Below are 57,671 nucleotides of genomic sequence, written 5' to 3'. Positions count from 1 at the left end.
TTTGGATTATTCTGGATTACGTCTCCAAGTGTTTTTGAAACATGGTCCACAAAACAAATACTCTATTGTATTTATGCTTTAGTGTTTTTTGGAGGACTACTACGTTCGTTTTTTGGCCCAACTATTTTTTCGTTAGTGGCTTTAATTGTTCCTAAAAAAATATATCCTAATGCAGCTACTTGGAACAGTTCTACATGGCAAATGGCAAGAGTTTTGGGTGTCACTTTCGCAGGATTTTCAATTGGTTGGCTTGGAGAGAATGAACAAATGGGTGTGCATTGGTCGCTTTGTATTGTGTTTGGTTTAGTAATGTTTTCACTGATAATGTTATATCAAATTAAACGCAAACCCATTCTTAACCCAAACATTGGAGAACCAGTAGTTAAAAGTCTAAAAGAAGGTGTTTCATTTGTGTTTAAAACAAAAGCTATTTTGGGAGCCTTAACCCTAGATATGATTTCGGTACTGTTTGGTGGTGCAATTGCCTTGGCAGCAGTTTTTGCCACTGATATTTTAAAAGTAGGACCTGAAGGTTTTGGAATTTTGGTAGCTGCACCTAACATTGGTTCGTTTTTAACTATGTTGGTTACAGCATATATTCCTATTGTAAAGAAAGCTGGTATTAAACTGCTAGTAGCTGTGTTTGGTTTTGGGTTGAGCATTATTGCTTTTGGCTTGTCAACCGTATTTTGGCTTTCAGTAGCAGCTTTGTTTTTTAGTGGAGTGTTTGATGGTGTGTCTATGGTAATTAGGCAAACCATTTTGCAACTTAAAACACCAGACCATATGCGAGGACGTGTGTCTTCGGTAAACTCAATGTTTGTTGGCTCTTCAAACGAATTGGGAGCTTTTGAAAGTGGTTTGACTGCAAAATTAATGGGAACAGTTACTGCTGTAGTTTTTGGAGGAACAATGACATTGATTACTGTAATTACAACAGGATTGGTTTCGCCTTCATTTAGAAAATTGGACTTGACAAAAGATTTAGAAGAACACGAAAAAGAAGACTAGTGTCTTTTCGAGTGGAATTCTGATAAGAATTCTGTATCGAGAAACTAGATTGTAAACTTCACTTGTTTTCGATACAATTTTCTTTATGAAAATTACTTAAACTGACGTGAATACGTTTTTAGTTCCATTGTTGTGCCATCAAAAACACCATAGGTATAGTAGTTGATCCAATCACCAAGGTTAATGTATTTTGAATTGTTTTCCAACGCAATTTCAAGTGGTAAATGTCTGTGACCAAAAATATAAAAATCGCGATGTTTTTCAGACTGTTTGCGTTTACAGTATTGTACTAACCATTCGTTGTCTTCACCTAAAAATTTAGCATCTTCTTCACCTGAAATCAATTTGTTTTCAACCGATAGGTATTGTGCTAACTTCACTCCTAAATCAGGATGTAACCAACGAAACAACCATTTACAAAAGCGATTGGTAAACACCTTTTTCATACGTTTATAACCCTTATCTCCAGGACCTAAACCGTCACCATGACCAATGAAAAAGCTCGTGTTATTAAATGTAAATTCTTTAGGCTTATGATATACAGGAATGTTAAGTTCTTCTTCAAAATAGCCATTCATCCATAAATCGTGATTGCCAACAAAATAGTAAATAGGAATACCAGAATCAGAGATTTCTGCCAATTTACCAAGTGTACGAGTAAATCCTTTTGGCACTACGGTTTTGTATTCAAACCAAAAATCGAACAAATCTCCCATTAAGAAAATTGCAGCAGCATCTTTTTTAATCTCGTCTAACCAAGCTACAAACTTTTTTTCACGAGGGAGCGATGCCTTTTTATTTGGTGCTCCTAAATGATTATCAGAAGCGAAGTATATTTTTTTTCCTTTTGGGATGTTCATCGTTTATAAAAAATGTAATCAGTTACTGGTGGCTCAATTTCTTGTTGTCTTAAATCGGAAATAAGTTGCCCTTTATGGTGCGTAAAATGATTAGCAATATGAAACAAAATATCTTTTACTGTGTTTTCAAAATTATCGCCTTTTGAATTTGTGTACTTTATTGTTTCTTCAAAATCAAAAGTATCAATAATTTTTAATGTATCAACATAGTTGGTTTTGTCTATGTCTTTACAATTTTTAAGTGCATGTAATTGGTGTACTCCAAACGAGTCTGTTTTCAATATTCGTGCATTCCATATTTGATGTGCGTTTAAGCAATGCGAAAACAACGGAATGGTTCTTTTTGATATTGAACCAGAATGTTCCAAAAACAGTTCTATCAACTTTTGGTTAAAGTAGTGATGATAATCAAATATACTTTTAAAAAACGGTTTCATTTAATTGTCGCTAGCATACCATTCGGCAAAACTGGTTTCGGTTTCCTGAAGCTTTAAGGAATGCAGTTTTATGTTTTTTGGTAATCTGGTTTTGATTTTTTCAGCAAAATCAATGACCATCATCTCACTGGTTGGTTGGTAATTTACCAACAATACATTATGTCCTCTATCTTCAAGTTCTTTTGCTAACTCTACATGAGGCGTGTTTTTGTTGAACACTGTAGCATGATCAAAAACATCAACTATTTCTTCTTTTACAATTTTTTTTAAATCGCTAAAGTCTATAACCATTCCAAATTTAACATTGGTGTTGTCTGCTATAGGTTGACCAATAACTGTAACCGATAGTTTATAGCTGTGTCCATGTACGTTTTTGCACTTTCCATCATAGCCGTAAAGTGCATGTCCTGTTTCAAACGAAAACTGTTTTGTAATTCTAATATTACTCATCAAAAAATATTTTCATTACAAAGATATTGAATTTGTAAAAGCAATTGATTTTTAGATTACTTTTGCGCGCTTTTGTTTAAAAATTATGAAAGATACTTTGGTTGAATCTCAAATTTTTGAGAATATCGATTTTGTTGAAAACCCTCAGTACGAAAAGGTTATCAACGATATTATTTCGCAACAATACAGTGTTGTTGAAGACTTTTTTTCTAAAGAAGAAGTGCATGCTTTAAGGCAGTCGTTGTTAGAAAAACATGAAGAAGATCGGTTTAAAAAAGCAGCTATTGGTAATCGCGTTAATGAAGTGATTGTAAAGTCTATTCGTGGCGATGTGATTTTATGGATAGATGAAACTAAAGCTAACGCAGCAGAGCAATTGTTTTTCAACAAAATAAACAGCTTAGTAAACTACTTAAATAAAACCTGTTTTTTAGGAATATTGCACAAGGAATTTCATTATGCATTGTATCCAAAAGGAACGTTTTATAAGCGTCATTTAGATACATTTCAAAATGATGATAGAAGAAAACTGTCGTTTGTTTGTTACTTAAATGACGAAGATTGGCAGCCAGAAAATGGAGGTGAACTTGTATTGTATCTTGATGAAAACGGAAATGAAGTTCCAAAAAGCATTTATCCTTTTCCTGGACGTGTAGTCATTTTTGAAAGTCAAATTATTGAACACGAAGTAAAACCTGTAGAAACGGAAAGGTTGAGTATTACAGGATGGTTAAAAACCAGATAAAACTAACGTCTTTTTCTTCGGTTGTAGAAATAAATAATTATTAATACTATTGCTAGTATAAGAAACAGTCTATTACCCATAATTGTTTTTTTGAACTATTAAAACCCTAAAGTTACTGCTTTTGTGTAAGTGGTAAAAATAGTTTTCTAAATTTTATAATTAACGGAATGCCTCTGGCTATAATCCAAATGGTTAACGCAATAAATACAGCGTGTAACTTAAGGTTGTAGTTATCTAGTAAAAAAAGCGTTGGCACAAATACCAAAAACGTAGAAGCTAAAAGTAAATTACGCAATATTTTCATTTTTCCTAAGCCTTTAAAAACGCCATCAAAAATAAAGGCTAAAGCACAAAGAGGTTGCATTGCTAATACAATCCAAAATACTGAGTAAAATTCATCTAAAACAGCAGTTTCTTGAGTGAATAATCGTCCAATTGGATAATAAAGAATACCTCCTAAAACCGCTAAAACAAAACCTAAACCAATTCCATATTTAATTAAGGTATTGCTTAATTTAATTAAATCACTATACTGCTTTGCGCCAAAGAGTTTTCCTGATAAAATGTTACCAGCACTCGCATAACCATCAATAACAAATGCACCAAAAAACCAGAGGTTAATGGCAATAGTATAAGCAGCAATATAATTTTTGCCATAGGCTGTAGCAAACCTAGTCGCAAAATATAATGTGATGTTTAGCGCTAAGGTGCGTACAAATAAATTAAGCACCATTAAAGAGAAGTTTTTAATCTCTTTGTTAAAAGGCAGCTTAACCATAAGCGGGACATCGGTTTTTTTAAGTATAAAGTAAGCGGAAAGCAAAGCCATTAACAATTGAGCAACAACACTTGCATATGCAGCACCTTTAATATGCATTGGTGCAATAAACCCTTCAACACCATACACTAAAACAATATCTAAAACAATATTTGTTAAAGCACCAACAACAGCAATTATCATAGGATGAAACGTGTTTTGTAAACCTCTAAATGTTCCAAAAACTGCAATGGTAAATAAGGTAAACGGAAACCCAAAGACTCTAATTTTGTAATACTCACTACAGTATTCTAGAATTAAACCAGAGGCATTATAGAGTTTGAAAATAGAATTTGTAAACGGATAAGTGCCTACGATAATCAACAAGCTTAATGATGTTATGATTAAAATAGCTTGTGCAGGCAGATTTTTAACTTCATTAATTTTATTTGCACCAAGGTATTGCGAAATAATTGACGAAATAGCACTTCGGGTTTGTCCAAAAATCCAGATAAGCATAGATAAAAACGTGCCAACAATACCAACAGCAGCGATTGACTCTGCTGTATTTATTGGAATATTACCAATAATTGCAGCATCAGTAAGCGATAATATAGGTTCTGAAATCCCTGAAATTAATGCAGGTATTGCTAATCGGTTAATATGTTTTGTGCTTATGTCTATATTCAAAATACCAATTCGTAACAGTAAAAAGGATATTCACTTTGTTTAGGAAAATAAATGTCACCTAAACGTTTGTAACCTCTTTGTTCGTAAAATTTTTGATTTCTTTTATTTTGAGAAAATGTATCAAGTCTAACTGATTCGTAATCGTTTGTTTTTGCAAATGTTTCAGCAAAGTCCATAAACTGTCGTGCGTATCCTTTTCCTTGATGGTCAGGATGAACAGCTAACCTATGAATGTAAATGTTTTTTTCATTTTTAGTGAGCCATTCAATAGGTATATATTCTTCATCCATTAAAGAAGAAATTACTACACATCCAATAATAGTGTTGCCAATTTCCAATACATAAAGTTCTGATTGTGCTACATCGTTTAAAAAGGCATTTTCACTTGGATAATGTTCATTCCATTGATGAATGTTGTTAGCTATCATGTGTTTAGCACAAGCGTTAGTGAGCTGTAGTATAGAACCAATATCGTTAAGCGTAGCTTTGCGAATCATTAATAATGTTTATTTTTGCGAGTAAATTTACTTTTAATTTATAGAATATGAAGAATATTTTAGTTCCTGTTGGTTCGTCAAAAAATGCAGTAAGTCATTTACAGTATGCAGTTGATTTTGCTAAAGCGTTTGGTGCAAAGTTGTATGTAGTACAAGTTTATAACGTGTATACCAAGGCAGGAACTATGATAAAAGTAGATGATATTTTGGAGCGTGAGAGTTTGGAGTTTTTAAAATCTCATGTAGATAAAGTAGATAAAAAGGGTGTTGAGGTAGTGATTAAAACCTTTAAAGGAAAACTTGTTGATACGCTTGAATTGGTTTGTAAATCATTAGATATTGATTTAATAATGATTGAGCCAAGAACAAATTCGGTTAAAGAAGAAGTGTATTTGGGTAAAACGTCTGGAAAGATTATTAAACAAACCAATATACCAGCATTAATAGTACCTGAAGGATATGTATTTAAGCCTATTGTGTATATTTTAATGGCATTAAAATCTGCTGTTATTAAAAATCATAATGCACTAACACCACTAAAGTCTATTAAAGACCAGTTCAAGTCAATTGTAAATCTTTTATTGGTGAAAACACCTTTTTATAATGAAGGTGACTTTGACGTAGATCAAGAACTTTCAGCATTAATAACCAATACCACGAAAAGTGAAAATGCAACGACATTTCAAGGCGTATTGGAGCATTACAAAGACAATGACCCTGACTTACTTTGTGTGGTAAGACGTAAAAGAGGGTTCTTCACTAAGCTTTGGGAGAAAAACACAATACTTAAAAGAGATTTTCATAGCTCTAAACTACCTGTTTTAGTACTTAGCGGATTAAAATAATTTTAGCATTAGCTTATTGTTAGAATTTTGAATTGATAGTAAAAGGTCAATTACTTTTACGCCACAGTTTGTCTAAGATATTGACAACTTTATACTGTTAATGGTACTTTTGTGACTTATAATCGAGTTTTTTGATACTCGATAAGGCTTTTTTGTAAGTTTCGACTGATTAATAGCACCCCAAATGAAATTTATACTACTATTCTGCCTGCTCAGTATAGGATTGTATGCGCAAGAAAATGCATATAACTTAGAAGAGTCTTCAAACAAACTTTACAATTTTGCTGAGTTTACTGCAACTGACAAACCTGAATTATCAATTGAAGAGGTTTTAAACAGCAATTTAGAATTTACTCCACTTACTTCTGACAATCATAGCATTGGTTTTACTTCACAGAGTTTCTGGACCAGATTTAAACTTTTTAACCCAGATAGCGAATCAAAAACTTACTATCTACAAACAGCAAGACCAATAACTGATATTGCTGATTTATATCAAATATCAAAAAATGGCATTGAAAAGTTTAGTAGTGGAGACCAAATTCCTTTTAATGAAAGGCAGGTTGAACATAGAGAAACCATTTTCAAAATAACATTACCAGCTAATACAACTCAGCAATTTTATTTGCATTTAGCAAGTGATGGCGAAACCATAAACATACCATTAGATATTTACAGTGAGTTTGATTTTTGGGTAATGAACTATAAACAACAATTATTTTTAGGGTTGTTTTATGGACTATTGTTTCTGGCAGGTGTAATTTATCTTTTCTTTTACACCAGTTTAAAAGAAAAAACATTTTTGTATTATGGGTTTTATGTGTTTTCAATTGCTTTAATGCAAGGTGCATTAGATGGTTTAATCTTTCAATATATATTTCCAAATGGAGGCTTTATAAATAGTAGAGCAGTAATGATAGCTGCATTGGCATCAAACTTCTTTTTACTTAAATATTGCGAGTACTTTTTAAAGGTAAAACAGCGAACACCAAAAATACACAGTGTTTTTAAAGGCATTTATATTTTTATTGCTGTATTATTTGTTATGGTTGTCTTTAGTGAAAAGACACTTGAACTTACCTACCCAATAGCAAACTTAAATGGACTTATAAGCTTAGTTTTTATACTTGCTACATTATTTATAATACGTTTTAAAAAGATAAAAATAGACCCTTATTTTTCTATTGGAATTTTCTTTTTAGTAATAGGTTTGTTAGGCTTTGTAATGAATAATTTAAGCCTATTACCAAACAATTTCTACACGCTCAATAGTGCCAAATTTGGTTCAGGTTTTGAGGTGATTTTCTTATCGCTTTCCATGACTAATCTCATCAAAAGGTTACGCATGGAAAAGGAGAAATCTCAGGTTTTAGCGTTAAAGAAATCGGAAGAGATTAGTAAACTAAAAACGTATTTTATGTCTAACATGAGTCATGAATTACGAACACCCATAAATGCTATTATGGGTATTGCTGAGAATCAATTAGAAACTAATAAAAGCAATACAAGCAGAAAGAATTTTGAAATCATTAAAAATGCGTCTCTTAGTTTGTTGAGTAACGTAAATGATATTCTAGATTTTGAAAAGATTGAAAAGAAAGAACTTAAGCTAAGAAGTGAAGAGTTTAACCCTTCTGTAGTACTTAATCAGATAAGCTCAAATTGGAAGTTAGAAGCCGAAAAGAAAGGGTTGACTTATGCTTTTGAAATGGATTACAACATTCCTACGAGAGTAAAAGGAGATAAAGAGCGGTTTGTTCAAATAATAAACAACATCCTCAACAACGCCATTAAATTTACAATAAAAGGAGGCGTTCATTTAAAACTTAGCTGTACTCAACAGCCAAATGATCTGTCGCGTTTTTCTTTCGTGGTTTCTGACACAGGTGTTGGAATGTCTGATGATATGAAAGAGAATATGTTTGATAGTTTTAACCAAATGAAGCATGATAACAAAAGGCAATTTGGAGGAATTGGTTTAGGAATGACCATCGCAAAGTACTTAGTTGAACTTTTTAACGGTACAATTAGTATAGAAAGTAGCGAAGGAAAAGGGACTAAGGTTTTTGTTGAGCTTCCTTTAGAAGTTATTAGTAAACCTAAAGAGGAATCTTTTTTAAATGTTAACCAAAAAGACCCTTTAAAAGTCTTGGTGGTTGAAGACAATGTGATGAACCAAATGATTATGCGCAAGCTTTTAGGAAGTTCAGAGCATATTAATTTTGCTGTGGCGCAAAACGGTCAGGAGGCTTTAGAAATTCTAAAAAAAGATGTTTACGATGTTGTTTTAATGGATTTACAAATGCCAGTAATGGATGGTTATGAAGCCACAAAAATTATTAGAAGTGGAACATTAGGACAAGTTATTGGCGAAATTCCTATTATAGCAGTAACAGCTGATGCAATGCAAGAAACCAGACAAAGAGTGCTTGATATTGGTATGAATGACTATATGACCAAACCAGTAAATAAAGACTTATTAATGGAAAAAATAAATTACTGCTGTAAACCTAAACTACAAATAGCATAAGTGGGCTTTAAACTTCTTTTTCTATAAATTCGATATTTGGATTACAAATTTCTAAAATGAGATTTCTTAACTCTACCGTATAGTTCTCTAAGGTTTCTTGAGAAATTAATGTGTTTTTGTTTTCAGTGAATTTTAAAAACCCACTGCCTAAGTTTTTAAACGAAATTATTCCTGCTTCAACAGGTGCTGTAAACGGCTTTTTAGAGTTTAACATATATGCATAAGCCAGTATTTGAAATGGTTTACTGTATTTATCATAGTCGGTAGTTAGATCTTCCCATTGAGAAATTTTAACTTTAGAAGCCTCTACTTTTCCAGATTTATAATCAATAATACGAGTAGTACCATTAAACTCATCAATTCGGTCCACTTTTCCTGTTAAATAAACAGGAAAGTCTAGTTCAGGAATATCAATTTTTACTTTATTATCTTCTTCAACCGAAATAATTTTTATAGTATTTCCTTGCTGAAGCGCATCTATTTCTAAATCTAAAAAATTAGAAACATACCGCTTTGCTATTTCAAAAATGATAAGGTTTTTACCTTTTGTGGTATCCCCTTTTTTATATTCATTTTTAAAGTGCTTTAAAACAGTATCATGTATTTTAGGCTTCATTGCTTCAACGTTTTTAGAAGTAAGCTCTTTGCCAATGTAAGGCGTATAAAAGTCCTCTAAAGTGTTGTGGATTGTAGTCCCTAACGTATTAGTTGCAACAGTTTCTTCAACATCATCAAACTCTTTAATTCCGAGAATTTTTTGCTTATAAAAGTCAATTGGGTTTCTAATGTAATTTGTTAATGAAGAAGGCGAAAACCCTTTTTCTGCAATTTCTTTTATGCGCGATAGTACTGCATCAGTCTTTTTAATTTGAGTGAGACTTTGTTGAATAGCAGGTACTTTAGGCGACACTATGTAGTGGTTAATATTGTGTGTGTCATCAATTTCTAATTGAGTGATAAATCTACTTTTTTCATTGCCTTGTAACACATCTGGTTCGGTATTATAAACCAAAAAAACAGTGTTAGCTCGTTGTAATAGCCTATAAAAATGATATGTGTAAACTGCATCTTTTTCCTTATAGGTTGGCAGGTTGTTTTCTATTTTAACATCAAAAGGAATAAAAGAATTATTACTTTTTCCAGCAGGTAGAACACCTTCATTAACCGAAGCAATAATAACTGTCTCAAAATCGAGAACTCGAGATTCTAGCATTCCCATAATTTGAAGACCTTGCAGAGGTTCTCCCTTAAAATCTAATGTTTCGTTTTTAATAAGTTCTCTATATAAACCATGTAAAGTATTTATAGATTCAATATGCTCATGTTTTGTCAACATTAGTCCTAATGTATTGAATATTTCATTAAACCTATATAAGTACTCTAATGAGAGTAATTGTTTTGATTTATCCTTGTCTAAAAACGCTTTAATAGACATGATAAGTTTGCTACAATTTGATAAACCTCTTCTTGAATTATTGTTCCAATTATTGAAAAGGAGTTCTAACAACTCTGTTTTAGATGGAGCTAATTCAGTAATCCCTTTAGCAGTAATATTAGCAATATTATTGTTTTGAATATGGTCAATTATTATGTCTGCATGGTCAATATCATTATCAACAAGAAGCGGTTTTATAAATTGATGGGACAGTATTGTTATTACATCTTTGTAATACAGAGTTTTTGAAGTTGATTTTTGAATCGCAAATAGCTTTTCAAACAAAGACGCCAATGGAATTGCATTTAAAGGTAAACCCATAGTAATATTAATGGGACCAATATCTTCAGGCATTGAATTTAATAAAGGCATTAATAGGCTTTCATTGCCTAAAACAACAGCTGTGTTTTTTAATGAGTTCTTCTCGTTTTTTAAACGCTGAAGCAACTCACCTATATATTTTACTTGACCAATATTTTTTGGAGTACCAATAATATCTATGTTCTTTGGTTTGGAATAATTGTTCGATAACCAATTGATTGGGTTTTTTCTAAAATAAGGCCAATTCGCTTTATGTTGTCTTATAAACATACCAGCATCATGAATTGAATCTTTAAAAAACCGTTGGTCTAAATCCCAATAGATAATAGCTATATCTTGCTGTAAAAGTTCTTGTATTATGGTTTCTTCGGCTTTGTTAAGTGCGTTAAAACCAACAAACACAAATGTCTTTTCTTGGTTTGCAATTGTGAACTGTTCAAGGTTATTTACTGCTTCCCTATACACCAAGCCTTGGTATCCTTTTCGCTTTGAAATGAGTTGGTCGTTTAATAACTCATAATATTGTTTTAAACGTTTCCAAAAGGCTAGATAGTTTTTAATATAATCGGTTTGATTTTCATCAACTGACCAATGATGATGCTCTATTTCTTTAATAGCAGTTAAGTAATCAAAAATATTTTGAGGCGCTACAAGATAACGGTCTATTTCATTAAAATCTTGAAGCAGTATTTGAGCCCATTTATAAAATTGATCAAAGGGCTCCACATTTTCTTTTGGAGTTACCTTAAGATATACATCATAAAACTCAAAAATCAACTCAGTATTATTGATGTATTGTAAGTTAGATAGTGTTTCTACAAATGTTTCAGTAGAAAGAATTTCAGGTGCAAAAAAAGTGCTTTTAAATACTTTAGATAATTCGTGTTTTAAGAAAACACCAGCTCTTTTACTAGGAAGTACAAAGGTTAATTCTGAAACGTTGAGGCTTTTTTCATGTATGTCAATAATAACCTCTTCTATAAAACTTGTCATATCATAAAAATAAAAAACGCTCCGAATTTCGGAGCGTTTTTTAAACTTATTTTATAGTGTTTTAAAACTTAATTATTTTTTAAGTTTTACTTCTACACGTCTGTTGTTTTTTCTTCCAGAAGCAGTAGAGTTAGAATCTATTGGGTTAGCTTCACCAAAACCAGCAGCAGTTAATCTGTCAGCGTTGATACCGTTAGCGATTAAGTAATCTCTTACAGCGTTAGCTCTTCTTTCAGATAATAATTGGTTAGATGATTTAGATCCAACGCTATCAGTGTGTCCTTCAATAGAGAAGTTAGCTTGTGGATATTCTTTAAAGATAGCAGTCATAGCTTGTAATACAGGATCAGTTTCTTTTTTGAAAGAAGATTTTCCAGTATCAAATAAGATAGTTCTAGCGTAGTTGTTTAAAGTTTCCATTACTTCAGCAGTAGGAAGAACTTCTGGGCAACCATTGTTAGCAACAGTACCAGCTTCGTTAGGACATTTATCGTCTTTGTCTAATACACCGTCACCATCAGTATCTGGCCATGGGCAACCGTTGTTAGCAGCAGGACCAGCTTCGTTAGGACATTTGTCATCTTTATCAGCAACACCGTCACCATCAGCATCTGGACATCCAGCTAAAGCTTTTAAACCAGCAACTGTAGGACAGTTATCATCTTTATCAGCAACACCGTCACCATCAGTGTCAGGGCAACCGTTAAACTCAGCTAAACCAGCTTCGTTAGGACAATCGTCTTTAGAATCTTCAATACCATCGTTGTCAGAATCTGGACAACCGTTGAATGCTTCTAAACCAGGAACGTCTGGACAAGCATCATCTTTGTCATATATACCATCTCCATCAGTATCTTTTCCACCAAATTTGATAGCAAGACCAACTGAATGTTGGAAGTGAGTAGCTAAATAATCTTCAAATGCATGTTTGTAAGATGTTTGTACAGTTAAACCAACGTTTTCACTAAACCAAAGGTTAAAACCTGCAGTACCATTTAATGTACCAGCTCCGATTTCGTTGATCCAAGTGTAACCACCACCTACTCCTAAGTAAGGGTCAATTAATTTAGAGTTGATTAATTTTGCAAAGCTATATTTTACTGTACCATCTAAAGCGTAGTAAGATAAATCGTCAACTGTAGAATCACCAAAGCTATCAATTTCATTGATAGAACCAGCAGCAGTTAATGTAAACCCATCACTTAAATATCTAGAAACAGATACTGTAGATAATGATGGCAAAAAGTTGTAGTGATCACTAAGGTTGAAAAACTCGTCAAAGTATTCACCTAACGGAGCATCTTCTCCAGTAGGATAAAAGTCAACTGCATTTACACCAATTCCAACAGCCCAAGGATTGTTTTCATCTTGTGCATTAGCATTGAAGCTTAATAAAAGCAACATAGCGAAAAATAATCTGCTAAGATTTTTCATATTCTAATAATTTTAATTTTAAGTGTTAATTGTAAGCAAAAGTAAGTTGTTAAATTTTATTAACAAAGACAAATATATAAAAATATTGATTATTTGCCCTAAAATAGAGGTGTTTGGAACAAATTTAAATTATTTCTAAAGATTTCCCAACCTTAATAAAAGCAGCAATAGCCTTATCTAAGTGCTCTTTTGTGTGTGCTGCCGAGAGTTGTACTCTAATTCTTGCTTTTTCTTTAGGAACTACAGGGAAAAAGAATCCAATCACGTATATTCCTTCGTTTAAGAGCATTTTTGCCATTTTTTGAGACAATTTAGCATCATATAACATCACAGGAACAATAGCTGAGTCTCCGTCAATGATGTCAAAACCAGCGTCTTTTAACCCTTTTTTGAAGTAAGCAGTATTGCTTTCTAAAGTATCTCTTAATGAGGTGTCTTTGGCAAGCATATCAAAAACCTTAATAGAAGCTCCTACAATTGCAGGCGCCAATGAGTTTGAAAACAGATATGGTCTTGAGCGTTGACGCAGTATTTCAATAATTTCTTTTTTGCCAGTTGTATAACCTCCCATTGCTCCTCCAAGAGCTTTACCTAATGTTCCGGTTATAATATCTATTCGTCCTAAAACGCCTTTGTCTTCAAGTGTTCCTCTACCAGTTTCACCAATAAAACCAGCAGCATGACATTCGTCAATCATAACCAACGCATCATACTTATCAGCCAAGTCACAAATTTCATCTAAAGGCGCAACTAAACCATCCATTGAAAACACTCCATCTGTGACAATAATTTTAAAGCGAGCTCCATTTTCATTAGCTGCAATTAATTGCTTTTCAAGATCTTCCATGTTGTTATTTTCATAACGGTATCTTGCTGCTTTACATAAACGAACACCATCAATTATTGAGGCGTGGTTAAGCGAGTCAGAGATAATAGCATCTTCTTTTCCTAATAATGGTTCAAAAACACCACCATTAGCATCAAAAGCTGCAGCATAGAGTATAGTATCTTCGGTACCATAAAACTCAGCTATTTTTTCTTCAAGTTCTTTATGAATATCTTGTGTTCCGCAAATAAAACGAACAGAAGACATTCCAAATCCATGTGTGTCCATTGCGTCTTTAGCAGCTTGTACAACTTCAGGATGTGAGGATAAACCTAAGTAATTATTAGCGCAAAAATTTAAAACTGTTTCTCCAGTAGTTAAAGTAATTTCGGCACCTTGAGGCGAAGTAATTATACGCTCTTCTTTGTAAAGACCAGCTTCTTTGATGTCTTTTATTTCGTTTTGTAAGTGTTGTTGTATCTTTCCGTACATATCGTCTTTGGTTTTTTACAAAGTTAAAATTCTTTTACCTGAATATCATCATTTATGTACACAAGAATTTTTTTGGTGACGTTGTAATTCATGTCTTGTAAGACTGAGGTGTAGAGTTCTAACTGTTGCTTGTGAGAGCTTTTTTCAGCTCCAGTTTTGTAGTCTATAATTATTGCTCTATTGGTGTTTATTACTAAACGGTCTGGTCGTAAAATTTGACCGTCTTTAGTAATGATATCTCTTTCATTGTAAATCAAATTATCGTTTTCAAAGTAAGGTTTTAGGAGTTGGTGATCAACAATTTTTAAAACCATTGGTTTTAGTTCGTCGTATTGTTGACTATTGATAGTTCCTGATTCGATGTACTGATTGAACACAAAATCAATATCTTCTTTGGTTTTAATTTCAGCCATGATATTATGAACCAAATTCCCTTTTTCAATAGATTTTTCTTGATCAGTATCCCATAAATAAGCCGAATTGGTAATGATATTTAAATTGTGTTGCGCTCTTGAAGTAGAAATAAATAGCTCTTGTTGAACGGTTGGTTCTGCTTCATGTGACTGTAATGTTCTTTTTGGGCTTCCAAAAGTATATTCGGTTTGAGTATCATTCCACAGTGCTTTAGATTTTAAGAAATTGATAAAAAGCCCTGAATAGTATTTTAGCTTCTCTTCGTTTTTAGCGTCTGTGTCATATTCTGAAATGACATATAATTGTTCAACAGCTCTAGTCATAACAACATACAGTAAGTTAATGGCATCGAGCTCTAATTCAGATTGATAGTTTGTATAAATTTCGTTACCAGTGTTATCTAATTCCTCAAGGTCTTTATTTAGGTTGATGTACATGTGCGAGAAACCATTAAACGCTTCAGTATTTACAGGAAACCAAACTTTTGGAGATATGTCAAAATATATATTCTGATTAGCATAAGGGAAAATTACCACAGGAAATTCTAATCCTTTAGATTTATGAATAGTCATTATTTGTACTGCATTATCGTTTTGTGATGATACAATACTTAGCTTGTCTTTTTTGCGTTCCCAAAACTCTAAAAAACCAGAAATACTAGAACCGTGTTTTTGTGAAAAATCGAGAATTTCGTCTAAATAAAACTGAATATAAGCATTTGAGGTTGCATTTAATTTAAAGGCTCTTATAATATGTTCTACGGCTTCATAAATTGGCAAGCTAGAAAATGTCCCAAAGTGAAAATTGAAGTCATACTCTTTCAATGCAGTAAATAGTTTGCTTGATGGTAAATGCACCAAACTACTAACAAAATCATGTTTTTGTTCAAGTTTTAAGCTGTGTTCAGCAATGAAGAACAAAATATCACATTTTACTTCATTATTTTGAGGCTGTATGCTTAGTTGTAAAATGGACGTTATAAAGTTAACCTCAGGAGCGTTTTTGAGCATAAGCGATTCTGAAGACACTACATTTATTCCATTTTGGCTTAAATATTCAGCAATTGCGATTCCTTCTTTACTTTTTCGGGTAATAATACAAATATCACCTAGCTTAAAACCATTGTCCAAAGCCTTGTTAATTGAGAACAGTGTTTTTTCACAATATAATTCATCTTTATCTTGATCTTTGGTATTTAAAAATGAGAGTTCTACATAACCGTTTTCTTGAATAAAAACGTCTTGTGAACTCGCTTGATAAATAGCTTGATGTTCAGGACTTGATAGCGCAAAATTACTAATGTGCTTAAAGAAATCATTATTGAAATCTACAACAGTTTTAGTACTTCTAAAATTATAATCTAAATGCTTGGTGGCAATCTCAATATGAAACGGATTGACCTTTTCGGTATACATATCAATAAACTGTTCAGCTTTTCCTCCTCTCCATCTGTAAATAGCTTGTTTAGCATCTCCAACTAGCATTATGGAACCTGTTTCGCCTTTTAAATTTTCACCAGAAAGCACATTGTCTGCTAAAGGAATTAGGTTTTGCCATTGCAAAACCGAAGTGTCTTGAAATTCATCAATAAAGTAATGTTTAAACTTTTCACCCAAACGCTCATATATAAAAGGTGCTGGTTGGTGCTTTATTTCTTTACGAATAATAGAATTAAATTCTGAAATCAGTAAGAGGTTGTCTTCTTCTTTCAGTTCATTTAAAGTATTGTTTATAGCGTTTAAAACCGAAAGAGGCGTAATGTTTTTTATGCAATTGTTTAAAAATTTATATTCGGAAACCGCTTGTTTTGTATCGTTAAAAGCTAAAATAAGTTGAGGCTGTATAGCATTAATAGTTTCCGCAACTTCATTTGAAACACGTTTTGGGTATAAGGTGTTGCCTTCAAGAAGGTCGTTTTGCCAACCTAAATTAAACGATACATTTACATCAGAACTACTAAGTTTTTGAAAATACTTAGGTAAATAGCCTCTGGAAAAATCGTTGTGTTCTAAACCTGCTTCATTTATTAGCGTTAAAACTTTATTTGATGTTTCTACTAGGCTTGACTCTTTGGCTTTGAGGGTTTTAATAAGTACAGACTTTAAATCTGAAAAATCCTTTAATTGCTTACCTTCAAGTTGCTCAATAAATTCAATATCATTTTCATTGACCAGTAGTTTAGCAATTGTATTAAAATCATAAGCGATGTCCCAGCTTCTATCGTCATCGGCTTTTTCAATAGCAAAGTCAACCAGCACTTTAGTTAGTTGCTCATCTTCTCCTGCTTTATCAATCAGTTTGTCAACAGCTTTAGCAAGTAGATAAGGTGTGTCTAGTTCAACTTCAAAATTTACAGGAAGTTTTAAGTCGTGTGCAAATGTTCTAATAAGCCTATGGTTAAACTTGTCAATAGTTGAAATATCAAAAGACGCATAGTTATGAATAATAGTTTGCAGTATTACTTTTGACTTTTCATGAAGCTCATTAGGAGAAATATCAAGCTCTTCAACCAAAAGGGAGAACATACTATTAGGATTTTCTATAATTGAAGTCTCAGAAAACGCTTTAAGCATATTTATAATACGCTCTTTCATTTCATTTACTGCCTTATTAGTAAAGGTTAGAGCTAACACAGTTCTAAAAGCAAGTAAGCTGTTGGAGTTTAGTAAAATTTTCAAATACTCTTTAACCAGTGTAAACGTTTTTCCGCTACCTGCAGATGCATTATAAATGGTAAAAGAACTGTTTTTTAGCATGTAGAAATTTTTGATACAATATAAAAACAATCAATAGATTGATAACAATATATTATTTTAAATCATCTGTTTTTTTACGTATTATGTGTAAATTTGAAGAAATAAACAATAACAACATAAAAATCAAATATTATGGCTTTTGAATTACCAAAATTAAAATATGCTTACGATGCTTTAGAACCAAATATTGATGCACGTACAATGGAAATACACCATTCAAAGCACCATCAAGGATATACAAACAACCTAAATAATGCAATTGTAGGAACAGACTTAGAAGGAAAAACAATTGAAAATATCTTAGACAATTTAGATATGGACAATAAGGCTGTAAGAAATAATGGAGGAGGTTTTTACAACCACTCATTATTTTGGGATGTTATGAATCCTGAAGGAAAAGGATATTTATCAGGAGAATTAAAAGATGCTATTGAAGCAGAATTTGGTTCGGTAGATGCTTTTAAAGATGCATTTAGTAAAGCAGCAGCAACTCAGTTTGGTTCAGGTTGGGCTTGGTTGTGTGTACATAAAGGCGGAAAAGTTGAAGTATGCTCTACGCCAAACCAAGATAACCCATTAATGCCTGGAGTAGGCTGTGGAGGAACACCAATTTTAGGATTGGATGTTTGGGAGCACGCATACTATTTAAATTACCAAAATAGAAGACCAGATTATATTAATGCATTTTTTAATGTAATTAACTGGAATGAAGTAGAAAGACGTTACGCAGAAGCAAAATAGTTTTTCTAAAAATAAATTAATGAAGAACCAAGCTGAATAGGCTTGGTTTTTTATTTCTATAAATGAAAAAAGGTGAACGAGTGTCCACCTTTTTTGCCCCAAATCTACCATAAACTTAACCTACTTATGTTATGGTGACAGCAAATATATAGCGACATGTTTTAAACTGTTAAATTTATTAGATAAACGACACATAAATTAGCTTAAAAGATTTTTTGTTAGTTAAAAATGTTGATATATCTAAGGGTTTTAAAGATTTTGAGTTTTATTAGCTTAAATCGCTTTTGAGAGAAGACCTATTTTGAAAAAATAAAAAAGGTGAACGAGTGTCCACCTTTTTTGCCCCAAATCTACCATAAACTTAACCTACTTATGTTATGGTGATGACTAATATAGAGCTACTTACAGTAAAGTGTTAATAAAATAGATAAACGACACAAAAATTAGTTTAAGGAATTTTTTGAGCTTAAAATGAGATATAATGAAAATGTGAAAGGAAATTTTAAACGAATTGCATAAAAAAAGGTGAACAAGAGTTCACCTTTTTTTGCCCCAAATCTACCATGAACTTAACCTACTTATGTTATGGTCTTACTAAAGTATGCGTAATTTGTTAACAAAGTACAAATATTAGATGAAATGCATTTTTTTTAGATAAACAACGCGTTTTTTCGGATAAAGTGTGTTTTTTCTCGGTTTTTTGCTTAATAAGCACGCTCTTTATTTCCTTCGTAAAAATTAATGAAAGCCCTGTTAACCACTCTGTTACCTCCAGCAGTTGGGTAGTTGCCTGTAAAGTACCAATCGCCTAAATTTTTAGGACAAGCTTTGTGTAAATTTTCTACCGATTGAAAAATGGTTTCCACTTTAGCGCTTACTGTGTCGTCAGAGATTAATTCTGAAATCTTATCAGAAATTTCTTCGTCAGTAAATACATCATATAAATCTTTTACAAAATTGTGTACATCTTTGTCTTCAAGATCGACCTGAGCTTTACATTTATTATAAACTTCTTCAACTAAGTGATATTTGTTGTTTTCTTTTAATAATTCTAACATAGCTCTAAAAGCAATTAAATCTTCTAGTCTAGCCATGTCAATTCCATAACAGTCAGGATAACGTATTTGAGGAGCAGATGAAACCACAACAATTTTTTTAGGGTTTAATCTGTCCATCATTTTAATAATACTCTTTTTAAGGGTTGTACCTCTTACAATACTATCGTCAATGATTACAAGATTATCATTTGGTTTTATAACACCATACGTTACATCATAAACGTGCGCAACCAAATCGTCTCTACTACTGTCTTCAGTAATAAATGTTCTTAGTTTAACATCTTTAATAGCAACCTTTTCTATTCTAGGTCTTTCCGATAGTATTTCAGTAACACGTTCAGCCGAAAGCATACCGTTACCATCTAAAATAGCTTGGGTTTTCTTTTCGTTAAGGTGTTTTTCTACAGTTTCAATCATTCCAAAAAACGACGTTTCAGCAGTATTTGGAATGTATGAAAATACAGTGTTTTGTGTGTCGTTATTAATAGATTTGAGCACTTTAGGCATTAACAGTTTACCTAGCTCTTTTCTTTCTTGATAAATTTCGGCATCACTTCCTCTAGAAAAATAAATACGTTCAAACGAACACGCTTTTCTTTCAAGTGGCTCTATGATTTGTTTTATTGAAACTTCTCCAGATTTTTTGGTAATAATAGCGTGTCCTGGTTCTAGTTCTTTTACTTCTTCAAACGGAACATTAAAAACAGTTTGAATTACAGGACGCTCAGAAGCTACTACTACAACTTCATCATCTTTATAATAATATGCAGGTCTTATACCAGCAGGATCTCTTAATACAAATGCATCTCCATGACCAAGTAAACCAGCCATAGCATAACCACCATCCCAGTTTTTGGATGACTTTTTTAGGATCTTTGCAATATTAAGACGTTCGGCAATTAATGGAGAACACTCATGTTTACTGTAACCTTCTTGCTTTAGTTTTTTGTAAACTTTAGAAACAGCATCATCCAAAAAATGACCGATTTTTTCCATAATGGTAATTGTGTCGGCTTTTTCTTTTGGGTGTTGTCCTAATCTTACAAGACCATCAAATAACTGATTAACATTGGTCATGTTAAAGTTTCCTGCAACAATAAGATTTCTGTGCATCCAGTTATTTTGTCTTAAAAACGGATGAACACTCTCTACACTGTTTTTACCAAATGTTCCATAACGAACATGACCTAAAAGCACCTCTCCTATGTAAGGAATGTTCTTTTTTTGTGCTTCTACATCATCAGCATATTCAGGATGTTCACTTAATTCTTTATTGATACGATCGTTAATTTGCCCAAAAATATCTTGAATGGGTTGTTGAGCAATAGAGCGCACTCTACTTATATAACGTTCTCCTGGAGTTGTATCTAATTTAATGCTGGCAAAACCTGCACCATCTTGTCCACGATTGTGCTGTTTCTCCATCATGAGATACATTTTGTTTACGCCATAAAAAGCACTCCCATATTTTTCTTTATAAAATTCTAATGGTTTTAAAAGCCTTATTTGTGCGATTCCGCATTCGTGTTTTAAAGCATCACTCATTGTGTTGTGTTGTTGTGAGTTACAAAAATAAAACGCGCTCAGTTTTGAGCGCGTTGGTTTATGTTAGTTCAATATCAAATTGTGTTAAGTCTTTAAACTGCTGCAAGCGTTGATGAACTTCTTTTTTAGGGAGGTTTTTCATGCGCTCTGTACCAAATTTTTCTACACAAAATGAGGCCAGTGTAGAGCCATAAATAACAGCGTTTTTCATGTTTTCAAAAGAGACATCTCCTGTTTTTGCTAAATAACCTGCAAATCCACCAGCAAAAGTATCACCTGCTCCAGTTGGGTCAAACACCTCTTCTAGAGGTAAAGCAGGAGCATAAAACACACTATCGTTATGAAACAATAATGCACCATGTTCTCCTTTTTTAATAACTACATATTTTGGTCCCATTTCATGAATTTTTCTTGCTGCTACTACAAGAGAATATTCTCCTGTTAATTGTCTAGCTTCTTCATCGTTAATGGTAATAACATCAACACGCTTTATAACATTGTGTAAATCTTCAAGCGCTGAGTCCATCCAAAAATTCATAGTGTCTAAAATAGCCAGTTTTGGCTTTTTAGTCATTTGATCCAAAACACTAGATTGTACTATTGGGTGTAAGTTACCAAGCATTACAATTTCAGCGTCTTTATAATCTTGTGGTACAACAGGATTAAAATCAGCTAATACATTAAGCTCAGTTGCTAAGGTATCTCTAGAGTTCATGTCGTTATGGTAGCGACCACTCCAAAAGAACGTTTTACCGTCTTTTATGATTTCTATTCCTGAAATATCAATATTTTTTTCAGATAATAAATCTAAATATTCTTGAGGAAAATCTCCTCCAACAACCGATACAATTGCAGAATCTACATTAAACTGTGAGGCAGACAAACCTATAAAAGTTGCTGCTCCACCTAATATCTTATCGGTTTTTCCGAAAGGTGTTTCAATAGCATCAAAAGCTACAGTACCTACAATGACTAATTTACTCATAAAGAGATTTCAAAATTTTGTGCAAAGATAGGGTTTTAAGCTCTAAATAACGAATATTATTTTCTGCCGAAATCTGCAGGAATTTCTCCCCAAGCTTTGGTTTCCCATTTTACAATTACAGTAGTGTAAGTATTGTTTTTTAACCAATTTACTGCTCTGTCAACAAGTTCAAAGAGTACCTTGTTTTTATCATTGCGCTCTAGTTTGGTATTGCAGGTTTTCTTTTTTACCCAACTCATTGCAGTTTTAGAATCGGTATATATTATGCAATTACTGTTTTTCTTTTTTAGCAGAGCTAAACCATGAACAATGGCTAAAAATTCACCAATATTATTTGTGCCTTCTTCAAAAGGACCTTGAATAAAAAGCTGCTTTTTGGTTTTAGTATCCACACCTCTATATTCCATTTTTCCAGGGTTTCCGCTAGAAGCTGCATCAACAGAAATAGAGTTGTAATTAGGCTGACCTATTTTTTTTAATTGTTCTTCAGAAAGTTCACTTTTAAATGTTTTGTTTTTCCCTACGTAGTCAAAATAATTACCTTTTAAAGCCTTTTTAGCGGCTTCAAATGTGGGAAACGATTTGTATTGAGCGCCTTGAAAATCTTTTATTTGAGCTTTGCAATCATCCCAAGACTCAAAAACACCTGTGTGGTGACCTTTCCAAACTGTGTAGTATTTTTTCTTTTTTTTGGACATGAACTACTAATTTTCAAAAACAGCAACAGCTCTTACAGGAGAACCTGTTCCTCCTTTAATCTTTAAAGGTAAGGCAATAAAACGAAATCTTTTTCTTCCTATTAATTTATATAAATTAACCATGTTTTCATAGTGCGTAAATCCTAATTCACCACAAATATGATGTACTTCTTTGTTTGAAATTCCTGAAACACCTGGAGACATTGTTTCCACTCCAAAAGCAGCAATTTTTTGATTTCCCAACCATCTGGCTGCTTCTGCACTAATTCCTGGTCCTTTGCTCCAGTTTTCCGTTCCAAATGCTTTTCTATAATGGTCAGTATAAATTAATACAGTATCATTTTTTTTAATACTTACGCCTTGCTTTTTACAAGCAGTTTCCAAATCACTTATTTCAATTAGTTCTTTAAAAGATTTGTGAGAAAGGTCTAAGCAAATTCCTTCTGTATAAAACATTGATAAAGGCATTGTGTCGATAGACTGACCTTTATATTGTTTTGCCATGTGGTTTAAAGCGTCAACATGAGTGCCTGTATGCTCGCCTAATTCTAGTTTATGTACAGCAGGCGTTTTGGTTTTAGAATCAAAATCGCCATCCCAATCTTCGTGGGTGTTATGAACAGACATTTTTACTTGAGGCAAATCTTTATAAACAGGCATACCTTCATAAATGTCTTGGCTTAAATCTATAATTTCAGTCATTGCCTTAGTATTATGACTTTAATAAGTCTTCAACTACTTTTGGAAAATGCTCCATTTCAAGCTCATGAATTTTTGCCGCTACAGTTTCAGCAGTATCAGATGATTCTACACTACATTTAGCCTGAAAAATAATAGCACCTTCATCATAGTTTTCGTTAACATAATGAATGGTAATACCAGTTTCGGTTTCGTTATTTGCTACAACAGCTTCATGAACGTGCATACCGTACATACCTTTTCCTCCATATTTAGGTAATAAAGCAGGATGAATATTAATGACTTTATTAGGGAAATGTTGTAAAATATGCTCAGGAAACTTCCATAAAAAACCAGCTAGTATTATTAAGTCTGGTTGAGCAGCTTTTAGGATGTTTAGGACATCATCGGTTTTTGAGAAAGCAACTCTGTTGAATGATAAAGCGCTAACGTTCAGGTTTTTTGCGCGTTCTAGTACTTTGGCATGAGGATTGTTGGTCAACACCTGAATAACAGACGCATTATCTCTGTTGTGAAAAAACTTAATTAAATTTTCAGCATTGGTTCCACTTCCGGACGCAAAAATTACAATACGTTTCATTTACAGATATAATGTTAGGATTATTCGAAACAAAAAAAAGAATAATTATTAACAATTAGAAGCCAAAATAGAAATACTTAAAAGTAATTTTAGTAAATTACATTCACATTTTTAAAGTAAAGATGTGTATTAAATAAAGTTTTTTTATTTTTGCGCTCTAATTAAAACTTAAAATTTAAAAATTATGTCAGACATTGCATCAAGAGTAAAAGCGATTATCGTAGACAAATTAGGTGTTGATGAGAACGAAGTTGTAACTGAAGCAAGCTTCACAAACGATTTAGGAGCAGATTCATTAGACACTGTAGAATTAATTATGGAATTCGAAAAGGAATTTGATATCCAAATTCCAGATGATCAAGCTGAGAACATTGCAACAGTTGGTCAAGCTATCTCATATATAGAAGAAGCAAAATAATTCACGTTAATTTATGGAATTAAGGCGAGTTGTAGTTACTGGGTTAGGTGCACTTACTCCTATAGGCAATACCAAAGATCAATATTGGGAAGGCTTATTACAAGGAAAAAGTGGTGCAGCACCTATAACATATTTTGATACTGAAAAGTTCAAAACCAAATTCGCTTGCGAATTAAAAAACTTTAACGCTACCGATTTTCTTGACAGAAAAGAAGCTAGAAAGATGGACAGATTTACGCAATATGCAATGGTAGCTTCTGATGAAGCTATTGCAGATGCGAAACTAGATCTTGAGGCTGTTGATAAATTGAAAGTTGGAGTTATTTGGGGAGCAGGTATTGGAGGTTTGGAAACATTCCAGGACGAAGTACTAAACTTTGCGGCTGGAGATGGAACACCAAGATTTAATCCATTTTTCATCCCAAAAATGATTGCAGATATTGCTCCAGGAAACATATCTATTAAACATGGATTTATGGGTCCTAATTACACAACAGTATCTGCCTGTGCATCCTCTGCCAATGCTATGATTGATGCTTTAAACTATATTCGTTTAGGGCACTGTGATGTTATAGTAACTGGTGGTAGTGAAGCAGCAGTAACCATTGCTGGAATGGGTGGTTTTAATGCTATGCATGCATTATCAACAAGAAACGAAAGTCCTGAAACCGCTTCAAGACCTTTTGACGCAACCAGAGATGGTTTTGTATTAGGAGAAGGCGCAGGAGCAATAATTCTTGAAGAGTACGAGCATGCTAAAGCAAGAGGTGCAAAAATATATGCTGAAGTTATTGGAGGCGGATTGTCTTCAGATGCGCATCATATGACAGCTCCTCACCCTGAAGGTATAGGTGTAATGGCTGTAATGAGAAATTGTTTAGATAATGCTGGTATAAACCCTGAAGAAGTTGACCATATCAACACGCATGGTACATCAACACCTCTTGGAGATGTTGCTGAACTTAAAGCGATTTCGGAAGTGTTTGGTGACCACGCAAAACACATCAATATTAACTCTACTAAGTCCATGACTGGACATTTACTTGGAGCTGCAGGAGCTATAGAGTCTATTGCTGCTATTTTAGCAATAGAACATGGTGTAGTGCCTCCAACAATAAACCACGAAGTAGTAGATGAAACTATTGATCCTGAATTAAATTTAACATTAAATAAAGCTCAAAAAAGAGACGTTAAAGTTGCTATGAGTAATACATTTGGATTTGGAGGTCACAATGCTTGTGTATTATTTAAAAAATTAGATTAATTCCTGAATGAATTACATTCGTAACATATTAAATTCCCGTTCTAACGATAACGGGAATTTTTTTTTGCAACTAAAAAATATTCTAGGGTTTAAACCCAAAAACAAGAACTACTACATTACTGCATTTACCCATCGTTCTATGAATATAAAGGACAAAAAAGGAAATGCAATTAACTATGAAAGGTTAGAGTTTGTTGGCGATGCCATGTTAAGCTCAGTAATAGCAGCTTATCTTTTTAGTGAAGTTCCTCATGGAGATGAAGGCTATCTTACAAAAATGCGTTCTAAAATTGTAAGTAGAGAACACCTTAACGAATTGGGTAAAGAGCTTAATTTAATTGACTTTGTAGAAAGCAAAATTTCAAAATCCAATTTTGGTAATAACATTCATGGTAATCTTTTTGAAGCCTTAGTTGGAGCCATATTTTTAGACAGAGGTTATAGATACTGCGAAAAATTTATTTTTAAAAGAGTAATTAATCCGCATGTTGATATTGAAACCCTCGAAGGTAAGGTTATTAGCTACAAAAGCTTACTTATTGAGTGGTGCCAAAAAGAAAAAAAGACCTTTGACTACAATGTGTATGAAGACACAGGAAACGATAACCTAAAACACTTTTCGGTTAAGTTATCTATAGACGATAAAGTGGTGGCAAAGGCAAGAGCAACTTCAAAAAAGAAAGCCGAAGAAAAAGCTTCAAAACGTGCTTTTTTTGCGTTTCAAAATAAAATCACCAAATTTTTTAACGAATAATTAGACGCTTGTAAAAATTCAAACGTTTTCGTTAACAGGTCTTGATAAGATTAATGTTAACTTCATTTTTTAATTATTATATTATACTATATTTACATCGTATAGTTGATTAATTATGGCATTGCATAAATTACTTGTTGACGATTTCTATGATGCTTCTTTCACGCTTTTAGCTATTCATTGCAGACTGGAAGATTATAGATTGGCTTATCTTCTTAATAAAAATTTAGAGATAAATTTAGAGCGTAAACCACAAGATTTAGACTACAAGTATTTTTCGGCATCTTACTCTATTTATGAGTGGGAAGACAAAGAACAATACACTACTTGGAACCTCATGTCTAACGTGTGTAAAAAAGAAGAAGACAGCCTGCAAAGTACAGGATCTTTATTTGAAGCTCAAGGCAAAGTCCTAAAAACATATCACCTATTACCAGAATTGAAAAACGTTGACTATCTGTTTAAAATAGATAATGACACCCAATATTTAAACGAGAAAATAATTCTCAATAAAATACAGTCTATACCACAAGTTATCACAGCTTACAGTGTAGATGTAGAACAACTAAAATCTAAAGACCACTTAATTTTTTAATTAATGCCAAAAAGAAAGAAAACCAAAATAGTAGCAACATTAGGACCAGCAACCAGTACAAAAGATGTTTTAAAAGGCATGCTTGAGGAAGGTGTTGATGTGTTTAGAATTAACTTTTCACATGCCGACTATAAAGATGTTGAACAGCGTATAAAAATGATAAGAGAGCTTAACGATGAGTTTGGATACAATGCAGCCATTTTAGGCGATTTGCAAGGTCCAAAACTTCGTGTTGGCGTAATGAAAGGCGAAGTCATCGTTAATGAAGGTGACGAAATTATTTTTGCAACCGGAAAACGTTTTGAAGGCACAAAAGAACGTGTTTACATGACTTATGATAGCTTTCCACAAGATGCAAAACCAGGAGAACGCATACTTTTAGACGACGGAAAATTAATTTTTGAAGTGGTTTCAACCGATAAAAAATCGGAAGTAAAAGCACGCGTTATTCAAGGTGGACCCTTAAAATCTAAAAAAGGAGTTAACCTTCCTAACACTAATATTTCACAACCTGCACTTACTGAAAAAGATATCGAAGATGCCATTTTTGCAATAAAAATGCAAGTAGATTGGATTGCGTTATCGTTTGTGCGTCACGCTGAAGATTTAATTCAGCTCGAAGAACTTATCAAAGAACATAGCGAACATAAAATTCCAATTATCGCTAAGATTGAAAAACCTGAAGCTGTTGAGAATATCGATAAAATTGTTGCTTATTGCGACGGATTAATGGTAGCTCGTGGTGATTTAGGAGTAGAAATTCCAGCCGAGGAAGTTCCGCTTATCCAAAAGCAATTGGTATTACGAGCAAAACGTGCAAGAATTCCTGTAATTATTGCTACGCAAATGATGGAAACCATGATTTCTAGTTTAACACCAACACGTGCTGAGGTTAACGATGTGGCAAACTCGGTTATGGATGGAGCAGATGCAGTAATGCTTTCAGGAGAAACATCGGTTGGGAGTTATCCAGTGCAAGTTATTAGGCAAATGGCAAACATTATTAGAAGTGTTGAAGATTCGCCACTTATACAAGTACCACAATCGCCACCACACATTCGTACCAAGCGTTACATTACAAAATCTATCTGCTACCATGCAGCACATATGGCAAACGAAATTGACGCCAAAGCCATTTCTACATTAACCAATAGTGGTTATACAGCGTTTCAAATTTCGGCTTGGAGACCAAGTTCTCACATCTTGGTATTTACATCCAACAAACGTATTTTAACACAACTAAGCTTGCTTTGGGGAGTTAAAGCGTTTTATTATGATAAGTTTGTAAGTACAGATGAAACCATTGAAGACGTCAACGCTATTGCCTGTAAAAAAGGCTATCTAGAAACAGGAGATATGCTGGTAAGTCTTGCTGCAATGCCTATACAAGAAAAAGGTATGGTAAACACACTAAGAGTTACTGAAATTACAAGCTGTAGTTTTTAAATTATTTTTTGGGCGTTACCACAAGGGTCGCGCTTTCCGCAGTCGCTCTCTTTGAGGAGCTCCAACAATGCTGCAATCGCTAACGCAAATAAAAAAGCCACTGAAAATTTTCAGTGGCTTTTTTATTTTAGTAGATAGTAGCTTGTTATTGGTTTAGCAATAAGCGAGTAATAGATTATACACGTTGTTGTAGCTAGTACTTTTGTTTATTTATTCATAATAATAAAGAGACCTTATTTGTCCTTCACCGTCATTTGTGCTCCAACTGTCAGATACATGGAGGGGAAAGCCATTTTGCTGATTAATAAAGTCGTTATACGTAGAATTATAAAACCCTCCATTTGTAGCGTTGGGATAATAACTTGAAACGCTAGAGAATTGTTCATTAGAATAACTGGCTTCATTTAATGAAACAGCTTGACTTATTAAAGGTGTTAAATAGATGTGTGTTAGAATTGTATTTGTCGCTTCACGTATTGGATTCTGTGAAGTTTCTTGATATTCCCAAGTAGAACCAGAAACACCATTTGTTATAGTATAACTCTGAGTACTCTCTATATATAAATACTGATCTGTTAATTTTTCGATTAGACGATTTGAATTATCATAGGAATAATGTGAGATGCTATAATTAGGTAAACTATTATCGGTATATGTATAATAAGTCCTGCTCTGGATTTTTCCATTTGCGTTTAATTGAATATTTAGGATTAGTTCGTTGTTTTGATTGTAACCACTAATTGTGCTTCCAGAATATTGGTATTGTATTACTGAAGTCAAAGACCCGCTTTGGGTGGTAGTAGCTATGACTTGACTATTGCTATTATACTCATAATTAACTGTAGTTGTATTAACTCCAAAAATTTGGGATACAGAAACTAAACGATTATTTACATCATAATCAAATGTTACATTGTTACCATTTTCATTTTCATAGGAATCAAATCGGTGAGTGCCACTATTTAATGAAAAATATTCTTGAGAGTCTAAAATATCCTCATTAACGAAAGGTCCGCCTATTACGGGAGCATATCGATTAACAAAGTAGTTTTTTAATATTAACAAATTCGTTCCCATGCCAGAAAAATCTGTTGGGTCTAACGGGTCAGTGTTTTCGGTTAGTTCAAGTTGATTGTTTCTGCCATCCTCATCACAATCGGCAAAATTCCAAAAAATGTCTGGTTCCAAATTTTGACTAGAAAGTACAAATTCACAATTATCAGTTGGGTCTGTTTGATCAATCCTTTCAGTTCCATTAGAAACCCCATCGCCATCACAATCAAAATTATACCAATGGTCTTTTGGTTCAACAGTCTGATGGGAAAAGACAAAATCACATTTGTCTTGCGGTGAAGTAAAGTTTTGGTCTATAATTTCATCATTATTGTAATCTAATTCATCTTTATTGATTACACCATCTCCATCACAATCTGAATTTCTCCATGAATTAGATGTATCAGGATAGTATTGATGTTCAAGAACAAAACTACACTGAATCTCTGGGTCAGTTCCATCGATTACTTCTTGATGGTTTGTCACACCATCACCATCTATATCTTGGGGATTTATTTGCTCGGTTTCATTATCACTATCGTTACTACAATTAAGTGCAAATAGAGAAAGAATGGTTATGAAAGCTATTTTCTTCATTTAATTTTGTTTTTGTATTGGCCTACTATAATAAAGATATGTGTTATTTCAATAAACTATATCGACAGTTAAACGAAGTACGACTATTTTTTGATAAATTCAAATAGCTTAAAACTCAAACTGCAGTTGTACACTCACTGCTTTTTCGGGTGTTTTTACAGTGGCTTTTTTATTTAGGAACATAGCAACTTGTCATAGACGAGTGCTAGAAAGTGGGTTTTCGTTTAACATATTTGTATATGAAAAAAGTTGCGAAAAAATTCTCAAGATCTTTTCCATAATAGCCGAAAGGTAGTAAAAATGCGTTGAAATTCCGACAGGAATTTTGATCACAATAAATTGCAGTAATTGTAAGCTATAGTTTATAGGCTGCAGTTATTATTTAGAATATCATCCAAAGAAGGATTATATAGATTATTTGTAATTACTAATTCTCCATAGATGCCATTGTTGAAGAGATTTGTTAGATCACAGAAATCAGACAATAATTCATTTGGTGCATCCCAACCAAACTGTGTTTCACCTCCAATTATAATATCATCTGTTACTAATAAGTTTTCTAACCCAATTAATGAAGTTAAATTATCATTATTCTGAATATATAAATTTCCATTTATAGCTGTCAAGGTTTCTGCACCTGATAAATTAGTCAGAAAATCACAGTTTTCTATCATTAAATCACCTCCAATTGTTGATAATAAAAGACCTGAAAGAGAAGTTAATGCATAACCCGAAGAAATCTCTAAATTTCCATTAATAGTATTCAGATTATCTAAACCCGTAAGATTTTGAAATAAAGAACGCACAATTTTAAAATCACCATTAATTTCAGTTAAATTATCAAGACCACTAAAATTTTCCATAGTATTAATAGAACGAATATAAAAATCACCATTTACAACTGTTAAATTATTTAGTCCATTAAGGTTAACTAAATCATCAACAGAAATAGATAAATTACCTACTTCTTCTAATGAGGATAAAAATCCTAAGTTATTTATATCAGTTATAAAATTTGGGTCACCAATATTTAAGTCGCCTGTAATTTCAGTATAATTATTTGAACCAAAAGACTCTACCTCCTCTTGAGTCAATAAATTGACATCACCAATAAAAATATTTTCATTATTTTCTAATGAATTGTCATTGGAACAAGAGAGAAATGAATTAAGCAGTAATAGAAATAATGTTTTTCTCATAATTTAGTTATTTGTGGTTCTCATGATATAGATGTAAATATTATTAAATGGTTGTGTTAAGTTTTTAAAAAAATTACAACTAATAACTTTCTTAAAGACTAGTTTTTAGCTTATGTTAAACGAAGTTCGACAATTTTTTTGATAAAGTCAAATACCTTAAAATTCAAACTGCAATTGTACACTCACTGCTTTTTCGGGTGTTTTTACAGTGTTTTTTTTATTTTAGGAGATAGTAGCTTGTTATTGGTTTAGCAATAAGCGAGTAATAGATTATACACGTTGTTACCAGTAGTTTTTATTTAAAAAAACCTAATTCTTTCAGAACTGTGAGTTTTTTTAATTCAAAAAGTTCATTCGGATAATTACCATATAAAACCTTAACCTTTCCATTTTTAATCTCATAATAAGGTTCAGGGTATTTTTCTTTTATTAATTCCAAATTCTCTTCTTTAAACTCAAATTCCATTGGTTTTTCAAATTCAATTTTTCTTGGCTTTATGTGAAATGTTGAATCAATTTTTCTATAGATATAAGGATTATATGGCGAAGCCCATTTTCCGTCAATAGTTTTATATAAATTGTGATATTGATATTTGACATGAATTAACTCACCACAATAATCAGCAACATATATTAATACATTTTCAAAATCGCTATATTTTTTTATAGAAAAATGGTCATACGAAATAAAACTTATTGTATCTTTAGGATAATCACCATGCAAATTTTCAAGGATTTTATATTTAGCATCATACTTTGAATCCATTGAGATTATATTGCAATAATAAACGTCATCAGCAGGTTCTACATTTATTTTTTTTCCAATAAACGCATAAAGCATTTTAGGTTTTTCTTTGCAAGGAATATATTCAGTGCAAACTTTTGGTTTTAATTCAATTCTTATACTATCTCTTTTAGCCAAATCTGAAACAAGATATGATTCAGTTATGTGTTGCGGAGATTTGAAAAATAATGAGTCAGTCAATTTTACCTTTATTTTAAAATTTCCATTTTCATCTGCTGTCACAAATAAATCTTTGTTTTTAGTAATTTCTGAATGTCTATTGTATTTTGGTAAATCTGCTGAAAAATATTTTGAAAGTGTATCGTTAACTGAAATTCTAACTCTATTCCTGTTTTTAGTAGTATCAATTGCAACTCCCTTGATTATAACTTTTTGCCCAAAAGTAATTGAACTGAAAAGCAGGAAAATTATGACTAAAATGTTTTTCATGAATTTTACATTTTGATTTTCAAATTTAATGTTGAATTACGTTTACTAAAAACTAAAATGAGCGAGTATGTCTTTTGACTGAGTAAATGATAAAGATATGGATAGTTTTAATCATCAATATCACAGTTAAACTAAGGTCGATATTTTTTTGATAAATTCAAATACCTTAAAACTCAAACTGCAATTGTACACTCACTGCTTTTTCGGGTGTTTTTACAGTGCTTTTTTTAGAAGTTTCAGTGTTTAAATTAGATAATGAAATACCCAATAAACGTACCGAATTGCTCAACTTGTCTTGGTACAATAAATCTTTAGCAGTCTCTAAAATAATACTCTTATCACTAATAAAATAAGGTAAGGTTTTACTACGTGTTTGTAGTGTAAAATCGCTGTATTTTATTTTTAAGGTGACAGTTTTTCCAGCAACTGAGCTTTTGTTTAAACGTCGTGCTACTTCTTCAGCAATATGGTCTAGTTTTTCAAGCATAAACACTTCAGAAGACAGGTTTTCACTAAAGGTGCGTTCAGCAGCTAAAGATTTTCTGGTTCTATTTGGCTTTACTTCGCTGTTATGAATGCCTCTAACCACATAGTAATAGTAACGCCCAGATTTACCAAAATGTGCATCTAGATATTCCAGTGATTTTGCTTTTAAATCCTTTCCTGTAAAAATGCCTTTTTGGTACATTTTTTCGGCAGTAACCTTACCAACACCATAAAATTTTCTAATGTCTAGAGCTTCTAAAAACTCAAGCACTTCTTCAGGATTCACGGTTTTTTGTCCATTAGGTTTATTGTAATCGCTAGCTACTTTTGCAATAAATTTATTGATAGAAATTCCTGCAGAAGCAGTTAAGCCAACTTCATTAAAAATACGTTGCCTTATATCTTTAGCAATAAGTGTTGCGCTTGGGTGTCCTTTTTTGTTTTGGGTAACATCAAGATAAGCTTCATCAAGCGATAACGGTTCTACCAAATCGGTATAATCATGAAAAATTTTCCTGATTTTTTTAGAAATTTCATGGTAGCGATCAAAACGCGGACGCACAAAAATAAGCTCAGGACAAAGACGTCTTGCTTTAACGCCACTCATAGCACTTCTTACACCAAATGTTCTGGCTTCGTAGCTTGCAGCACTTACAACACCACGTTTACTACTACCACCAACAGCAATGGGTTTACCTTTTAATTCAGGATTGTCCATTTGCTCTACAGATGCATAAAAAGCATCCATATCTACATGAATAATCTTTCGTATTGGTAAATCGTTTTGCATAGTGTAAATTTACTAATTCCTGCGAAGGCAGGAATCTCAAAATTTGTATTTTAAAGCGTGAATTGATATCCTGCTCATTTAGTCAAAACTATGATTGAAATAGAACGTAAATTTTTAGTAACTTCTCATGCGTTTAAAAACCAAGCGTATTCAAAAATGCATATAGTACAAGGGTTTTTAAATACTGACAAAGCACGAACAGTTAGAGTAAGACTGAAAGGCGATAAAGGTGTATTGACTGTAAAAGGACCATCTACAACTGATGGATTATCGCGTTTTGAATGGGAAAAAGACATCGATAAAACAGATGCTGAAGCGCTTTTAAAACTCTGCGAAAAAGGAGTGATTGACAAAATGCGTTATGAGATTAAAGTTGCACAACATATCTTTGAAGTTGATGAATTTTTTGGAGATAATGAAGGCTTAATTATTGCCGAAGTTGAACTAAGCTCCAAAGATGAACATTTTGAAAAACCCGATTGGTTAGGAGAAGAAGTAACAGGAGACATTAAATATTATAATTCACAAATAAGCAAAAAACCATACAACACTTGGAAGTTATGAAAAGACTATTACCATTGTGCATTGTAGCATTATTATATGTTGCATGCAAAGAAGAGCTTAAACAAACCACTACTGAAATAGAAAAACCCATTGAGGCTGTTGAGGACTCAACCCTTATTGAAGTAGATGAAGAGGCAACACATGAAAAGTCTATTAGTGAGTTAAAAAATGAACTTACAGCAAAAGGGTTTAAGACCTTTGATTATGTTGATGAAAAAACGCAAGACACTATAATCATGCAACAGTATTTTATTGCTTTTTTAAAGCGAGGTACAATACGAAATCAAAATGAAGAAGAAGCTGCAATTTTACAGGAAGAGCATTTAGCACATTTACAAAAAATGTATGATTTAGGTTATGCTGATATTTCAGGACCTTTTGGCGACGATGGAGATATAAGAGGTATTACCATATACAATGTGCCAACACAAAAAATGGCCGACAGTTTAGCAAATGCAGATCCAATGGTACAAGCAGGACGACTGGAAATTGAAATCCATCCTTGGTGGGCAGCAAAAGGGTTTCCTTTACGATAATAAAAAAAGCCACTCATTTTTGAGTGGCTTTTTTATTTAATGATAGTTAGTAACTAACCTTTTTATTTGTTTGAGAACGATTCAACCGTTTTCATGTTATTAACTTTATACATATCACCAGCTTTAGTAACCGCTTCTTCTAAAGAGCTTGTGGTAACTTTAGCTTCGTCATACTCAACCATTGCTAAATGCTTGTCAAAATCTACAGTAGCAGATTTTACACCTTCCATTTTAGCAAGTTTCTTTTCGATGGTTTTTGCACAACCAATAGCACATGTCATTCCTTCAATACCAAACTCAGCTTTTGCGTAAGTAGCATTTGGGTCCAACTTTACTGAAGTTTCTTCAACATTGGTCTCTACAGTTTTAACTTCAGGTTTTGCATCGTTTTTACAAGACACTATAAAAAGTGCTAAAACAGAGACAACTAATATATTTTTTATTGTTTTCATAATGAATTAAATTTTTCTCCTTTAGGGTATTTAGTGAATTTTAATCTGAAACAAATCTAATAAATATTGCTGTTTTTAGTGAAATAATTAACGAATTTTGTGATTTACAGCAATATTGCATAAAAAAACCGAAGTGTATAAACTTCGGTTTTTAAAAAATTATTTAAAGACTTAATTAGTCAAAATCAGCATCAGATACACCTTCGTTGATTTTAACTTCTTTAAGTTTAAACTCAATAACTTGTCCCATTTGACTTCCAGATCTAACTCCAGGAAACTTTAATCCTTCAATTAACTGGTAGTCTTTTAAATCGGTTTCTTGGCTTTGAGTTTGACCTTGCATATTAGTTGTTTGAATCTCTTTTACTTTTAATCCAGTTTCAACATCATAAAAATACGCTAGAGAAATTACTTCTCCTGAAACTTCAACTCTATAAGCATCTTTACCATCAATAGACTCAATTCCAGCTAATTTTACATTATCAGCATTAAGCATATTTAATTCTGGGAATAAACCAGCCATAATGCTCATGTCTTTAGCCATATTTTCTGGTAATGGGTTTTTGTTCATTGTAACTTTTTCTTGAGTCATTACAACAGCCATCATAGGGCTACCATTCATAGAAATGCTTTGAGAAGCTTTTCCATCAAGACGTTTTTCTTCACTTACAATAGTTGCTCCCATTGCTGATGCTTCGTAAGAGACTAATATAGAGTTAGTAGATTCAATTTTTGCTTTTCCACCAACAGCTTCTAAATAGTCATTAATAACTTTTTTGACATCTACACCTTCAGGCATTGCTACATCATAGGTTGGTTTTTCAACAGGGTTTGCATATGCATCGTAATATTTAATTGGAATACCTGTTTTTTCAAGGTTTTCTAAAACATCACTTCCTTTACCTACAACTACTACACGAGCATTTTCAGTTTTAAAGTATTTGTTAGATACTCTTTGTACATCTTCAACAGTTACATCGTTGATTTTTTGAAGATAAGTAGTATAAAAATCTTTAGGTAAGTTGTTTAACTTGATGTTTAAAGCATAGTTAGCCACAGTTTGTGGTTGCTCTAATCCCATAATAAAGTTACCAACATATTTTGCCTTAGCGTCTCTAAGTGTTTGTGGGTCTACAGGTTCAGTTTTAATACGATTGATTTCTTTTAATGCTTCAACTACAGCACTATCAGTTACCATGTTTCTAACTTTAGCAGAAGCGTTGAAACGCCCTAAACCATATCTGCTAGCTCCAAGACTAGAGTAAGCTCCATAAGTATATCCATGCTCTTCACGAAGGTTTTTAAACAAGTAACCTTCTCCACCACCACCTAAGATGTTGTTTGCAATTAAAGCTGCATGATAATCTTTATCATTCATTTTTAAATCAACATTGTTAGTTACAGTAATGCTTGATTGTGTAGCTGTTGGGAAATCTACAAAATTGATTTGAGTGTATTGTGCATTAGGTGCAGCAGGAAGGACTTTATTAGAAACGTCAATAGATTTTTCCCATCCATCAAAGTGAGCTTCAATTTGTTTTTTAATAGTTCTGTAGTCAATATCACCTATAACTACTAAATAAGCGTTGTTAGGATTAAAATACTTTTCATAAAAAGCAACTACATCTCCAAAAGTTATATTGTTAATAGTTTCTTCAGTTATGTATTCACCATAAGCATGATTTTTTCCATAAGCTAGTACGTTACGTACACGACTACTAATAGCGTCAATACTTTTTTCTTCTTGTTTTAGGCTTTCAATTAGTTTTACTTTTTCTTTTTCAAACTCCTCTTCAGTTAATAAAGGATTAATTGCAGCATCTGCCATTAATTCTAAAACACGATCAGAATATTTTGATAAAGAGCTAGCGAATCCACCACTAAACCCAAAGTTAAGACTAGCACCTAAAAAGTCTATTTCTTCATTAAACTCATCTTTAGAAATAGAAGTAGTACCATTTCCTAACATGCTTCCTAAGATGCTTTCTACACCTGCTTTTTGACCAGTAGCTATTGGGTTGTTGTCAATACGTAATGAATATGATACTCTTGGTAATTTATGATTTTCAACAACCAATACTTTTAATCCGTTTTTTAATTCAAACTCACTAGGAACTTCCAACGAAATTTTTGGTTCTGGTCCTGCTTTAGGTGGTTTAGAACGGTCTATTTGAGCAGTAACACTTACTGTCACAAAAAACAGTACAATTAATACAGATAGTTTTGTTTTCATGTTATTATATATCGTTTTCATCTTAGTTTTCGTCTTTTTGAGGTAAGTATTCCAATTCTACACGCTGATTAGGGCTAAGATATTTTTTTGCCACATCACGAATTTCTTCTCTAGTAATTGATCTGTAAATATCAATTTCTTTATTGATTAAATTTACATCTCCATAAAGTAGGTAGTATGTAGCTAATGAGCTTGCAATACCTGCAATACTTGAGTTAGAGTTTACAAATTGATTTTCAAATTGATTGATAAGTTTTTGGTAATCACGCTCAGAGATTAATTCAGTTTGCATTACAGCAATTTCCTCATCCATTTCAGTTAAAAGTGTTGTTAAATCAACTTCTCCTAATGGAATAGCAAATAAAGCAAATACACTGTAATCCATTTGACCAAGGTTTACAGCTTGTACAGCTAAAGCTTGTTTTTGTTCGTCAACCAACTTTTTGTACAATACAGAACTTTTCCCTCCACTTAAGTAAGAAGAAATCATGTCTAAAACATAAGCATCTCTTGTTCCAAAACCAGGAGTTCTATAAGTAGCTATAATTGCTGGCACTTGAATGTTTTTGTCAAATGCTTGAGCTTTGATAGTTTCAGTAATTGGAGTTTCTTTAGGGAAGTTTCTTACTACTTCAGGACCTCTTTTTACTTCACTAAAATAATCGCTAACCATTTTCTTGGTTTTATTAATGTCAATGTCTCCAGCAACAACTAAAACCGCATTATTTGGCCCATAATAATCTTTGAAATATTGATTAAACTCTTCTAAAGTAGAAGCGTCTAAATCTTCCATGTAGCCAATATTAGGGTCTTTGTATGGGTGAACTTTAAACAAGTTTGATCCAATAGCCTCTAAAATTCCACCATAAGGAGCATCATAACGTTGGCGCTTTTCTTCTTTTACAACTTCGTTTTGAGTATCAACACCTACCTGGTCAATAACTGGATGAAGCATTCTTTCAGACTCTAACCATAACCCTAACTCCAATTTATTTGAAGGAAAAATTTCATAGTAGTACGTTCTGTCTTGAGAAGTATTAGCATTAAATGTACCACCATTTGCAGGAATAATTTTCATAAATTCCCCACGCTCAATGTTTTCAGACCCTTCAAATAAAAGGTGCTCAAAAAAGTGAGCAAACCCTGTACGAGGTGCATCAGGAGTTCCTCCAACATCTTTTCCACCTACGTTGTACATAACTGAGGTGATAACAACTGGAGCAGTATTATCTTGATGCAAAATAACGTGCAATCCGTTATCTAGATCAAATTCTTCAAATTCAACTTCTTGTGCAGATGTAGCAAAACCAGCTAATACAAATGCAGCTAAAGTAAATAAGCTTTTTTTCATTGTGAGTTTGTTTTTAGTTTATAATATAAATTGTAAGTCTTCGAGTTGCGAAAAATGTTACAAGTTTCACAAAAATAGTAAATCATACTACGCATTGTGTGAAATAAATGTAAAAAAGAGGCATAAAATTATTTATATACGCAAATTTTCACGAAATTTAAAGGACTTGATTTCAAACATTTATATTATGAAAACATCTTTTTCGGTAGCATTAAAATATGGAATTTTTATTGCGGTAACTTTAATCGCCTATTTTTTGTTTGTAAGATTGTTTAATCTTCATGAGAATATTTGGTTAAGACTTTTTAATGGGCTTATTATGGCCACAGGTATTTATTACGGCATAAAATATTATAAGTTATCTGTTAGTGACAGCTTTACTTATATTGACGGTTTTAAAACAGGGTTAATTACAGGTTTTGTAGGAACGGTTTTATTTACAGCTTTTATGGCTATTTACATGTTTCATATTGACCCAAAATTTACTGAAACACTTTTAGGAGAATGGTTTAGTAACTATGGAGAAGGCACTGGAATTTTAGTGTTTATTATCTTAATTGAAGGATTGGCTTCAACCGTTGTGCTCACCTTAACATTCATGCAATTACTCAAAAAAAGCTATAATATCTCTCAAAAAGCATAAAAGGTTTGTAGATTAAAGATTTAGGCGTATATTTGCACTCATTTTTGAGTAAAATTATTAACACAAACTTAAACGTTACGCTATGTACGCAATTGTAGAGATAGCAGGGCATCAATTTAAAGTTGAAAAAGACCAAAAAGTTTTTGTTAACCGTTTAGCAACAGAAGAAGGTGAGAAAGTTTCTTTCGATAACGTTCTTTTAATTGGTGATGGTAACAATGTAACTGTAGGCGCCCCAGCTATAGACGGAGCTCAAGTAGGAGCAAAAGTCGTTAAGCACCTAAAAGGTGATAAAGTTATTGTTTTCAAAAAGAAAAGAAGAAAAGGTTACCGTGTAAAAAATGGTCACAGACAAGCCTTATCTGAAATCGTAATTGAAAGCATCGTAGCTTCAGGAGCTAAGCCAGCTAAAAAAGCTGAGAAAGCAGCTCCAAAAAAAGAAACTAAAAAAGCTGAACCTAAAGTAGAAGCTAAAGCTGCACCAAAAAAAGCAGCAGGGAAAGCTGACGATTTAAAGAAAATCGAAGGTATTGGTCCAAAAATCGCTGAAACTTTAATTGAAGCTGGTATTGCAACTTATGCAGATTTAGCTAAAGCTAAACCAGAGCAAATTTCAGAAATCATCGCAGACGTTCGTGGTAGTCATGTACCAGACACTTGGCCAAAGCAAGCTAAATTAGCAGCTGATGGAAAATGGGATGAATTAAAAGAATTACAAGACAAATTAGATGGTGGTATAGAAAAATAATTTCTGTATCATTTAATATTAACAATATAAAACCTTAATACAATGGCTCATAAAAAAGGAGTAGGTAGTTCCAAGAACGGTAGAGAATCAGAATCGAAACGATTAGGTGTTAAGATTTTTGGTGGTCAAGCTGCTGTAGCTGGAAACATCATCGTAAGACAAAGAGGTACAGCTCACAATCCAGGAGAGAATGTGTATGCTGGGAAAGACCACACTTTACACGCTAAAGTAGATGGTATTGTAAAGTTTGAAAAGAAAAAAGGTGGTAAATCTTACGTTTCTGTAGAACCTTTCGAGGCTTAAGAAACAGTTCTTTTAAAAAATTAAAGCGGCTAGATGTATTTCTAAGCCGCTTTTTTATTTCATAACATTAACATCATACAAACAATAAGTTTGGGTAACACTTGTAGCGTTTCTTTATAGGTTTATAAAATAGTTTGCATTTTGTCTACTTATAAACAAACCATTACAATATTTGCTTTTTTTATATCTGTGTCTCTTTGTGCTCAAATGGCAATCAATACTACAAATGAGATCGACACTAAGTTATATGATTTAAAAAAGGAACTTGAGTTGGCTAAAACCAGTTCCAACACTTCAAAAACAGCACAAGTGCATGTTAAACTAGGAGATTTTTTTAGTCGCTTAGAACTCTATAGTGAAGCGATAAAGAACTATCAAGCGTATCTTGATATTCATAAAACTAAAGATTCAGGACTGGTTTATATTCAAAATGCACTTTCAACAATAAACCTTGATTTAAAAAAGTATAGTGAAGCCAACAAGTATGCGCAAAATAGCTTAACAATTTCTGAAGACATAAATTATTCAAGAGGAAAAGCAAAAGCAAATGCTTTGTTGGGTAGTGTGGCAGAAAAACAAGGTAATTATGAAAAGGCTTTAGAATTTCAAAAGTTAAGTCTTTCTATTTTTAATGTGCTAAATGACAGTACAGGTTTAGCAAGCACCAATGAAAATATTGGAAGCATTTATGAAGATTTAGAGCAGTATGACTTAGCATATCAATATTTTAAAACTGCAAATACGTATGCTAAGAATAGTGAAACGGATCTTCAAATTAACATCATTAATAACCTTGGTGATGTCAATCGTAAAACAGGTAATTATAGTAAAGCGCTTGGGTATACTGAGCAAGCTTTAATGCTAGCTCAAAAAACTAATAATGAATCTCAAATAGAAAGTGCTTTAAAAGATTTAGCAAGAACTTATGCTGATTTAGGAGATTACGAAAAAGCATACAGTTACCTTAATAACCAAAGCATAGTTAACGAACAAGAACTTAGACAAAACAATGCCGAAATAGTAAGTGCAATGCAAGTATTATATGAGGTAAAAGAAAAGGAAGCCGAAGTTAAACTTCTAAACAAACAAAACCAGATTAATAAAGTAAGACAGTATATTATCTTAACTATTACTGGAGCCATTATTTTGGCGCTTATTGTTGGCTTATTGTACTGGAAAAAGAGACGAAAACACGAGAAACATATTTTAGAATATCAACAACAGTTACTACAAGCCGATTTAGACAAAAAAACAGCCGAAGAACAAGCTCTAAAACGCGAAATAGATATAAAAGTATCTTCGTTAACTAATTATAGTTTACACATTGCGCATAAAAACAAAATGCTTTCTGATGTTTCAAAAACACTTACCAAATTAAAAGGAAGAAATAGTGAGCTAGTAAAAACCAAATTACAAGAACTAGCAAGTGAAATTGAAGCTGACTTAAACAATAATAATGAGTGGACAGAACTTATGGGTTATTTTGGTCAAATTCATCCAGTGTTTTTTAAAATTTTAAAACAATCGGCTTTAGAAAAGTTGTCGTCTTCTGAAATGCGCTTATGCTTATTACTAAGATTAAATTTATCATCTAAAGAAATCGCAGAGATACTTCGTATTACTTCTGATAGCGTTAGAATTGCTCGATACAGACTAAGAAAAAAATTACCGTTAGACTCCAAAGACGATTTGCAAGCCTACTTACTCAATTTATAGGAAATGTTTTCCAAATCTTTATCTAGTGTTAAGTAATTGTAAATGTTGCTATGTTTTATAGGTGTTTTTCAAGGGTTAGTTACTATTTGTTAACACATTCTAAAGCTACAAAACATGGCTTAGGTCTAGTTTTGTCTAAAACAAAATTAACCTATCAATGAAACATTTATTTACTTTACTATTATTTATATCTGTATCCTTTTATGGGTTTTCTCAGTCAGGAAATCTACAAGGTATTATAACAGATGACAACGGAATTACAGTTCCAGGAGCAACTGTAATGATTGAAGAGCTTAAAAAAGCTGTCGTTTCCGATTTTGACGGTAAATTCACTATGGTAGATATACCTGAAGGCACGTATAACCTTTTAATTAAATATTTGGGTTATGCCGATTTTAAGCAAGAAGTAACAGTGACTGCTTCTCAAACAACAGAATTGAACATTACACTAACTTCTAAAAGTACTGAGCTTGATGAAGTAGAGGTTGTGGCTTATGGTTTTGGAAGTCAAGCCAGAGCACTAAACACTCAAAAAAATAAAACAAACATTACCAATATTGTATCAACTGATCAAATTGGGAAATTCCCAGACGCTAATATTGGAGATGCTGTAAAGCGTATTCCTGGTATTACAATGCAGGTTGACCAAGGTGAAGCGCGTAACATTATTGTTCGTGGTCTTTCTCCTCAATTAAATTCAGTAACATTAAACGGAAGCAGAATTCCTTCGGCTGAAGGCGATAACCGTAACGTACAAATGGATTTAATTCCATCAGACATGATCCAAACTATTGAAGTAAACAAAGCAGTTACTCCAGATATGGATGGAGATGCTCTTGGTGGTTCGGTAAACCTTATTACTAAAACGTCACCTCAAGGATTCCGTTTATCTGCAACAGCAGGTTCTGGTATTAACTTTATTACTGACAAGAGAATTTTAAACGGATCTTTCTTAGTAGGAGACCGTAGCAAAAACAATAAGTTCGGATGGATGGTTTCAGCATCTATTAACGATAACGACTTTGGAAGTGACAATGTCGAAGCAGAGTGGACTGATGAGTTTGAGTTTAACAATGGAGATGAAGATAATCTTGAAGGAGTTGACGTAAACCCTTATGCTAATGTATTTGAAATTAGAGAGTATTTAGTGCAACGTGTGCGTAGAAGTTTTTCAGCTAATTTAGATTATAAGTTAGATAAGAATAACACAGTTTACTTTAAATCTATCTATAACTGGAGAGACGATAGAGAAAACCGTTTTAGGTTAGAACACGAAATTTTAGATGGTGAAGATATTGGAGCAGGAGATTTTTCGGTTGATGCTAATGGAAACTTAACGATGTTTCCTGTAGAAGCTAAGCGTCAATCAAAAGGAGGAATTGACAGCAAGCGAAATAAAAATGCAAGATTAGAAGACCAACGTATGCAAAACTACAGCTTAGGTGGTGAGCACTTGTTTGGTAAAGTTCAAATGGATTGGATGGCTTCGTTTTCAAAAGCTTCAGAAGAGCGTTTAAATGAGCGTTATTTAGAGTATGAAAGTGAATATGCAGTTAACTTTAACAACAATCAAGATAAACCATTGTTTTCACCTGTAAATGCAGCTGATGCTAATTATGAGGATTTTGAGTTTGGTGAATTAACTGAAGAAAACCAATATACCGAAGAAAAAGACTTTAACTTATTTGTTAATGCACAAGTACCAATGTCTGTTGTAAACGGTAGAGATGGGTTCTTAAAGTTTGGAGCAAAAACCAGATTGAAAAACAAAAATCGTGAAAACGACTTTACAGAATATGGTGACGAGACTGGAGCTTTGGAGTTTTTAGGAATGGTACCAACAAGAAACTATTCTGATTCTGATTTTCTTGCAGGTGGTCAATACCAAGTAGGTAATTTTGCAAGTCCTGAATTTTTAGGAGGTCTAAACTTAAATGACTCTAACTTGTTTGAAGCTGAAAATCTTCCAGAAGAATATATTACTGCAAACTTTGATGTAAACGAAAACGTATATGCTGGTTACGCAATGTTAAACCAAGATTTATCAGATAAGTTAAGCGTACTAGCAGGTGTAAGATTGGAGCATACTTCTATTGAAAGTGAAGGAAATGAACTTGAGTTTGATACTGAAGGAGATGTTTCAGGGATTAACGTTGTAAAAGACAAAAACTCATATACTAATATTTTACCAGGTGTTCATTTTAAGTATAACCTTAACGACAACACAATATTACGTTTTGCGTGGACGAATACTTTGGCTAGACCTAATTATGTTGATTTGGTACCTTATAGAGAAATCAATAACGAAGACGAAGAAATTTTCTTAGGAAACTCTGAGTTAGACCCAACAACATCTATGAACTTTGATGTTATGGCTGAGCACTATTTTAAATCAGTAGGTATCATTTCAGGAGGATTATTCTATAAAGATATTCAAGATTTTGTGTACACTTTCCAAAGTGAAAACGAAGATGGATTCGAAGTATACCAACCATTAAATGGTGACGATGCATCAGTATTTGGAGCTGAGGTTTCTTTTCAACGTCGTTTAGATTTCCTTCCAGGATTTGCAAAGAACTTTAGTGTTTACTTAAACTATACGTACTTAACATCTAGTACAGATGGTATTCGTAATGAAGATGGTGAAGAGCGTACAGACTTAGATTTACCACAAACAGCACCTAACATGTTCAATGGTTCTTTAGGGTATGCAGGTAAAAACTTTAGTTTACGTTTATCAGCTAACTATTCTGATGCTTACATTGATGAAATTGGTGGAAATGCGTTTGAAGATAGATATTATGATGAGCAACTTTTCTTAGATTTTAATGCTAATGTTGCTATCAACAAAAACTTGAGCTTATACCTTAACATCAACAACATTACCAATCAACCATTACGTTATTATCAAGGTGTAAGTAGTAGAACTATGCAAATGGAATACTACGAAAAGCGTTTAACATTTGGTTTAAAGTATGATTTGTTTAAGAAGTAAGAAGATGAAGAACACATTTATATTAGGCGCTATTGCTTTAGTACTGTTTTCTTGTGGAAACGGATTACCAGAAGTTGCGCCAACACTAAAAACCGAAAAACTACCACACGATAGTGATGATCCAGCAATATGGATAAATCGTGAAAATCCTGAGCAAAGTATTGTATTTGGTACAGATAAAGATGAGGTAAATGGAGGTGTTTATGCTTTTGATTTAGACGGAAAAATCATAAAAGAAAAAAGCCTTACAGGAGTTAGCTATCCTAATAATGTTGATATAGAATATGGTTTTAAATTGACTGATTCTACTGAAACTGATATTATGATGTTTACCGAAAGAGAGAAAAACCAAATCCGTTTATACTCAGTTCCTGATATGAAACCTTTAGATAATGGAGGTTATAAAGTGTTTACTGATGAAACTAATATAGAAATGAAAAGACCTATGGGAATTTCAATCTATAAAAACCCAAAAACAGGTGAAGTTTCAGCATTTGTAAGCAGAAAAGCAGGACCAACTCAAGGTTATCTTTATCAATATGCTTTGGTAAGTGATTCATTGGGAGTACATGCTAATTTATTGAGAAAGCTAGGAACTTTTAGCGGACAAAAAGAAATTGAAGCTATTGCTGTTGACGATGCTTTAGGATATGTGTATTATTCTGATGAAGGTGTTGGAATTAGAAAATACCATGCTGATCCAAAACAAGGAGATAAAGAAATAGCATTGTTTGGCAGTGAATATTTTAAAGATGATATTGAAGGTATTGCTATAGCAACTGACAATGGAGATAATGGATTTTTGATTGTGTCTAACCAGCAAGATCACAGCTTCAATATTTTTAAAAGAAGTGATAATAGTTTTGTTAAAACGATAAACTTAGGAACGATAGAAACCGATGGTTGCGATGTAGTAACAGAATCCCTTGGTAAAAAATTTCCAAACGGATTGTTTGTGTCTATGAATGACCAACAGGACTTTTTCTATCACGCCTTAGATTCTCTAAAGTTAAAATAATCGCTGAGTTATTTTTTTAAATTGATTAAGAGCCCTTTCCTAATTTTTTGGAAAGGGTTTTTTATTAAACAATTTCCATCTTCTTCAACAGGAAACTCGCGTTCATGTTTTGGCAAACGCCTTTCTTAAGTTTATAGTCAAAAAAGAGTTCGTCGTTTTTAATTTCGGCATCAAAGTAGTAGTTCTTTACAGCCTCTAGTTCAGCTTCTATTTCAGTAAGGCTTAAATCGTGTGTAGCTATAATTCCTGTAGCATTTTGACCCACTAATTTTTCTACAAATTTCCTTGATCCAATGGCTTTGTCAGTAGAGTTGGTACCTTTTAAAATTTCATCTAAAATCACAAAATAGTTTTTGTCCTCAGCAATAGTGTCTACAATAAATTTCAGTCGTGTAAGCTCACTAAAAAAGTACGAACTATCATCGGTCAACGAATCTGTAGTGCGCATACTTGTAATGAGTTTAATTGGCTTGTATTTGCTTGTTTTCGCACAAACTGGTAAACCAACATTTGCCATAACAATGTGCAACGCAACTGTTCTTAAAAAGGTACTCTTACCTGCCATATTTGCACCTGTAACGATGAAAAACTGCTCTCGTAATAATTCTAAATCGCTATCAATTCGCTTTTCAGCATTTAATAAAGGATGTCCTAAACTTTCGGCTTTAATTGTAATATTTTCTGAAGTAATTTCAGGATAACTAAAGTCTTGATGATTATACGCATAGTTACCCAAAGTGTTGTAGGCATCAAAAGACGTCACCACTTCAAACCAATCTTCAACCTTATGCGCATACTTGCTAATCCATTGCTCTACGTGATACGTTTGCCTTATATCCCAAAGCAAATACCCATTTCCAAAAATGGCTGAGATAAAGTTATTTCGGTTATCTAAGGCGTCTAAAGCTTTTGAGAATTTTGTAAATATCTGTGAGGCTTTTTCACCTTCAGACTGTATTTTTTGTTGCTGTTGTTGCAATAACTCAGACTGAAATTCTTTCTGTTCAATTTCTTTCAGTAATAAAGCATATTTCCTAAACGTGTCTTTAGCTTTTTCGGTGTTTTGGGCAACATTATTAATTGATTTTAAAAATCTTCCAGTAATCGCTAAGCCTAAAAGCAACCAATATCCAGCATATTTTATTGGAATAATTTCAGTAAAACCTAAGACCAAAAGTGCTACTGAAGCAACACTAAAACCAATTGTTAACCAATATAATGTTGCGTTTAAAAATGGTTTGTAACCCTTTAGCCATGCAATAATAGATTTTGCAGAATGCTCCACTTTTACACCTTGCGCTACACCAGAATAGTATTGCCTCCATTCAGGCTCATCAGCTAATTCTTTAATTGCATTTTGTCGAGCTTTAATATTAGTAATATCGTTTGCCAACAAACAATTAACAAGCGATAGCGTGCCTTCGTTTATAGTTGTTCTGTTGATGTATTGAAAGAAAGAACCTCTTCCAAATAAATCGATATCTAAACTATAGGCATGAGCAGGATTTTGAAACACTTTTCCATCTGCTCTATCATAAAAATCACCTGAGGCTATTTTGATTTCATCCTCATTAATAGTAGCTAATCGCTTGTGCAGTTCGCGTTTGCTTTTAAGATCTGTATGTCTGGATAGTAAAAACAGAAACACAGCAATGCCAACCACAGCTATAATTACTGCAACTTGCCAGTTTTGATAGGTTAGATAGATACCAAAGCCAGCCAACAAAAATACAGTAAGCCTAAGCACACTGTATAATCCCATTTGTTTATAAATGCGTTTTGATTCTGATTTATGATGCTCTAAATGAGTTCTGTAAAATTTATTTGGGTCTTGCATTTAAATTTTTATTCAAAATAAAATCCCAAGATATAAATTTACCTTGGGATTTTTTGATTTTATATACGTTTGAAGACTTCGACAAGCTAAGTCTGACAGCTTCACTTTTAGCTTTTAAAAGCCGCTTTTAAGTATTCGCGATTCATACGAGCAATGTTTTCAAGAGAAATACCTTTTGGACATTCAACTTCACAAGCACCTGTATTAGTACAGTTACCAAAGCCTTCTTCGTCCATTTGCTTCACCATGTTTAGTACACGATCAGTTGCTTCAACTTGACCTTGTGGTAATAATGCAAACTGCGATACTTTAGCACCAACAAATAGCATTGCAGACGAGTTTTTACAACTCGCTACACAAGCACCACAACCAATACATGTTGCAGCAGCAAAGGCATCATCTGCATCATGCTTATTTACAGGAATAGCGTTCGCATCTATCGTATTACCAGAGGTATTTACAGAAATAAATCCTCCTGCATGTTGTACACGATCAAAAGCACTTCTATCTACAACTAAATCTTTAATTACAGGGAAAGCTGTTGCTCTAAATGGCTCTATTGTAATAGTGTCACCATCCTTAAACATTCGCATGTGTAACTGACATGTTGTTACACCTCGATCTGGTCCGTGAGCTTCACCATTGATATAAAGTGAACACATACCACAAATACCTTCACGACAGTCATGATCGAAAGCTACAGGTTGCTCACCTTGCTCAATAAGTTGTTCGTTTAAAACATCTAACATTTCAAGGAAAGACATATCTGGTGAAATATCACTTACTGGATAATCTACCATTTTTCCTTTATCGCTTGCGTTCTTCTGACGCCAAATTTTTAAGGTTAAATTCATAGTCTTTCTTATTTATACGAACGTTGTTTTAATTCAATATCTTTAAATTCCAAATCTTCTTTATGAAGCACTGCATCTTTAGGTTCTCCTTTGTATTCCCAAGCTGCTACATACGTAAAGTTTTCGTCATCACGTTTTGCTTCACCTTTTTGAGGACCATCTTCTTCAACAGATTCTTCTCTAAAGTGACCTCCACAAGATTCTGTTCTGTGTAAAGCATCTTTAGCAAATAATTCTCCTAACTCTAAAAAGTCTGCTACACGACCTGCTTTTGCAAGTTCTTCGTTGTATTCATCAGCTGTTCCTGGAACTTTTACATCTGCCCAGAACTCTTTACGAAGTGTTGAAATCTCTTCAATAGCTTCTTTTAATCCTTTTTCGTTACGAGACATTCCTACTTTGTTCCACATGATTTTTCCTAATTTCTTGTGGAAGTAATCTACAGAATGTGATCCGTTGTTATTGATTAAACTTGCTATTCTATCTTTTACATTTTTCTCTGCTTCTTCAAACTCTTTAGTGTCTGTAGAAATAGGTCCTGTTCTAATATCATCAGCTAAATAATCTCCAATGGTGTATGGTAATACAAAGTAACCATCAGCTAAACCTTGCATTAATGCCGAAGCACCAAGACGGTTAGCACCATGATCAGAGAAGTTAGCTTCTCCAATGGCATATAATCCAGGTACGGTTGTCATTAAGTTATAATCTACCCAAATTCCTCCCATGGTATAGTGTACCGCAGGATAAATCATCATTGGTGTTTCGTATGGGTTTTGATCTACGATTTTTTCGTACATCTGGAATAAGTTACCATACTTAACTCTTACAACTTCTTGACCTAATTTCTTAACCAGAGCTGCATCGTTTTCATCTAAACCTTTAATGTGAGCTTGCTCTTTTCCGTAACGTTGAATTGCCGAAGCAAAATCTAAATAAACGGCTTCACCAGTTGCATTTACTCCGTAACCAGCATCGCAACGCTCTTTAGCTGCACGAGAAGCAACATCACGAGGTACAAGGTTACCAAACGCTGGGTAACGACGCTCTAGGTAATAATCTCTATCTTCTTCAGCTATTTGTGTTGGTTTTAATTGACCAGCTCTAATAGCTTCTACATCTTTCATGTGTTTTGGTACCCAAATACGACCATCATTTCTTAAAGATTCAGACATTAACGTTAGTTTAGACTGATGATCTCCAGAAACCGGAATACATGTTGGGTGAATTTGTGTATAACAAGGGTTAGCGAAGTAAGCACCACGTTTGTGCGCTTTCCAAGCTGCAGTAACATTACTTCCCATCGCATTAGTTGATAAGAAGAATACGTTACCATAACCACCTGTTCCTAAAACAACAGCGTGCGCTGAATGTCTTTCTATTTCTCCTGTAATTAAGTTACGTGTTATAATACCACGTGCTTTACCATCAACGATAACAACATCTAGCATTTCGTGACGGTTGTACATTTTTATTTTTCCACGACCAATTTGGCGGTTCATAGCAGAGTAAGCACCTAATAATAACTGCTGACCTGTTTGACCTGCTGCATAAAACGTACGCGATACTAATACACCACCAAAAGAACGGTTATCTAAAAGTCCGCCATATTCACGTGCAAAAGGCACACCTTGTGCCACACATTGGTCAATAATATTTGCTGAAACCTCAGCCAAACGGTATACGTTTGCTTCACGAGAACGGTAATCACCACCTTTTACAGTATCGTAAAATAATCGGTATGTTGAATCACCATCTCCTTGATAGTTTTTTGCTGCATTAATACCACCTTGAGCCGCAATAGAGTGCGCACGTCTTGGTGAATCTTGAAAGCAAAATGCTTTTACATTGTAGCCTAACTCTGCTAAAGTTGCAGCAGCAGAACCACCTGCTAATCCTGTACCAACAACAATAACATCAATAAGACGCTTGTTTGCTGGGTTAACAAGATTGATATGATTTTTATAATTTGTCCATTTGTCTGCAATTGGACCTTGAGGTATTTTAGAATCTAAAGCCATATTAGATATTTTAATGTCCTGTTAAATGATGAAACAATGCAATAAAGATGAATCCTGCTGGAATACCTATTGCATAAATTTTACTAAATGTTTTCAATCCTTTTGTGTACTTGTTGTTAGCACCAACCGATTGAAATGCCGAATTAAAACCATGCAGTAAGTGCAATGCTAAAAACACAAATGCTACTACATAAGCTCCAACACGAAGTGGACTATGGAATTTTTCTACTAATTCGTGAAAGTATCTGAACTCACCATTGTGCATACCAGACATATCACCAACAATATATTTTGTATTAATCTCCGGAATCCAGAAATCAATAAAGTGAAGCACTATAAAAGCTAAAATTGCTAAACCACTCCAAATCATGTTACGGCTCATCCAAGATGAATTTGCAGCTCCATTGTTTTTAGCATAGCTTATTTGTCTTGCTTTGTTGTTTTTAATTTCTAGTACAAAACCCATCACAAAGTGAAAGATTACACCAAAAATTAATACAGGTTGCAATAAATACTGTACAGCCCAAAACGTTCCCATAAAATGAGAAGCTTCGTTAAATGCGTCTGCACTAAAAACTGAAAGAATATTAATTGCAAAATGCTGTAATAAGAAAATCATAAGGAAGAATGCCGAAAGTGCCATGGCAAATTTTCTTCCAATCGAAGAATTTAGAATTCCGCTCATTGTTGAAGTTTAATTTTTATCCCAACAAAGATAAGCTACATTGCTGTTTTAGACAAAGCTCAAACGTTATAATTGTGTATTTAGAATGATTTTAAACAGAAATTAATTTGAAACCATAGGAATTAACCCACGAAGTCCCATATCAACCACTTGCTCTCCAGCACTTGGTTCGTATTTTCCGTCAGCATTAACTTCGGTCCATTCAAAACTGTTGTTTATTGAAAATGAAAGTGTTATTACAATATCTTGGGTTTCATTTCCTGTTATAGTAAATCCATTTTCAAACTCACCAGTAACCACACAAGACCCTTGAGGTATAGGTGATGAGTCAAATAATGGGTTTGGAACTGTTGTAGCACCTTCTGGAGCTTGCCCTTGGGTAACAAACCCTTCGGCTTCAAAAGCCCAAAAACCTTGTAGTTTATTTCCATTTACGTCTATGGTTTCACCATTCAAATCAAAAGATGTGATGTAGGTATTGTAGCCTACAAAACTACCTAAGGTACCAGTATAATCTGTACCATTTAATAGAAAATCAATTTCTCCTTCTTGGTAAGCTAATGAGACACGAACCCACTCATAAGTTCCTGCTGTGACATCACTTAGAGGGATAGTTAAAAAAGTTTCATTGTCACCAGCAAACTGAGCATTTTGAAAGTTAATAGCATTGTTTCCTCCAGCTGTTGTTTCGTCTCCTGAAAAAATAACTTCACCATCACCAAGCGCTGTAAATGCTCCAGGAGCCAATTCAATATAGTTGGCACTCATACGGTTTACGTTTGGCGACTGTGCAGCATTTCCTGATGGAATAGTTGCTGGTTCTCCAATATTGTTTAATCGTTCTTGGTTTGGGTCAAATTTTAGTTTTATGACTAAATTAGGGTTGTTTGCTTGTTGGTTGTCATCATTATCTTCACTGCACGCAAACAAGAGCAAACACATTAAACAAGTAAAAAGATTTAGAGTTTTCATAAGATTTGGTTTTTCTTTATAACTCTAAAATACTAATAAAAGTACGTTTAATCCAATTTTTTTAAATGCTCTGTGAACGTTTCAAGATAAAACGCATAGTCTTCAGGATGCAATGTTGCTTTATTTTTTTCTAGAACGTCTAAGGCTTTTTTGTAGTATAATTTTGCATTTTTTAAGTCTCCGTTTTTTTCATAAGCTTCAGCTTTACTATCATGTAAGTTTGCATCATTTGGATAGAGATTTAAAGCCCAATCAAAAACGTTGAGAGCAGCTTTTGGATCTTTATTTAAGCAATCATAACCAAACATATTAGCTTCATCAACAGTGGGCAAAACTTCAAATCCAGCCCAATTGGACAAGTCAGAATAAAATGCTTTAAGATGACTTAAAAAGCTTTGTTTGTCATCATTTAAATAATTTTGTTTTTGAGTTTCGCTCATTACCCAAAGGTCGCCAAAAGCCATCAGTCCTTGTGATATTGTTGGTAAAGGTGAAGTAGAGTGGTTTTCATCTTGAAAGACTTTGTAGTTGTATTTAAGTCCTTTTGGTTTATGATAGGAAATAACATCATCCAATTTTTTTAATGATGCAGCAAATCTATTTTCCATATTTCCAACAGTTCCTGCGCTTACAAAAATGAATTTGTTGAGTGTGTCGTGAGTTTTGAAATAAGCATCAAATCGATGCACTAATTGCTCATAATCGTAGGAAACGTTTGGACTAATTGCAATAATGCCTTTGAACATTTCGGGATGCGATAATATAGAATTCAGCACAAAAGTTCCACCTAAAGAATGACCTATAGCTAAACGCAAAGGCTTTGTTCTATATGATGATTCAACAAGCGGAAACACCTCTTGTAGTAAGTAATTTTCCAATAGATAGGCTTTACCAATTTCAGTGTTTTCCCAATCAGAAACAGTGCGTTCATCTATACTTTTTGGTGTAAATTCTCTAGGTCTATGTTTGGTTTTAATACCAACAATTATAAACTCGGTAAGTTCACCAATTTGAGCCAAGTAATCTGTAATACCACTAGTCATATCAAACATGGCGTCAAATTGTGCGTCAAATAAATAAATAGTAGGATAAGTTTGCTCTTGCGATGCAGTGTATGAATACGGTAAAAATACTCTTATTTCGCGAGCGTCGTCAAAAACTTTAGATGCGATTGTATGTGTTTTTGAAGTGCCTGAATATTGTTGAGCTACTGTTGAATAGCTTAAAAAAAGCACGATAATAAATGCAATTGTTCGTTTCATTGATAGGATGAGTTTTATAATCATAAAGCAAAACTAGCAGTTGTTATAATTAAAAAATTGTAGAAATGGGACAGTGTCTCAATCTATAAATTTTGAGATGTTACGAGTTTAAAATAGTCCAAAAGGTATCTTCTGTACCAAGGTGAGATAGATTGCCAAAAAACGCTTTTGGGTTAAATCCTGTTACTTTTTTAAAGTGTTTGATAAAATCGGCTTGATCATAATAGTCGTTTTGATAAGCCAAATCGGTTAAAGCTGGTTTGTGCTTTTGATAAATGTCAATTGCTTTTCTAAATTTTATGAGCGTAGAAAACGCTTTAGGAGAACAATTTAGGTGTTTTTGAAATAAACGCAACAAGGTTTTTCGGTTGATTCCTAAAGTATTCGAAACCTCTTGTATATTTAACTCTGTTTTGAATAGTAAATCAACAGCTTTTAAAAATAGCTCATCTTGGAAATGAGTAATTTTAGAGCTGAAAAAAGCGTCTAATAGTTTTGTTTTTTCATGAGTTGAATTAGTGCTGTAAACCTGAGTTAGTACTTGCTCAAAGTCTTTTCCGAAATAATCAAAATTCACTTTTGGAGTCTCTGTGACAACTGTTGATAAGGGTTGTGACAAAAAATGATTTAAGCCTAAAGGCTGAAACACAATTCCTATTTTATCAAAAGGCGCTTGTATAATTCCTGATCTTGCAGTTAAATGAATACCAGTATAAATAATTTCAAAAGACTGTTTTGCGCAAGGCGTTACTCTTGACTCTGAACCAGAGAAACTAATTTTAGATTGCTTGTATACTGTTATAGCATTTCTATAATGTGGATAAAAAATATACGACTTAACAAAACCTTCAGTATTAGAGGCATTAAAATAATAATATGCAATGTATTGCTGTAAAGCCTTATTATTTGGTTTTACAGTAAAATAGTGTTCGTTTTCATGCATTATTTTATTTCAAACTTAGTACTTGTGCCATCAATTTGAACAGTATAAGTTCCTTTTGGTAAATAGTACTTTCCGTTTTCAGATTTGTTAATGTCTAAGCTAGAGTTTTCTTTTTCTAATGCTTTTTTGCCTTTTTCGGTTATAGTTAAATCGTAGCTAGCGTAATTGAATCCTTTACTTGAAGTGACTTTAATAGTATTTAATTCAGAATTATTTTCTGATACAATTTTTATGTTCTTAGGTTCAGATGAGTTTGAATAAAATGCAATTTCAATTTCAGGTTCAAAAGTATCATACCATTGTCCCCAAGAACTTCCCCAACGCGAAGAGTGTCTTACATCGTTTACATCAAATAAGGTAATAGCATTGGTTTGCATTTTAGAATTCATTTGCTGTAAATGCGCAATATTGGTTTTATAGATGCTACGACCATGCGTTCCTAATAGTAAATCATTTGCTTCAGGTTGAATAACAATATCATGAACAGCAACATTAGGTAAGCCATTACTAAACGCTTCCCATGAGCTTCCTATATCAAAAGAGACATAGGCTCCATTATCGGTTCCTAAGTACAGGATGTTTTCGTTTTTAGGATCTTCTTTAATAACGTTTACTGGAGAAGCAGGAATGTTTGAACCAATATTTTCCCAAGTTTTTCCATAGTCGTCACTCATATAGGCATACACTTTAAAGTCGTCCCAACGATAACCATTCAACGTAGCATAAACACGTTCTTTTTTGTGTTGCGAAGCAATAACACGACTTACCCAAAGGTCTTTAGGGAATGTGCTTGATATGTTTTGCCAACTTCCGCCAGCATCTTTAGTGATTTGTACTAGACCATCATCACTACCTGTATAAATTAGTCCGAACTGAAAAGGTGACTCGCTAATAGTTGTTAAGGTTCCGTAGGCAACATTTCCTTTTTTTCCACCATTGGTTAAATCACCACTTATGGCTTGCCAATCGGTTCCTTGATTCATGGAGCGCATTAACTTGTTTCCTCCTAAATACAAGATGTCTTGATTGTGAGGTGATAGTAAAATAGGCGTTTGCCAGTTAAAACGATAAGGGTTTTCTCCTAATTCGTGTTTTGGTTGAATATAAGCTTGGTCGTTAGTTTCTAGATTCAATCTAAAATAGTTTCCAAATTGATAACCAGTGTAAACGATATTGTGGTTTCTACTGTCAATTTGTACTTGCATACCATCTCCTCCCATGATGCTTTTCCATGGATATTGACCACTTTGATGCCAACTTTTATCTTCTCTTGCAGTATGAGACCCAACCCAAACACCATTGTCTTGCAATCCTCCATAAACGTTATAAGGACTTGCATTATCTACATTGATAGTATAAAACTGGCCTACTGAATTTACATTAAGTTTTTCCCAACTTTCACCATCGTCATAGCTCATGTTTAAACCACCATCATTACCATTAATTAAATGACCAGATTTTTTAGGGTTTACCCAAAGTGCTTGGTGATCGCTATGAACGTTTTCTGCACTAATAGATTTAAAAGTTGCTCCACCATCTTTTGATTTTAAAATTGGTACGCCTAAAATGTAAATACCATTTACATCTTGAGGGTCAACACGTATTTCTCCAAAATAATAACCATAACTATAGTATAAATCGTCAATGTAATTTTTGTGAGTTTTTTTCCAAGTTGCTCCACCATCTTCACTTTTGTAGACTTCAGCTCCAACAACAGGAGTGTCAAATAACATGGAGTTAGCATCTTCAAGATATCTTGCTAAGTCAATTGGTTTTACAGTACCACTGCTTACCAGTTGCTTTACGTTTTGTGCTCTGTACTTTTCTTGAAAACCGTTGGTTTTTAAATACTCGTTTAGCTTTTTGTCGTCAAGTTTTAAAAACGCATCAGTGGTCATGGTTTTAAAATCGTCTTTTGAAAGTGCGTTTGAAGTTTCTTTTTTACCTTCAGAAGTTCTTCGGAATTGACTGTCATGCAATGCATAAACGACATTGTCATTAAATATAGCTAAACCAATTCTACCTACTCCAGTTCCTGTTGGAAAACCACTTCTTTCAGTTGAAATTTTAGTCCAGGTTTCTCCAGCATCAGTACTTTTATATATTGCAGAATTATTTCCGCTTCCATCAAAATTCCACGCTTTTCTGTCTTTAGTCCACGATGCAGCATACATGATATTGAAATTGTTAGGAGAATGTTGAACATCAATAATTCCACTCATATCATCTACAAATAATTTTTGTGACCATGTATTTCCACCATCAGTAGTTTTGTAAATTCCGCGTTCTTGATTAGGAGAATATAAATGTCCTGTAACACCAATAATAACTTCGTTAGGATTATTAGGGTTTATAAGAATTCGTCCTATATGATGAGAATCTTTTAAACCCACATTGATCCAGTTTTTACCATTGTCAGTCGATTTTAAAATTCCAATTCCAGCATAAGATGAACGAGAGCTATTATTTTCTCCTGTACCAACCCATATGGTTTTGTTGTTCCAGTCTACTGCAATATCTCCAACGTTTTGTGTATTTGCGTTATCTAGAATTGGTGTAAAGGTTGAACCGTTGTTTGTTGTATGCCAAACACCTCCTGAAGCATAAGCCACATAAAACTCGGTTGGGTCATTAGGGTTGACATCAACATCAGTAACACGACCACTCATTACAGTAGGCCCAATGTTTTCAAAAACAATGTTTTTAACCAATGAATTTTGAGTTAATTTATTTTTTTGTTGAAGTGCTTTTTCAACAACATCAGCATTGGTTGAAGGTTGTTGGCTAAAGCAAAAAAGAGAAAAAAGGGCTGTACTTAAGAAGAGCGTGTTTTTAAATTTCATGATGTTGGTTTTCTTGGAATGAAAATTAACGATAATACTGCTAGTTGCAAAATTTGGATT

The 57,671-nt window shown here is 33.2% G+C and carries 47 protein-coding genes (1 of these 47 only partly in view); 18 read left to right on the top strand and 29 right to left on the bottom strand.

The window, feature by feature from the left end; genetic code table 11:
• A protein-coding gene (locus ABD011_RS01470) for an MFS transporter (RefSeq protein ID WP_134198287.1) crosses the window boundary here: on the top strand, nucleotides 1-1,011 show its 3' portion. It extends 276 nt beyond the left edge of the window; only the last 1,011 of its 1,287 coding nucleotides appear in the window; its start codon lies off the left edge, out of view; its stop codon occupies nucleotides 1,009-1,011.
• 92 nt (nucleotides 1,012-1,103) lie between these two features.
• On the opposite strand, the gene ABD011_RS01465 is transcribed toward ABD011_RS01470, so the two are convergent.
• The 3 genes from ABD011_RS01465 to ABD011_RS01455 are packed head-to-tail and all read right to left on the bottom strand — an operon-like array spanning nucleotide 1,104 to nucleotide 2,758.
• Nucleotides 1,104-1,871, bottom strand: a complete 768-nt coding sequence (locus ABD011_RS01465) for a UDP-2,3-diacylglucosamine diphosphatase (RefSeq protein ID WP_343795197.1) — start codon at nucleotides 1,869-1,871, stop codon at nucleotides 1,104-1,106.
• Nucleotides 1,868-2,308 (bottom strand): DinB family protein, encoded by a 441-nt coding sequence (locus ABD011_RS01460; protein WP_343795196.1) that lies wholly within the window; start codon nucleotides 2,306-2,308, stop codon nucleotides 1,868-1,870. Before ABD011_RS01460 ends, ABD011_RS01465 begins: the two co-directional genes overlap by 4 nt.
• Nucleotides 2,309-2,758, bottom strand: coding sequence for a 6-pyruvoyl trahydropterin synthase family protein (locus ABD011_RS01455; protein ID WP_129759864.1), 450 nt, complete (start codon nucleotides 2,756-2,758; stop codon nucleotides 2,309-2,311).
• Nucleotides 2,759-2,843: 85 nt separating this feature from the next.
• On the opposite strand from ABD011_RS01455, the gene ABD011_RS01450 reads away from it, so the two are divergent.
• Nucleotides 2,844-3,503, top strand: coding sequence for a 2OG-Fe(II) oxygenase (locus ABD011_RS01450; protein WP_343795195.1), 660 nt, complete (start codon nucleotides 2,844-2,846; stop codon nucleotides 3,501-3,503).
• Between the two features lie 112 nt (nucleotides 3,504-3,615).
• Here ABD011_RS01450 and ABD011_RS01445 read toward each other — a convergent pair whose 3' ends face one another.
• Complete coding sequence (locus tag ABD011_RS01445) at nucleotides 3,616-4,950, bottom strand: MATE family efflux transporter (RefSeq protein ID WP_343795194.1); 1,335 nt, start codon at nucleotides 4,948-4,950, stop codon at nucleotides 3,616-3,618.
• Complete coding sequence (locus ABD011_RS01440) at nucleotides 4,947-5,447, bottom strand: GNAT family N-acetyltransferase (protein ID WP_343795193.1); 501 nt, start codon at nucleotides 5,445-5,447, stop codon at nucleotides 4,947-4,949. Before ABD011_RS01440 ends, ABD011_RS01445 begins: the two co-directional genes overlap by 4 nt.
• A gap of 47 nt (nucleotides 5,448-5,494) precedes the next feature.
• Between ABD011_RS01440 and ABD011_RS01435 the strand changes: the two genes are divergently transcribed.
• Nucleotides 5,495-6,292, top strand: coding sequence for a universal stress protein (locus ABD011_RS01435; RefSeq protein WP_343795192.1), 798 nt, complete (start codon nucleotides 5,495-5,497; stop codon nucleotides 6,290-6,292).
• Nucleotides 6,293-6,476: 184 nt separating this feature from the next.
• Nucleotides 6,477-8,822, top strand: coding sequence for a hybrid sensor histidine kinase/response regulator (locus tag ABD011_RS01430; RefSeq protein WP_343795191.1), 2,346 nt, complete (start codon nucleotides 6,477-6,479; stop codon nucleotides 8,820-8,822).
• A gap of 7 nt (nucleotides 8,823-8,829) precedes the next feature.
• Here the strand turns inward: ABD011_RS01430 and ABD011_RS01425 are convergent, their stop codons facing one another.
• The 4 genes from ABD011_RS01425 to ABD011_RS01410 all read right to left on the bottom strand — a co-directional run bounded on the left by ABD011_RS01425 (nucleotide 8,830) and on the right by ABD011_RS01410 (nucleotide 17,493).
• Nucleotides 8,830-11,571, bottom strand: coding sequence for a PD-(D/E)XK nuclease family protein (locus tag ABD011_RS01425; RefSeq protein ID WP_343795190.1), 2,742 nt, complete (start codon nucleotides 11,569-11,571; stop codon nucleotides 8,830-8,832).
• A gap of 72 nt (nucleotides 11,572-11,643) precedes the next feature.
• On the bottom strand, nucleotides 11,644-13,005 hold the full coding sequence (locus ABD011_RS01420; protein WP_129759874.1) for an OmpA family protein: 1,362 nt from the start codon (nucleotides 13,003-13,005) through the stop codon (nucleotides 11,644-11,646).
• A 124-nt stretch (nucleotides 13,006-13,129) separates the two neighbouring features.
• On the bottom strand, nucleotides 13,130-14,323 hold the full coding sequence (gene kbl / locus ABD011_RS01415) for a glycine C-acetyltransferase (protein WP_262732511.1): 1,194 nt from the start codon (nucleotides 14,321-14,323) through the stop codon (nucleotides 13,130-13,132).
• Between the two features lie 23 nt (nucleotides 14,324-14,346).
• A complete protein-coding gene (locus tag ABD011_RS01410; RefSeq protein WP_343795189.1) occupies nucleotides 14,347-17,493 on the bottom strand; it encodes a UvrD-helicase domain-containing protein in 3,147 nt (1,048 codons plus the stop codon).
• 132 nt (nucleotides 17,494-17,625) lie between these two features.
• Here ABD011_RS01410 and ABD011_RS01405 point away from each other — a divergent pair, with 132 nt between their 5' ends.
• Complete coding sequence (locus ABD011_RS01405; RefSeq protein WP_343795188.1) at nucleotides 17,626-18,234, top strand: superoxide dismutase; 609 nt, start codon at nucleotides 17,626-17,628, stop codon at nucleotides 18,232-18,234.
• Nucleotides 18,235-18,938: 704 nt separating this feature from the next.
• On the opposite strand, the gene ABD011_RS01400 is transcribed toward ABD011_RS01405, so the two are convergent.
• Genes ABD011_RS01400 through purN form a run of 5 tightly spaced genes read right to left on the bottom strand, consistent with a single transcriptional unit; the run spans nucleotide 18,939 to nucleotide 23,799 of the window.
• Nucleotides 18,939-20,837 carry an amidophosphoribosyltransferase gene (locus ABD011_RS01400; RefSeq protein WP_131506459.1) on the bottom strand — a complete coding sequence of 633 codons (1,899 nt, stop codon included), beginning with the start codon at nucleotides 20,835-20,837 and terminating at the stop codon, nucleotides 18,939-18,941.
• Between the two features lie 58 nt (nucleotides 20,838-20,895).
• The gene (locus tag ABD011_RS01395; RefSeq protein ID WP_343795187.1) at nucleotides 20,896-21,822 is read right to left on the bottom strand and encodes a PfkB family carbohydrate kinase; all 927 of its coding nucleotides are present in this window, start codon (nucleotides 21,820-21,822) and stop codon (nucleotides 20,896-20,898) included.
• A gap of 56 nt (nucleotides 21,823-21,878) precedes the next feature.
• Nucleotides 21,879-22,520: a ribonuclease H1 domain-containing protein gene (locus ABD011_RS01390; RefSeq protein ID WP_131506461.1), complete on the bottom strand. Its 642-nt coding sequence runs from the start codon at nucleotides 22,518-22,520 to the stop codon at nucleotides 21,879-21,881.
• Between the two features lie 6 nt (nucleotides 22,521-22,526).
• Nucleotides 22,527-23,222, bottom strand: coding sequence for a cyclase family protein (locus ABD011_RS01385; protein ID WP_343795186.1), 696 nt, complete (start codon nucleotides 23,220-23,222; stop codon nucleotides 22,527-22,529).
• A gap of 10 nt (nucleotides 23,223-23,232) precedes the next feature.
• Nucleotides 23,233-23,799 carry a phosphoribosylglycinamide formyltransferase gene (gene purN / locus ABD011_RS01380; RefSeq protein WP_343795185.1) on the bottom strand — a complete coding sequence of 189 codons (567 nt, stop codon included), beginning with the start codon at nucleotides 23,797-23,799 and terminating at the stop codon, nucleotides 23,233-23,235.
• Between the two features lie 184 nt (nucleotides 23,800-23,983).
• On the opposite strand from purN, the gene ABD011_RS01375 reads away from it, so the two are divergent.
• The 5 genes from ABD011_RS01375 to pyk all read left to right on the top strand — a co-directional run bounded on the left by ABD011_RS01375 (nucleotide 23,984) and on the right by pyk (nucleotide 28,276).
• A complete protein-coding gene (locus ABD011_RS01375) occupies nucleotides 23,984-24,217 on the top strand; it encodes an acyl carrier protein (RefSeq protein WP_008269813.1) in 234 nt (77 codons plus the stop codon).
• Nucleotides 24,218-24,230: 13 nt separating this feature from the next.
• The gene (gene fabF / locus ABD011_RS01370) at nucleotides 24,231-25,481 is read left to right on the top strand and encodes a beta-ketoacyl-ACP synthase II (protein ID WP_129759883.1); all 1,251 of its coding nucleotides are present in this window, start codon (nucleotides 24,231-24,233) and stop codon (nucleotides 25,479-25,481) included.
• A 7-nt stretch (nucleotides 25,482-25,488) separates the two neighbouring features.
• Complete coding sequence (gene rnc, locus ABD011_RS01365) at nucleotides 25,489-26,235, top strand: ribonuclease III (RefSeq protein WP_129759884.1); 747 nt, start codon at nucleotides 25,489-25,491, stop codon at nucleotides 26,233-26,235.
• A 115-nt stretch (nucleotides 26,236-26,350) separates the two neighbouring features.
• The gene (locus ABD011_RS01360) at nucleotides 26,351-26,830 is read left to right on the top strand and encodes an IPExxxVDY family protein (protein ID WP_131506464.1); all 480 of its coding nucleotides are present in this window, start codon (nucleotides 26,351-26,353) and stop codon (nucleotides 26,828-26,830) included.
• Nucleotides 26,831-26,833: 3 nt separating this feature from the next.
• The gene (gene pyk / locus ABD011_RS01355; protein WP_134198272.1) at nucleotides 26,834-28,276 is read left to right on the top strand and encodes a pyruvate kinase; all 1,443 of its coding nucleotides are present in this window, start codon (nucleotides 26,834-26,836) and stop codon (nucleotides 28,274-28,276) included.
• 210 nt (nucleotides 28,277-28,486) lie between these two features.
• Here pyk and ABD011_RS01350 read toward each other — a convergent pair whose 3' ends face one another.
• From ABD011_RS01350 to dinB, 4 genes are all read right to left on the bottom strand, one after another.
• Nucleotides 28,487-29,926, bottom strand: coding sequence for a hypothetical protein (locus ABD011_RS01350; protein WP_343795184.1), 1,440 nt, complete (start codon nucleotides 29,924-29,926; stop codon nucleotides 28,487-28,489).
• A 362-nt stretch (nucleotides 29,927-30,288) separates the two neighbouring features.
• A complete protein-coding gene (locus ABD011_RS01345; RefSeq protein ID WP_343795183.1) occupies nucleotides 30,289-31,125 on the bottom strand; it encodes a receptor L domain-containing protein in 837 nt (278 codons plus the stop codon).
• 295 nt (nucleotides 31,126-31,420) lie between these two features.
• Entirely contained in the window at nucleotides 31,421-32,359 is a 939-nt protein-coding gene (locus ABD011_RS01340) for a hypothetical protein (RefSeq protein WP_262733545.1), read from the bottom strand.
• 166 nt (nucleotides 32,360-32,525) lie between these two features.
• Nucleotides 32,526-33,635, bottom strand: coding sequence for a DNA polymerase IV (gene dinB, locus ABD011_RS01335; RefSeq protein WP_134198268.1), 1,110 nt, complete (start codon nucleotides 33,633-33,635; stop codon nucleotides 32,526-32,528).
• Between the two features lie 90 nt (nucleotides 33,636-33,725).
• Here dinB and ABD011_RS01330 point away from each other — a divergent pair, with 90 nt between their 5' ends.
• Both ABD011_RS01330 and ABD011_RS01325 read left to right on the top strand, forming a co-directional pair.
• Nucleotides 33,726-34,199, top strand: coding sequence for a CYTH domain-containing protein (locus tag ABD011_RS01330; protein ID WP_343795182.1), 474 nt, complete (start codon nucleotides 33,726-33,728; stop codon nucleotides 34,197-34,199).
• Nucleotides 34,196-34,735: a YciI family protein gene (locus ABD011_RS01325; protein WP_343795181.1), complete on the top strand. Its 540-nt coding sequence runs from the start codon at nucleotides 34,196-34,198 to the stop codon at nucleotides 34,733-34,735. Before ABD011_RS01330 ends, ABD011_RS01325 begins: the two co-directional genes overlap by 4 nt.
• Nucleotides 34,736-34,797: 62 nt before the next feature.
• Here the strand turns inward: ABD011_RS01325 and ABD011_RS01320 are convergent, their stop codons facing one another.
• From ABD011_RS01320 to ABD011_RS01310, 3 genes are all read right to left on the bottom strand, one after another.
• Nucleotides 34,798-35,187 (bottom strand): cation transporter, encoded by a 390-nt coding sequence (locus ABD011_RS01320; RefSeq protein WP_343795180.1) that lies wholly within the window; start codon nucleotides 35,185-35,187, stop codon nucleotides 34,798-34,800.
• Between the two features lie 175 nt (nucleotides 35,188-35,362).
• Nucleotides 35,363-37,420, bottom strand: a complete 2,058-nt coding sequence (locus ABD011_RS01315) for a M16 family metallopeptidase (protein ID WP_131506473.1) — start codon at nucleotides 37,418-37,420, stop codon at nucleotides 35,363-35,365.
• A 22-nt stretch (nucleotides 37,421-37,442) separates the two neighbouring features.
• Nucleotides 37,443-38,771, bottom strand: coding sequence for a M16 family metallopeptidase (locus tag ABD011_RS01310; RefSeq protein ID WP_131506474.1), 1,329 nt, complete (start codon nucleotides 38,769-38,771; stop codon nucleotides 37,443-37,445).
• Between the two features lie 187 nt (nucleotides 38,772-38,958).
• Between ABD011_RS01310 and ABD011_RS01305 the strand changes: the two genes are divergently transcribed.
• The 6 genes from ABD011_RS01305 (at nucleotide 38,959) to ABD011_RS01280 (ending at nucleotide 46,194) form a co-directional block, all read left to right on the top strand.
• Entirely contained in the window at nucleotides 38,959-39,414 is a 456-nt protein-coding gene (locus ABD011_RS01305) for a DUF4199 domain-containing protein (RefSeq protein WP_335972805.1), read from the top strand.
• A gap of 82 nt (nucleotides 39,415-39,496) precedes the next feature.
• A complete protein-coding gene (gene rplU, locus ABD011_RS01300; protein ID WP_129759896.1) occupies nucleotides 39,497-40,162 on the top strand; it encodes a 50S ribosomal protein L21 in 666 nt (221 codons plus the stop codon).
• Nucleotides 40,163-40,204: 42 nt separating this feature from the next.
• Complete coding sequence (gene rpmA, locus ABD011_RS01295; RefSeq protein WP_129759897.1) at nucleotides 40,205-40,465, top strand: 50S ribosomal protein L27; 261 nt, start codon at nucleotides 40,205-40,207, stop codon at nucleotides 40,463-40,465.
• A 141-nt stretch (nucleotides 40,466-40,606) separates the two neighbouring features.
• On the top strand, nucleotides 40,607-42,181 hold the full coding sequence (locus ABD011_RS01290; protein WP_343795179.1) for a tetratricopeptide repeat protein: 1,575 nt from the start codon (nucleotides 40,607-40,609) through the stop codon (nucleotides 42,179-42,181).
• Nucleotides 42,182-42,338: 157 nt separating this feature from the next.
• On the top strand, nucleotides 42,339-45,176 hold the full coding sequence (locus ABD011_RS01285) for a TonB-dependent receptor (protein WP_343795178.1): 2,838 nt from the start codon (nucleotides 42,339-42,341) through the stop codon (nucleotides 45,174-45,176).
• Nucleotides 45,177-45,180: 4 nt separating this feature from the next.
• Nucleotides 45,181-46,194, top strand: coding sequence for a phytase (locus tag ABD011_RS01280; RefSeq protein ID WP_343795177.1), 1,014 nt, complete (start codon nucleotides 45,181-45,183; stop codon nucleotides 46,192-46,194).
• A 64-nt stretch (nucleotides 46,195-46,258) separates the two neighbouring features.
• On the opposite strand, the gene ABD011_RS01275 is transcribed toward ABD011_RS01280, so the two are convergent.
• The 8 genes from ABD011_RS01275 to ABD011_RS01240 form a co-directional block, all read right to left on the bottom strand.
• Nucleotides 46,259-48,031 carry a MutS-related protein gene (locus ABD011_RS01275; protein WP_343795176.1) on the bottom strand — a complete coding sequence of 591 codons (1,773 nt, stop codon included), beginning with the start codon at nucleotides 48,029-48,031 and terminating at the stop codon, nucleotides 46,259-46,261.
• A 107-nt stretch (nucleotides 48,032-48,138) separates the two neighbouring features.
• The gene (locus ABD011_RS01270; protein ID WP_343795175.1) at nucleotides 48,139-48,885 is read right to left on the bottom strand and encodes a succinate dehydrogenase/fumarate reductase iron-sulfur subunit; all 747 of its coding nucleotides are present in this window, start codon (nucleotides 48,883-48,885) and stop codon (nucleotides 48,139-48,141) included.
• 8 nt (nucleotides 48,886-48,893) lie between these two features.
• Nucleotides 48,894-50,906 carry a fumarate reductase/succinate dehydrogenase flavoprotein subunit gene (locus tag ABD011_RS01265; protein ID WP_134198258.1) on the bottom strand — a complete coding sequence of 671 codons (2,013 nt, stop codon included), beginning with the start codon at nucleotides 50,904-50,906 and terminating at the stop codon, nucleotides 48,894-48,896.
• A gap of 10 nt (nucleotides 50,907-50,916) precedes the next feature.
• Complete coding sequence (locus tag ABD011_RS01260; RefSeq protein WP_134198257.1) at nucleotides 50,917-51,591, bottom strand: succinate dehydrogenase cytochrome b subunit; 675 nt, start codon at nucleotides 51,589-51,591, stop codon at nucleotides 50,917-50,919.
• A gap of 102 nt (nucleotides 51,592-51,693) precedes the next feature.
• Nucleotides 51,694-52,563, bottom strand: coding sequence for a hypothetical protein (locus ABD011_RS01255; RefSeq protein ID WP_343795174.1), 870 nt, complete (start codon nucleotides 52,561-52,563; stop codon nucleotides 51,694-51,696).
• Nucleotides 52,564-52,610: 47 nt separating this feature from the next.
• The gene (locus tag ABD011_RS01250) at nucleotides 52,611-53,825 is read right to left on the bottom strand and encodes an alpha/beta hydrolase-fold protein (protein ID WP_343795173.1); all 1,215 of its coding nucleotides are present in this window, start codon (nucleotides 53,823-53,825) and stop codon (nucleotides 52,611-52,613) included.
• Nucleotides 53,826-53,925: 100 nt separating this feature from the next.
• Nucleotides 53,926-54,768 (bottom strand): helix-turn-helix domain-containing protein, encoded by an 843-nt coding sequence (locus tag ABD011_RS01245; protein WP_343795172.1) that lies wholly within the window; start codon nucleotides 54,766-54,768, stop codon nucleotides 53,926-53,928.
• Nucleotides 54,768-57,611 carry a WD40/YVTN/BNR-like repeat-containing protein gene (locus tag ABD011_RS01240; protein WP_343795171.1) on the bottom strand — a complete coding sequence of 948 codons (2,844 nt, stop codon included), beginning with the start codon at nucleotides 57,609-57,611 and terminating at the stop codon, nucleotides 54,768-54,770. The genes ABD011_RS01245 and ABD011_RS01240 overlap by 1 nt, the downstream gene beginning before the upstream one ends.
• Between the last annotated feature and the right edge of the window lie 60 nt (nucleotides 57,612-57,671).

Source organism: Gaetbulibacter jejuensis, assembly GCF_039524015.1.
Classification (GTDB): Bacteria; Bacteroidota; Bacteroidia; order Flavobacteriales; family Flavobacteriaceae; genus Gaetbulibacter_B; species Gaetbulibacter_B jejuensis.
This window is presented reverse-complemented; position numbering and strand designations above follow the sequence as displayed.

Bases quoted from the DNA above. Each gene is read 5' to 3' on its own strand.
- ABD011_RS01325 (WP_343795181.1), top strand. From the start codon at position 34,196: ATGAAAAGACTATTACCATTGTGCATTGTAGCATTATTATATGTTGCA.
- dinB (WP_134198268.1), bottom strand. From the start codon at position 33,635: ATGCAAAACGATTTACCAATACGAAAGATTATTCATGTAGATATGGAT.
- ABD011_RS01270 (WP_343795175.1), bottom strand. From the start codon at position 48,885: ATGAATTTAACCTTAAAAATTTGGCGTCAGAAGAACGCAAGCGATAAA.
- ABD011_RS01350 (WP_343795184.1), bottom strand. From the start codon at position 29,926: ATGAAGAAAATAGCTTTCATAACCATTCTTTCTCTATTTGCACTTAAT.
- ABD011_RS01330 (WP_343795182.1), top strand. From the start codon at position 33,726: ATGATTGAAATAGAACGTAAATTTTTAGTAACTTCTCATGCGTTTAAA.
- ABD011_RS01360 (WP_131506464.1), top strand. From the start codon at position 26,351: ATGGCATTGCATAAATTACTTGTTGACGATTTCTATGATGCTTCTTTC.
- ABD011_RS01265 (WP_134198258.1), bottom strand. From the start codon at position 50,906: ATGGCTTTAGATTCTAAAATACCTCAAGGTCCAATTGCAGACAAATGG.
- ABD011_RS01275 (WP_343795176.1), bottom strand. From the start codon at position 48,031: ATGCAAGACCCAAATAAATTTTACAGAACTCATTTAGAGCATCATAAA.
- ABD011_RS01240 (WP_343795171.1), bottom strand. From the start codon at position 57,611: ATGAAATTTAAAAACACGCTCTTCTTAAGTACAGCCCTTTTTTCTCTT.
- ABD011_RS01435 (WP_343795192.1), top strand. From the start codon at position 5,495: ATGAAGAATATTTTAGTTCCTGTTGGTTCGTCAAAAAATGCAGTAAGT.
- ABD011_RS01460 (WP_343795196.1), bottom strand. From the start codon at position 2,308: ATGAAACCGTTTTTTAAAAGTATATTTGATTATCATCACTACTTTAAC.
- kbl (WP_262732511.1), bottom strand. From the start codon at position 14,323: ATGTACGGAAAGATACAACAACACTTACAAAACGAAATAAAAGACATC.
- ABD011_RS01315 (WP_131506473.1), bottom strand. From the start codon at position 37,420: ATGAAAACAAAACTATCTGTATTAATTGTACTGTTTTTTGTGACAGTA.
- ABD011_RS01250 (WP_343795173.1), bottom strand. From the start codon at position 53,825: ATGAAACGAACAATTGCATTTATTATCGTGCTTTTTTTAAGCTATTCA.
- ABD011_RS01400 (WP_131506459.1), bottom strand. From the start codon at position 20,837: ATGAGTGATGCTTTAAAACACGAATGCGGAATCGCACAAATAAGGCTT.
- ABD011_RS01340 (WP_262733545.1), bottom strand. From the start codon at position 32,359: ATGAAAAACATTTTAGTCATAATTTTCCTGCTTTTCAGTTCAATTACT.
- ABD011_RS01305 (WP_335972805.1), top strand. From the start codon at position 38,959: ATGAAAACATCTTTTTCGGTAGCATTAAAATATGGAATTTTTATTGCG.
- ABD011_RS01255 (WP_343795174.1), bottom strand. From the start codon at position 52,563: ATGAAAACTCTAAATCTTTTTACTTGTTTAATGTGTTTGCTCTTGTTT.
- rplU (WP_129759896.1), top strand. From the start codon at position 39,497: ATGTACGCAATTGTAGAGATAGCAGGGCATCAATTTAAAGTTGAAAAA.
- pyk (WP_134198272.1), top strand. From the start codon at position 26,834: ATGCCAAAAAGAAAGAAAACCAAAATAGTAGCAACATTAGGACCAGCA.
- ABD011_RS01310 (WP_131506474.1), bottom strand. From the start codon at position 38,771: ATGAAAAAAAGCTTATTTACTTTAGCTGCATTTGTATTAGCTGGTTTT.
- ABD011_RS01245 (WP_343795172.1), bottom strand. From the start codon at position 54,768: ATGCATGAAAACGAACACTATTTTACTGTAAAACCAAATAATAAGGCT.
- ABD011_RS01440 (WP_343795193.1), bottom strand. From the start codon at position 5,447: ATGATTCGCAAAGCTACGCTTAACGATATTGGTTCTATACTACAGCTC.
- ABD011_RS01430 (WP_343795191.1), top strand. From the start codon at position 6,477: ATGAAATTTATACTACTATTCTGCCTGCTCAGTATAGGATTGTATGCG.
- ABD011_RS01420 (WP_129759874.1), bottom strand. From the start codon at position 13,005: ATGAAAAATCTTAGCAGATTATTTTTCGCTATGTTGCTTTTATTAAGC.
- ABD011_RS01450 (WP_343795195.1), top strand. From the start codon at position 2,844: ATGAAAGATACTTTGGTTGAATCTCAAATTTTTGAGAATATCGATTTT.
- rnc (WP_129759884.1), top strand. From the start codon at position 25,489: ATGAATTACATTCGTAACATATTAAATTCCCGTTCTAACGATAACGGG.
- ABD011_RS01345 (WP_343795183.1), bottom strand. From the start codon at position 31,125: ATGAGAAAAACATTATTTCTATTACTGCTTAATTCATTTCTCTCTTGT.
- ABD011_RS01385 (WP_343795186.1), bottom strand. From the start codon at position 23,222: ATGACTGAAATTATAGATTTAAGCCAAGACATTTATGAAGGTATGCCT.
- rpmA (WP_129759897.1), top strand. From the start codon at position 40,205: ATGGCTCATAAAAAAGGAGTAGGTAGTTCCAAGAACGGTAGAGAATCA.
- ABD011_RS01390 (WP_131506461.1), bottom strand. From the start codon at position 22,520: ATGTCCAAAAAAAAGAAAAAATACTACACAGTTTGGAAAGGTCACCAC.
- ABD011_RS01320 (WP_343795180.1), bottom strand. From the start codon at position 35,187: ATGAAAACAATAAAAAATATATTAGTTGTCTCTGTTTTAGCACTTTTT.
- ABD011_RS01375 (WP_008269813.1), top strand. From the start codon at position 23,984: ATGTCAGACATTGCATCAAGAGTAAAAGCGATTATCGTAGACAAATTA.
- ABD011_RS01465 (WP_343795197.1), bottom strand. From the start codon at position 1,871: ATGAACATCCCAAAAGGAAAAAAAATATACTTCGCTTCTGATAATCAT.
- ABD011_RS01405 (WP_343795188.1), top strand. From the start codon at position 17,626: ATGGCTTTTGAATTACCAAAATTAAAATATGCTTACGATGCTTTAGAA.
- ABD011_RS01395 (WP_343795187.1), bottom strand. From the start codon at position 21,822: ATGAGTAAATTAGTCATTGTAGGTACTGTAGCTTTTGATGCTATTGAA.
- ABD011_RS01425 (WP_343795190.1), bottom strand. From the start codon at position 11,571: ATGACAAGTTTTATAGAAGAGGTTATTATTGACATACATGAAAAAAGC.
- fabF (WP_129759883.1), top strand. From the start codon at position 24,231: ATGGAATTAAGGCGAGTTGTAGTTACTGGGTTAGGTGCACTTACTCCT.
- ABD011_RS01410 (WP_343795189.1), bottom strand. From the start codon at position 17,493: ATGCTAAAAAACAGTTCTTTTACCATTTATAATGCATCTGCAGGTAGC.
- ABD011_RS01260 (WP_134198257.1), bottom strand. From the start codon at position 51,591: ATGAGCGGAATTCTAAATTCTTCGATTGGAAGAAAATTTGCCATGGCA.
- ABD011_RS01455 (WP_129759864.1), bottom strand. From the start codon at position 2,758: ATGAGTAATATTAGAATTACAAAACAGTTTTCGTTTGAAACAGGACAT.
- ABD011_RS01280 (WP_343795177.1), top strand. From the start codon at position 45,181: ATGAAGAACACATTTATATTAGGCGCTATTGCTTTAGTACTGTTTTCT.
- purN (WP_343795185.1), bottom strand. From the start codon at position 23,799: ATGAAACGTATTGTAATTTTTGCGTCCGGAAGTGGAACCAATGCTGAA.
- ABD011_RS01285 (WP_343795178.1), top strand. From the start codon at position 42,339: ATGAAACATTTATTTACTTTACTATTATTTATATCTGTATCCTTTTAT.